Origin of the sequence: Aquiflexum lacus, assembly GCF_015476655.1 — a bacterium.
Lineage (GTDB): Bacteria > Bacteroidota > Bacteroidia > Cytophagales > Cyclobacteriaceae > Aquiflexum > Aquiflexum lacus.
Genome location: NZ_JABFHF010000037.1, coordinates 1 through 46,307, shown reverse-complemented (window position 1 = coordinate 46,307; position 46,307 = coordinate 1). Strand labels below are relative to the sequence as shown.

The 46,307-nt window shown below is 39.9% G+C and carries 38 protein-coding genes; 17 read left to right on the top strand and 21 right to left on the bottom strand.

From position 1 onward, the window contains the following. Window positions 1-89 precede the first annotated feature (89 nt). Together HMJ38_RS22790 and kdsB are read left to right on the top strand one after the other, a co-directional pair. Window positions 90-392 (top strand): hypothetical protein, encoded by a 303-nt coding sequence (locus tag HMJ38_RS22790; protein ID WP_194976752.1) that lies wholly within the window; start codon window positions 90-92, stop codon window positions 390-392. A gap of 234 nt (window positions 393-626) precedes the next feature. Next, complete coding sequence (gene kdsB, locus HMJ38_RS22785) at window positions 627-1,370, top strand: 3-deoxy-manno-octulosonate cytidylyltransferase (RefSeq protein ID WP_194976751.1); 744 nt, start codon at window positions 627-629, stop codon at window positions 1,368-1,370. A gap of 988 nt (window positions 1,371-2,358) precedes the next feature. Here the strand turns inward: kdsB and HMJ38_RS22780 are convergent. Continuing rightward, the gene (locus tag HMJ38_RS22780) at window positions 2,359-3,639 is read right to left on the bottom strand and encodes a hypothetical protein (protein ID WP_194976750.1); all 1,281 of its coding nucleotides are present in this window, start codon (window positions 3,637-3,639) and stop codon (window positions 2,359-2,361) included. 673 nt (window positions 3,640-4,312) lie between these two features. Beyond that, window positions 4,313-4,705, bottom strand: coding sequence for a DUF302 domain-containing protein (locus tag HMJ38_RS22775; protein ID WP_194976749.1), 393 nt, complete (start codon window positions 4,703-4,705; stop codon window positions 4,313-4,315). 274 nt (window positions 4,706-4,979) lie between these two features. On the opposite strand from HMJ38_RS22775, the gene HMJ38_RS22770 reads away from it, so the two are divergent. Further along, window positions 4,980-5,813: a glycoside hydrolase family 9 protein gene (locus HMJ38_RS22770; protein ID WP_317174589.1), complete on the top strand. Its 834-nt coding sequence runs from the start codon at window positions 4,980-4,982 to the stop codon at window positions 5,811-5,813. Window positions 5,814-6,427: 614 nt separating this feature from the next. On the opposite strand, the gene HMJ38_RS22765 is transcribed toward HMJ38_RS22770, so the two are convergent. Then, entirely contained in the window at window positions 6,428-6,742 is a 315-nt protein-coding gene (locus tag HMJ38_RS22765; protein WP_194976758.1) for a HesB/IscA family protein, read from the bottom strand. A 209-nt stretch (window positions 6,743-6,951) separates the two neighbouring features. On the opposite strand from HMJ38_RS22765, the gene HMJ38_RS22760 reads away from it, so the two are divergent. The 5 genes from HMJ38_RS22760 (at window position 6,952) to HMJ38_RS22740 (ending at window position 10,925) form a co-directional block, all read left to right on the top strand. Further along, window positions 6,952-7,473: a DUF7935 family protein gene (locus tag HMJ38_RS22760; RefSeq protein WP_194976747.1), complete on the top strand. Its 522-nt coding sequence runs from the start codon at window positions 6,952-6,954 to the stop codon at window positions 7,471-7,473. Between the two features lie 7 nt (window positions 7,474-7,480). Continuing rightward, the gene (locus HMJ38_RS22755; RefSeq protein WP_194976746.1) at window positions 7,481-7,903 is read left to right on the top strand and encodes a YkvA family protein; all 423 of its coding nucleotides are present in this window, start codon (window positions 7,481-7,483) and stop codon (window positions 7,901-7,903) included. Between the two features lie 38 nt (window positions 7,904-7,941). After that, a complete protein-coding gene (locus HMJ38_RS22750) occupies window positions 7,942-8,658 on the top strand; it encodes a Rossmann-fold NAD(P)-binding domain-containing protein (protein ID WP_194976745.1) in 717 nt (238 codons plus the stop codon). Between the two features lie 2 nt (window positions 8,659-8,660). Continuing rightward, window positions 8,661-9,113, top strand: a complete 453-nt coding sequence (gene dtd / locus HMJ38_RS22745) for a D-aminoacyl-tRNA deacylase (RefSeq protein WP_194976744.1) — start codon at window positions 8,661-8,663, stop codon at window positions 9,111-9,113. 321 nt (window positions 9,114-9,434) lie between these two features. After that, complete coding sequence (locus HMJ38_RS22740) at window positions 9,435-10,925, top strand: ATP-binding cassette domain-containing protein (RefSeq protein ID WP_194976743.1); 1,491 nt, start codon at window positions 9,435-9,437, stop codon at window positions 10,923-10,925. Window positions 10,926-10,944: 19 nt separating this feature from the next. Here HMJ38_RS22740 and HMJ38_RS22735 read toward each other — a convergent pair whose 3' ends face one another. Continuing rightward, on the bottom strand, window positions 10,945-11,616 hold the full coding sequence (locus tag HMJ38_RS22735) for a metallophosphoesterase family protein (protein WP_194976742.1): 672 nt from the start codon (window positions 11,614-11,616) through the stop codon (window positions 10,945-10,947). Between the two features lie 241 nt (window positions 11,617-11,857). Between HMJ38_RS22735 and HMJ38_RS22730 the strand changes: the two genes are divergently transcribed. Further along, entirely contained in the window at window positions 11,858-12,448 is a 591-nt protein-coding gene (locus HMJ38_RS22730; RefSeq protein WP_194976741.1) for a DUF4136 domain-containing protein, read from the top strand. A 38-nt stretch (window positions 12,449-12,486) separates the two neighbouring features. Here the strand turns inward: HMJ38_RS22730 and HMJ38_RS22725 are convergent, their stop codons facing one another. Then, a complete protein-coding gene (locus HMJ38_RS22725; protein WP_194976757.1) occupies window positions 12,487-14,028 on the bottom strand; it encodes a glycoside hydrolase family 3 protein in 1,542 nt (513 codons plus the stop codon). 603 nt (window positions 14,029-14,631) lie between these two features. Here HMJ38_RS22725 and HMJ38_RS22720 point away from each other — a divergent pair. Then, window positions 14,632-15,357 (top strand): hypothetical protein, encoded by a 726-nt coding sequence (locus tag HMJ38_RS22720; protein ID WP_194976740.1) that lies wholly within the window; start codon window positions 14,632-14,634, stop codon window positions 15,355-15,357. 112 nt (window positions 15,358-15,469) lie between these two features. Here HMJ38_RS22720 and HMJ38_RS22715 read toward each other — a convergent pair whose 3' ends face one another. Continuing rightward, the gene (locus HMJ38_RS22715; RefSeq protein ID WP_194976739.1) at window positions 15,470-15,877 is read right to left on the bottom strand and encodes a response regulator; all 408 of its coding nucleotides are present in this window, start codon (window positions 15,875-15,877) and stop codon (window positions 15,470-15,472) included. A 430-nt stretch (window positions 15,878-16,307) separates the two neighbouring features. Between HMJ38_RS22715 and HMJ38_RS22710 the strand changes: the two genes are divergently transcribed. Further along, complete coding sequence (locus tag HMJ38_RS22710; protein WP_194976738.1) at window positions 16,308-18,242, top strand: SLC13 family permease; 1,935 nt, start codon at window positions 16,308-16,310, stop codon at window positions 18,240-18,242. Here the strand turns inward: HMJ38_RS22710 and HMJ38_RS22705 are convergent. The 14 genes from HMJ38_RS22705 to HMJ38_RS22640 form a co-directional block, all read right to left on the bottom strand. Next, complete coding sequence (locus HMJ38_RS22705; protein ID WP_228780222.1) at window positions 18,231-19,835, bottom strand: PQQ-dependent sugar dehydrogenase; 1,605 nt, start codon at window positions 19,833-19,835, stop codon at window positions 18,231-18,233. The genes HMJ38_RS22710 and HMJ38_RS22705 overlap by 12 nt on opposite strands. 64 nt (window positions 19,836-19,899) lie before the next feature. After that, complete coding sequence (locus HMJ38_RS22700) at window positions 19,900-20,583, bottom strand: hypothetical protein (RefSeq protein WP_194976737.1); 684 nt, start codon at window positions 20,581-20,583, stop codon at window positions 19,900-19,902. A 343-nt stretch (window positions 20,584-20,926) separates the two neighbouring features. After that, window positions 20,927-21,499, bottom strand: coding sequence for a DUF5655 domain-containing protein (locus HMJ38_RS22695; RefSeq protein WP_317174588.1), 573 nt, complete (start codon window positions 21,497-21,499; stop codon window positions 20,927-20,929). Further along, a complete protein-coding gene (locus tag HMJ38_RS22690) occupies window positions 21,480-21,911 on the bottom strand; it encodes a VOC family protein (RefSeq protein WP_194976736.1) in 432 nt (143 codons plus the stop codon). The genes HMJ38_RS22695 and HMJ38_RS22690 overlap by 20 nt, the downstream gene beginning before the upstream one ends. An 800-nt stretch (window positions 21,912-22,711) precedes the next feature. Then, window positions 22,712-23,749, bottom strand: coding sequence for an MBL fold metallo-hydrolase (locus tag HMJ38_RS22685; protein ID WP_228780221.1), 1,038 nt, complete (start codon window positions 23,747-23,749; stop codon window positions 22,712-22,714). Window positions 23,750-23,830: 81 nt separating this feature from the next. After that, window positions 23,831-24,064 carry an acyl carrier protein gene (locus HMJ38_RS22680; protein ID WP_194976734.1) on the bottom strand — a complete coding sequence of 78 codons (234 nt, stop codon included), beginning with the start codon at window positions 24,062-24,064 and terminating at the stop codon, window positions 23,831-23,833. Between the two features lie 477 nt (window positions 24,065-24,541). Beyond that, the gene (locus HMJ38_RS22675; RefSeq protein WP_194976733.1) at window positions 24,542-25,360 is read right to left on the bottom strand and encodes a collagen-like protein; all 819 of its coding nucleotides are present in this window, start codon (window positions 25,358-25,360) and stop codon (window positions 24,542-24,544) included. 271 nt (window positions 25,361-25,631) lie between these two features. Then, a complete protein-coding gene (locus tag HMJ38_RS22670; protein WP_194976732.1) occupies window positions 25,632-28,673 on the bottom strand; it encodes an efflux RND transporter permease subunit in 3,042 nt (1,013 codons plus the stop codon). A gap of 1 nt (window position 28,674) precedes the next feature. Beyond that, window positions 28,675-29,730 (bottom strand): efflux RND transporter periplasmic adaptor subunit, encoded by a 1,056-nt coding sequence (locus HMJ38_RS22665; protein ID WP_194976731.1) that lies wholly within the window; start codon window positions 29,728-29,730, stop codon window positions 28,675-28,677. Between the two features lie 7 nt (window positions 29,731-29,737). Next, on the bottom strand, window positions 29,738-31,093 hold the full coding sequence (locus tag HMJ38_RS22660; RefSeq protein WP_194976730.1) for a TolC family protein: 1,356 nt from the start codon (window positions 31,091-31,093) through the stop codon (window positions 29,738-29,740). Window positions 31,094-31,147: 54 nt separating this feature from the next. Next, window positions 31,148-31,765, bottom strand: coding sequence for a TetR/AcrR family transcriptional regulator (locus tag HMJ38_RS22655; protein WP_194976729.1), 618 nt, complete (start codon window positions 31,763-31,765; stop codon window positions 31,148-31,150). A gap of 68 nt (window positions 31,766-31,833) precedes the next feature. Further along, entirely contained in the window at window positions 31,834-32,979 is a 1,146-nt protein-coding gene (locus tag HMJ38_RS22650; protein WP_194976728.1) for a glycoside hydrolase family 26 protein, read from the bottom strand. A gap of 3 nt (window positions 32,980-32,982) precedes the next feature. Next, a complete protein-coding gene (locus HMJ38_RS22645; protein ID WP_194976727.1) occupies window positions 32,983-34,590 on the bottom strand; it encodes a glycosyltransferase family 2 protein in 1,608 nt (535 codons plus the stop codon). A 1-nt stretch (window position 34,591) separates the two neighbouring features. Continuing rightward, a complete protein-coding gene (locus HMJ38_RS22640) occupies window positions 34,592-36,169 on the bottom strand; it encodes a tetratricopeptide repeat protein (RefSeq protein WP_228780220.1) in 1,578 nt (525 codons plus the stop codon). 466 nt (window positions 36,170-36,635) lie between these two features. Between HMJ38_RS22640 and HMJ38_RS22635 the strand changes: the two genes are divergently transcribed. Next, entirely contained in the window at window positions 36,636-37,757 is a 1,122-nt protein-coding gene (locus HMJ38_RS22635; RefSeq protein ID WP_194976725.1) for a Gfo/Idh/MocA family protein, read from the top strand. Window positions 37,758-37,928: 171 nt separating this feature from the next. Here the strand turns inward: HMJ38_RS22635 and HMJ38_RS22630 are convergent, their stop codons facing one another. Further along, complete coding sequence (locus HMJ38_RS22630) at window positions 37,929-38,963, bottom strand: alpha/beta hydrolase (RefSeq protein WP_317174587.1); 1,035 nt, start codon at window positions 38,961-38,963, stop codon at window positions 37,929-37,931. Window positions 38,964-39,228: 265 nt separating this feature from the next. On the opposite strand from HMJ38_RS22630, the gene HMJ38_RS22625 reads away from it, so the two are divergent. The 5 genes from HMJ38_RS22625 (at window position 39,229) to HMJ38_RS22605 (ending at window position 46,203) form a co-directional block, all read left to right on the top strand. Continuing rightward, window positions 39,229-40,881 (top strand): M28 family metallopeptidase, encoded by a 1,653-nt coding sequence (locus HMJ38_RS22625; protein WP_194976724.1) that lies wholly within the window; start codon window positions 39,229-39,231, stop codon window positions 40,879-40,881. A gap of 200 nt (window positions 40,882-41,081) precedes the next feature. Continuing rightward, complete coding sequence (locus HMJ38_RS22620) at window positions 41,082-41,762, top strand: TetR/AcrR family transcriptional regulator (RefSeq protein WP_194976723.1); 681 nt, start codon at window positions 41,082-41,084, stop codon at window positions 41,760-41,762. Next, window positions 41,752-43,452, top strand: a complete 1,701-nt coding sequence (locus HMJ38_RS22615; RefSeq protein ID WP_194976722.1) for a peptidase domain-containing ABC transporter — start codon at window positions 41,752-41,754, stop codon at window positions 43,450-43,452. The genes HMJ38_RS22620 and HMJ38_RS22615 overlap by 11 nt, the downstream gene beginning before the upstream one ends. A gap of 12 nt (window positions 43,453-43,464) precedes the next feature. Then, complete coding sequence (locus tag HMJ38_RS22610; RefSeq protein WP_194976721.1) at window positions 43,465-44,817, top strand: HlyD family secretion protein; 1,353 nt, start codon at window positions 43,465-43,467, stop codon at window positions 44,815-44,817. Further along, entirely contained in the window at window positions 44,818-46,203 is a 1,386-nt protein-coding gene (locus tag HMJ38_RS22605) for a TolC family protein (RefSeq protein ID WP_228780219.1), read from the top strand. It abuts the gene before it with no gap. Window positions 46,204-46,307 lie beyond the last annotated feature (104 nt).

The window sequence follows — 46,307 nt, the reverse complement described above, 5'->3', positions numbered from 1 at the left end:
ATATTTAATAATATAATTCAATCACAAAACGGTCAACACTAATCAGGGATGCACAGTTTTAAGGTAGAGGGTAGATTTTAGATTTGGGGATGAGGCGAGAGACGAGGGCCTGTTCCAAGGATCGGGGAGTCAAGAAACAAGAGCCAAGAGCCAAGAGCCAAGAAACAAGAAACAAGAGCCAAGAAACAAAGCCTGTCCCGAGTATTGGGGAGCCAAGAGCCAAGAAACAAAGCCTGTCCCGAGTATCGGGGAGCCAAGAGGGAATAAGGGTGAAAGCCTGTTTCGAAGTGTTTAGGGGGAGAAAAGTAGGATATAAGATCGAGGATTTTGTTTGGCTAAAGCCGGGGAATATTAGGCTTTTTTTTCCTCCTGCTAAAGCAGATGGCAATTGATTGGAAGGCTGATTATTTATTCCTCTGCCTTCGCTTATAATCCCGGAGGCCTGCCTGTCCGGTAGGCAGGGATTGAATCCCTTTAGGGTATTTGCTCCCTGTGGAATCCGGTGGTTTAAAGAAAGAGACAAGATGGGGCTGTAACCCTGAAAGGGTTTAATTTGGGTAGTAGAAATAGGGACGAAGTGTAAAATAGGAGGGTATCATATTCGAAAAGACACGGAACAAAGAAAAATGACTGAAAAACATCAATTAAAATCAATTGCTTTGATACCGGCGCGGTATGCGTCCACGAGGTTTCCGGCGAAATTGGTGCAGGACCTGTCTGGACTTTCGGTGATTCAACGGACTTATTTGAGTACTGTTGAAACCGGGGTTTTTGATCAAGTTGTAGTGGTTACTGACCATGAAGCCATTGCCGAACAAATAAAAGCTGTGGGTGGAGAAGTTTTTTTCAGTACCAAAGCTTATGAAAGTGGTTCAGATCGTATAGCTGAAGCTGCCCAACACTTAGAAGCTGATATTTTTGTGAATGTTCAGGGGGATGAGCCCTTTCAGGACAAGGATTCTTTGGAAAATCTTAATGCAGTTTTTACAGACCCTGAGGTTCGGGTTGCGTCGATGATGTTTGCCATTACAGCAGCGGAAGCTCAAAACCCCAATGCTGTTAAGGTGGTTTTAGACAAGGATAATTTTGCCCTGTATTTCAGCAGAAGTCCTATTCCGTATATCCGGGAAAAAGGCGAGGAAATCCCTTATTGGAAACATGTGGGTGTTTATGCCTACCGAAAGTCTATCCTGCTCGAGTTTACCCAATGGCCCAAATCTTTTTTGGAGCAAACAGAAATGTTGGAACAACTGCGCTTGCTCGAAAACGGGATCCGAATCAAGATGGTACCCACAGCTCATCAGGCTATTGCGATTGATACCAAGGAGGATTTGGAGAAGGCTGTGAGGTGGATGGAGGAAGGTAGGTAGGGGAGAAGCGAGAGGTTAGTAGTAAGAAACAAGAAGCAAGAAACAAGAGACAAGAGGGGGTAGGATAAAGATAGGGGAGATGCGAGAGGTTAGAAGCAAGAAACAAGAGACAAGGGGGGGTAGGATGAAGGTAGAGGGTAGACCTGCCTGCCGCAGGCAGGTTTTAGATTTGGGGATAAAGGATGAGGGATGAAGGTAGCGAAGGCGTCATTGCGAGTCTCCAATATTTTATAAATGTTCAGAAAAGGAATTACATCTTGTTTTAGTCCCTATCAATAGGAATCAGCCCATTTAGTAATACATGCAAAATACCAACAGCCAAAACAGAAAAGTAGGATATCAGGTTGGCGATAATGTTTGGCTAAAGCCGGGGATATTAGGCCTTTTTTTTCCTCCCGCTAAAGCGGTAGGCAATTGATTGGAAGCTAATCATTAATTCCTCTGCCTTCAATTGTGATCGGAAAATCAAGGGTGTTAGAAGGACTCAGGAGTCGCGAAGCCGGAGTCTTCGGACAACGGGGGCAAAAGAAAACCCTTGGGGAGAGTGACTCTCCAAGGGTTTTTTTGTGTGAGTATGAAAGAAGAAATATTGGTTATTAGGACTTCTTCTTTTCCGCTTGCTTGGCTTTTTTTTCAGCCCTTTTTTCTTTCAGGTTTTTTTCAGGCTTTTTCTTTTCAGCCTTTTTGACGGTTTTTTCTTTTGACATGATTTCCAAAATTTTAGAAAAGGTAGGATTTAAAAATCAAATCCACAATGGTTAGGTCAAGGATTTTTTTACTTGAAATTTAGGATAATTTTATTTCTTGGAAGATACGCGTTGGGATCCGCCATGGTGATTAAGATGTACAGAGTACTAAGTACAAAGTACAATGATATAAAGTTTGATCCGAAGGGTTTGGGGAAGAATCAAGTACAGTGAGACAAAGCCTGCTGCGAGGTATTTCGGGGAGACAGCCTCATTGGCTAAGAAAGCGCTTCTCCTATTTTTCAATAAACCTGAATTTTTAGATCATTGTTGGATGAGGATTCTTTTTGAAATGATGTTTTATTTGAATCGGACAAGCTGAAAGTTTGGCCAAAATCAGCGTTTTTTTCTTCAAGTAGGTGGTTCACTTTAAAGGAAAGATCCTGAATGATGTTTCTTAAGTTGATATATGTATTGATGGTGGCTTGAAATCCTTCTTTTCCAGAGCTTTCGACATATTCAATATTTTCATCCAAAGCATCTAGGTGACTGTTATCGTGAAGGTAAAACCATGTTTTGATCAAGGAATCATTTTTGGTTTGGTACACCTTTTTTTTCAGTGAAAACAGGAGGTTTAAGATTTCTTTTTGAAGAGGTTTATCAACCGAAGTAAGGTGTTGTAGTTCTTCCGGACTTTTTGGTGATTTTATTGAAACGGGTATTTCCGCGAAATTTTTCCTCCTTTGAATTTCTGCCGGCGTGATAAATCCAATATTATTTTCTTTGGCTTTGAAAGGAAGTTCTTTTAAAAAATCCAGTAGGGTGGTATCTTTTGATTGGTCATTGATAATGGCATTGTAGTCGATAAACAAGGTCACAATATTCTCCTCCTCAGGCAAATCATTGATCCATGTCATCAGCATTTCAGCAGTCATTGGTTCTTTGTTGGAGCTATTATTTTTTGGGTTCAGAATGGCTTCGCCTATTTTTTTGTTTCCGAATAGCAGTTTTACCTTGGGTTTTTCCGGGAATTGGAAAGCTGTATTCGGATGGGGCAGAGACACAAACACCTCAGCGGTATTGTTTAACAAAACTTTATATCCCAAATCTGATAAAATAGCACTTAAAAACTGATTACAATACAACCCCTGATTCATAAATGAACGGGGTATCTGACCAAATAAATTGAATATTTTCTTTTTTTGATTTTCAATCTGAAGCATCAAATCCTCATCCGAAAATTCTGCTGCCAAAGCATGGGAGTATGTTTCCCCTAAAAATTCCACATTACCTATCTGATTCATCATTTTTAGATTTTTGATCAAATCCGGTGTAAAGGCTTCAAAAAGGTCAAGCGTACATCCTGTAAAGGAGAAACTTATTTTGAACTGCAAAGCAGGATTCTTAAATATATCGAGTAGGACTTTGTTGACAGGAATAAACTGTTTGTTGGCTGTAGTGGTCAGCGAGGATTTATTGGATTCTTCACTGAAATAGGAATTTTTACCACCGATTTCATAGAATCTATAATTCTTCAACCTTACCGGTTGGTGGGTATGGAATATCAAACAGATTTGCTTCATCTCTTTCTATTGTTTTGGTTAGCGTTCTATTTTTTATCAAACCTTTTGCTGAAACTCACAGACTAAGGATTTAATATTAATTTTAAACATTAAATAAAAAAATATAATAATACAAAGGCAAAAGAGAAATTTGATAGATATTCAAATGTAAAATATTGATTACGGTACTACAATGATTTTGGTCATGTTTTTGGAATTTAATATTGGGGAGGGGTAAAAAGTATAGAGACAGGAGACAGGAGACAGGAGACAAGAAACAAAGCTTGTCCCGAAGAATTTCGGGGAGACAAGAACCAAGAATCAAGAACCAAGAGACAAGAAACAAGAGACAGGAAGCGGGAACTGAGAGTTGAGACCTTTGGGGTTTTTAAAACCCCGAAGGTCTTTGGTGAGGAAAGAGGGGAGGCAAAGCCTGCCCAGAGTATCGGGGAACCAAGAAACAAGAGCAAGGCACTAACGGGGAGGGGTGATGAGGAGGTTTAGCGTTACAAACGCCTTACTCAGTGTCACGAAGCTACAAGCTTCGGACAACTGGAATAGCGGGAAGCGTTACAAACGCTTTACACAGGGTCGCGAAGCTACAAGCTTCGGACAACAGAAAAGGCTTCGGACAACGGAGTTTGGATGGGAGTGGACACTCACAATGCGATAGGAGGCTTCGGATAACGGAAACTTACTTTACCGCCTCGACTACACGGGCAAGTTTCTTCTGCACTTCTCTGGCTAGAGGTTCGATCATTGGATTGCCTAAGCTTGCCATGGCGGCGATGGGGTCAACAGCTGAAATTTCAATGTCACCGTTTTCCAACTCCCTCAGGCTGACATTGCAGGGTAGGAGGGCACTCATATTGGGGTCAATGCTCAATACTTTGTCTGCATAATTTGGGTTGCAGGCACCTAAGATCAAAAATGGCTTGTAATCCTTGTCCAGTTTCTTTTTCATCGTGGCCTGAATATCGATTTCGGTCAATACTCCGAATCCTTCTGTTTTCAGGGCCTCTGTGACCTTTTCTTTAGCAACAAGGAATTCCTGCGGTGAAATGGTTTTAGTGATATGGTATTTCATGGGATAAATTGGTTTAATTAGATCCACAAGTTAGTTATAAATTAAAATTAAAGAAGTGATAATTGTTACGGAAAGAAGGTTTGGTTGAGTTGTTTTTACTCAATTGAAACAAGCTGTCCAAAAAAGGAAAAGCCATAATGATAGAATTTAAAAAAAATAACCTAGCCATGAAATCTATTTTAGCCTTTTGTTTTCTGATTATGCTGTTATGCAGCTGCAATCAAAGTTTGGATACCATAGACCCTAACATCAATGAAGCTATCCGGATCTTTCCATCGAATACCTGAAATCTGCCGAATTGGCCTGGAGTTGGGCGCAGTCCAACCCTGAGGTATACTATAGGCAAGACGACATGAACAAAGTATTTCAACCTGAAGTCCAAACCGGGGCCTATGGGGACAATTCGGTTGCTGATGAAAAAATATGGGCTGCTTCCGAACTCTATATCAGCACACAGAATGTGGATTACCTGCAATATATCTCTAATCCTGAGTCTTTTAATCTCCCCTCTTGGAACAGAGTAGATTGGTTGGGATATTATTCCTTGTTGAGGTTCAGTTCTGAATTGCCCAATTTGCCTGAAAACCTGATTTCAAGCATAAAAAGCATTTTGATAGAAACAGCCAATAGCTATGTGGAATCTGCCAATGCTTCTTATTACTATTCAGTGATGGGTCAATCCGCCAAGGATTTTGTATGGGGGAGTAATTCCGTTGCTTCCAATCAGGGAATAGCATTGATTCAGGCTTATATCCTCACTGAGGACAGCAAATACCTGCAACATGCTTTGGGAAATCTGGATTATATTTTGGGTAAAAATGCCACGGGTTACAGTTTTGTGACCGGATTTGGTTATAAAACCCCAAAAAGCCCTCATCACAGGTTGGCAGAAGCTGAACCCGAAAAGGAGCCTCTACCGGGCTTTATGGTAGGTGGACCTAATCCCGGCCAACAGGATGGTTGTAATTACACCAGCAAAATCCCTGATGAGTCCTTTGTGGATGAAGCCTGTTCCTACGCTTCCAATGAAATCGCGATCAACTGGAATGCTCCTTTTGCCTATTTGGTGAATGCTTTGGAGGTTTTGAAGGTAGAGGGTAGATTTTAGATTTAAGATTTAAGATTTTAGATTTGGGGTTTGTGAAAAGATGAGGGATGAAGGTAGAAAAGGGAAGAAGCCTGCCTGCCGGCAGGGATGAAGGAATGACAGGGGCGTCATTGCGAGGAGCACTTGGGAAACTTTGATAATTTGAATAGCCCTTCGTGCGACGTGGCAATCTCTTTGGGGATGAAGGATGAAAAAACCTAGATTTTAAGGATGAAGGATGAAGGAGGAGGGGTGAAGCTGAAGAAGTGAGATCCGAGAGGCGAGAATCAAGAAACAATAATCAAGAAGCGAGAACCGAGAGGCGAGAGGCGAGAATCAAGAAACAAGAAACAAGAATTGAAATCAAGTCGTCAATATCAATGAGCTTTCGAGTTTGTGCCAATTCAAGGGATTTAGATTTCTTCCGCCATGGTGGACAGGATTTTAGGTTCTAAATGACAAGGAAAGGTTAAATTCCAGTAGTGATCCAACAAAACAAGGACAGCTATTAAAAATGGCCTATCCTTGTCACCTCGAGTTTCCAACATTTTGAAAATGTTCAGAATTCAAAATGACAAACTAGAAGCCCTTTTCTTGATTAATCTAAGAAAAGTATTCAAGTCCTTAAAAAAAGTCTACCCATCATGCCTCTTGGGTAAATCGGGATTGATGAAGGTGAAGCCTTGGGTGTCGGAACCTTCAAAAAAATCCACTTGCATGCCCATCAGAAACATGTAGTGTTTTTTTTCAATCAACACGGGGATGTCTTCAATGACAAATTGTTGATCGCCTTCCTTGGGTTTGTCAAAGCCCAACAAATAGGACATGCCGCCACAACCACCGCCTTTTACACCCACTCTTAATGCATAATCTTTGGGAATATTTTTGTTGGCAATGATGTTTTTGATTTCTGCTTGTGCTTTGGGCGTGATTTTTATGGGTGACAGCATGGTTTTTAAATCCATTTTCGCGTTAGGAAGTTCAATTCTTCAAAAAAAAATGGTTTTCCGACTTTATACAATTAGCCTCTGCTTTTCCAAAAGAAAAAAACGCAACTGGTAAGATTATTGGTAAGGATCTGCTTATCCACAATATCAATTATCAAAAGTTTTATGCCATCATATAATTTCGGATATTCGAAGCAAATTAATTACAGACTATGGAGTATTTAGCAGATTTACTAAAGATTGTTTTACCTGCAGGATTGGTCATTTATGGGATGTACCTTACGATTATGTCTTTTCTTAAAAAAGAAAGAGAGAAAATGATCGTCGACCTCAAGACACAAAATTCACTTACAGTGTTGCCAATCAGGCTTCAGGCCGGGGAGAGGCTTTGCTTATTATTGGAAAGAATTACTCCCAATAACTTGATCAGACGGGTCAATAATCCTGAGTATTCCGCAAGGGACTTGTACAGTCAATTACTTTTGGAAGTCAGAGAGGAGTTCAACCACAACCTTTCACAGCAGGTGTATTTCTCAGATGAAACCTGGGAAGGTGTAAGAAGGGCCATGGAAAGTGTCGTGACCATCGTGAATACCGCCATGCAGGATATGAATGAAAATGCGCGAGGCTTGGACCTTGCCAAGAGAATTTTCCAGATTACGCTGGAGCAAAAAAATGATGCCATTCAAATGGCATTGAAGGAAGTGAAATCTGAAATCAGGATCTATTTTTAAAAATCGCATGGCCTCATTAAGAGAAAAAACAGTGGATTTCTTTGAAAAAGCAAAGATCATGTATCTATCCAAAGCAGAAGATATAGCAGGAGAGGATGGAAAACTCAAAAAGCTTTTGAAGAACGTTGGGGAGCGCTTGAATACTGTTTCGCACAATCCAAAGGTTCAGGCAGCCTTGGAACCTATTTTGGTTTTCAAAAGAATGATTCAAGCGCATCGAAGTGGTCTTTTTAAAGTTTCTTCCAAAACGTTGGGTCTGATTGTATTGGGATTGCTGTATTTTGTGATGCCCTTTGATATCATTCCGGATTTCCTGCCTTTGATAGGTTTTGCAGATGACCTCTCGGTGTTGATAGCCATTCTCAATTCGGTAAAACATGAAGTGGATGCCTTTTTGGATTGGGAAAAAACCAAGGGAGGTATAGAATAATTTTTTGGTTTGAATGATTTAACCGTACTTTATCCCTTATGAAAAAAATAGCATTTCTTGCCGGTACATCAGGTTTGATAGGTATGCAGCTTTTGCACCAACTGATTCAGGATGAATCTTACGATAGCATTATATCTATTGGCCGTCGTAAACTTGCCCTGAAGCATGCCAAATTGGTACAGGTTGAAGGGGATTTCAGTAAAATTAGAAAGTGGAATCTTGAAGACAAGTTGCGTGAGGAAGACCTTGGAGGTATTAATTTTCCTTTGATCGATGCCCTCAAGCAAAAATCTGTGGAAATGCATGCCTTCTGTTCTTTGGGGACCACCATCAAGGCGGCGGGTTCGAAGGATAAGTTCTATGAAATCGACCATGATTACGTCATGAACTATGCTTTATGGGTCAAAGAAATTGGGGTCAGCCGTTTTTTATATGTCAGTGCCATGGGTGCCGATCCTCAGTCATCGGTATTTTACAACAAGGTCAAAGGAGAGGTAGAGGAAGACCTGAAGGTGATTCCTTTTGAATACCTTGGACTTTTTGAACCATCGCTTTTGTTGGGAAACCGTAAGGAATTCAGACTTGGCGAAGAAATAGCCAAGATTGTGACCAAGCCATTGATCTGGCTGAAACTGGCAAAAAAATACAGACCCATTTATGACCATCAGGTGGCCAAAGCCATGATTGGACGTGCCAATAAATCAAATTCTGTAAAAGTGGAAGTGATATCCTCCAAGGAAATGCAAAACTTTTAATCATGATTGCAGTCATTCAAAGGGTTTCGGAGTCTTCGGTAAAAATAGATGGTGTCATCACCGGTCAAATCGGAAATGGATTGATGGTGCTATTGGGTATAGAAGAAGTAGATGGAACTGAAGATATCACATGGTTGAGCAAAAAAACCGTAAACCTGAGGATTTTCCCTGATGAAAATGGCGTGATGAATAAAAGTCTTTTGGAAACAGATGGAGACATCTTGTTAATCTCACAGTTTACACTCCATGCCAGTACCAAAAAAGGCAACCGACCTTCTTATATCAAAGCCGCTAAACCGGAAATTGCCATTCCGCTTTATGAGCATTTCATCAATGCCTTGGAATCAGATCTCGGCAAATCCATCCAAACCGGTGAATTTGGCGCAGACATGAAAGTCTCTTTAGTCAACGACGGTCCCGTTACGATCATTATTGACAGCAGGAATAGGGTGTAGTGTTCAGTTTGCTGTGGGTAGTTTGGAGGGGACATGACAACCTTTGAGGTCTTTTTTTAGACCTCGAAGGTTTTTTGCTTAGGTTGGAGATCAATATATGGGTAGGCAGTATCAGTAATCAGTTTGCAGTTTTACAGGTTACAGTTTGCAATGGGTAGTTTTACAGTATTCAGTTTGCAGGATTCAAAGTTTCTCGGTAGTTTTCTGTGTCTTAAAACTGCTGACTTCCCACTGCGCTTGCCTGCGAACCAATGCTCACTGCTCACTGAATATTGCTTACTGAACAATTCCTACTGATTTTTGAACACTGCCTACTGAAAAATGTCCACACTCTTAAAGATCCAAAACGCTACAGTCAAGCAACTCGGTCAAACTGTTTTTGAGGGCTTGGACTTTGGGTGGGAGGAAGGTCAGCATTGGGCGGTGGTGGGGCAGTCCGGGGCATTGTTGACAGCATTTTTGGATACTTTGCTGGGTAGAACTATGGTCACGCAAGGGTTGATTGAGAGACCTTTTTCTGAAGATTACCAAAAACTGATGAACCTCAAAGGAGAGATCAATTCCTTTAGGGACCTAATCGCAACAGTTTCTCAGCAATACACTTTTCGAAACAAATCCAATATCCAGAATTTTTATTATCAGCAGCGCTTCAATGCCATGGAATCGGAAGATACCGCAACCGTTTTTGATTACTTAAACGAAATTGAGGTTAAAGTCCCTGGAATTTGGGATATGCAAAAAGTACTGGATATCATGCGATTGAATGGATTAAAGGGAAAGTCGCTTATTAAACTTTCCAACGGGGAGACAAGGAGGTTGGCCATTGCCTCGGCGCTTATAAAAAACCCCAAGTTGCTTTTGATGGACCAACCACTCACGGGATTGGATGTGCAAAGCAGGGTGGATTTTGGGGATATTTTAAAAGAAATTGTCCAAGCAGGGATCCATGTGATGATGACCACCCATAGCAATGAAATCCCCGAATGTATCAGTCATGTTGCGGTCTTGGGGGATAAAAAGATATATCAGGAATTTAAATCGAATGAATTCGATCAAGTCGGGCATTTTAATCAGGAGGATATTGGTTTTGACTTTCAGTTGCTGCGAAAACTTTTGGTTCAGGGTGAAAATCACGGATTCAAGGTTATTGTTAAACTGAAAGATGTGACTGTCCAATATGCTGATCTAAGGATTTTGGATAGGGTCAACTGGGCCATACTGCCCGGTGAAAAATGGGCTTTAAAGGGAGAGAACGGGGCAGGGAAATCCACTTTGTTGAGTTTGATTCTGGGTGAGAACCCCCAGGCCTATGCCAATGATTTATGGTTATTTGATAAAAAAAGGGGTACGGGAGAAAGTATTTGGGATATTAAAAAGCAACTCGGGTTTGTAGCACCTGAATTAGCCCGGTTTTTTCCGTCAAATCAAACCTGTTTGAAAGTGGTCTTATCAGGATTGTTTGATACCATGGGCTTATTCAAAAAGGTTAATGCTGAACAGGAGAGACTTGCATTGGATTGGTTGAGATTCTTCGGTCTTGAAAATACCTCAAATTTACTGCTGCGACAGGTTTCTCTTGAAAATCAACGCTTTGTCCTTTTGGCGAGAGCAATGATAAAATCTCCAAGCTTACTGATCCTTGATGAAGCGGCACAGGGGATGGATGAGGTCCAAAGAAAACTTTTTAGAAAAACCATTGATCAGGTTTGTAGTATCATTCCTGTTGCGATGATTTATGTCAGTCATTACGAGGAAGATATACCGGATTGTGTGGATAAGGTATTGAGGTTGTCAAAAGGGAGAGTGGTATAAAGTTCTGCTTTCAAAACCATCAAGTCGGATAATCACCTTTTTGTATGTCCCTTTTATCAGTAGGTATGGATATAGTTTTCAGAAATTTTCCGTTTTCTTCAAATTTGATTCCTGTCAGGCATACGCCTCCATAAGCCCCTGTATCAATATTCCATGAATTGGAATCAGGGTTGTATTTGGGTTTGCCGTCCCATTGCGGTGTATGTCCGATGACCTGAATTTTGTGAATATTGATAAGCGGTTTTCTGTTCCATAAAAGTCCATTTGGATTATTGGGGTCTTCGGCATTGCCCAAACCACTGAATCCTGCATGTGATATTTTAAGGTATTCATTTTCCCAAAAAAGCGGAAGGGCGGATAACCACGTGGCATAATTGTCCGGGTCAAAATCGAGGGTTTCGAATTGGTGCAATGTCTGTTGACCACCATTAAATAGCCAATTCTTTTGTTTGTCTTCTCCTCTCATGTATTTGATCATCATATGTTCATGATTGCCCATGAGGAATTGAACTTGTTGGCCAAAATTCTTTTTCAGCTGAAAGGCCAATTCCAAAACCGAGGGTGAATGGTTACCCCTGTCCACCAAGTCCCCAAGTTGGATCAATTTTTCCGATTTGGGATCCCAATGGTCTAAAAGTTCAAGGTATGTATAAAGACAACCGTGTACGTCTCCTATGATGAATGCAGCCATTTCCTATTAAATTACTAAAGAATATTGTTATCTATTTGACATTTATAAAAAAAGAATAGCAGAACAACAAAAAAATCTTGAACTTAGGATAAAATATGTTTATAATGTATTGATGTTCAAATTAATATCCACAAAACAAAAATTACATTTTGATGTTTATTCCTAGGTGATCTTTAAAGAGGTTCATCAAACCTTAGATCAAACCTTTCGACCCTTTGCAATCTCCTAAAAATTGTCAGATATGAAACAATTTAAATTCTTCATTCCAGCCGTTATTTTGTTAATATCCGGCTGTTTAAGTCAAAAAGATTACATAGCCGATTCTGATTTTAACTACTCGGGAAATTTTAAGAGGTACAAGACTTTTGGGTTTGTAAACAATCCATTTCCTGATTCTGACACTGATTCGATCGCTTATTTTCAGGCCATTGAGAAAACCATCAGTTCAAGATTAGGCTCTCAGGGATTTCGACTTCAAAATGAACAACCTGACCTTTTGATCAACTATAAGATTTTTACCGATGAAGTAAAGTATAGAGGGTATGACCAACCCAATTTTGACTTTTGGCTACAAAGAAGGGGTGAAATGGTAGAGGTCAATGAAGAGCAGGAAAAAGAGAACAGGGAAAAAGATGAAAATTACAATAGGGTCAAATACACTGAAAACAATGGGCTTTTGGTGATTTTTGTGATCGACAACAAAAAGGGAAATACCATCTGGCAAGGATATACGGCTGCGTATTTCGACCTTTTTTCTCCTGAAGTCAACACAGAACTTACCAAAGCTACTTACCGGGTGATGGACCAATTCAGGGTTTTGACCAGAAAATAAAAAAACTTATTTAGGAGTATAATGCCCGCTGTTTTGATTTATCCAAGAAAATAGCGGGCAGTTTCTTTTTGGGTCACTTCAAAATCCTGATAAGCGCAGACTATTTTTTGCATCTTTTCAAAATCAGGTAGCTCACTTAAAACGAGGGGAGTTCCAAACAGAAATAATTCAACATTTTTATTTGCTATCAATTCTGTGATTTTTTTCATCAATTGCGTTTCCAATCCAAAATGATTGATGGGTTTGGCAGAGGGTACAAACAGGGCAATCAGAATACTTTCAAAATCAACCAATTTTTGAAAATCGAAATCCACGTTATGGGATATTTCGAATTTTGGGATCAGGTTATTGGGATCAATGCCTTGGAAAAACAGGTTGTCCTTTCCCTTGTAAACTGATACAAGGGCCGTTTTTCGGTTGTGAAGGTCCATAGGAATTTTTGGGACGGATTCATTTTCAGAAATCACAGTAATATATTCTTTAGCCAATTGTTGGTTGAAAGCATGATGGCTGTCCCAATCAAAACCCTGAAAGCGGATAGATGACTGATCAAAAAGTCCTAGAGTCTCTTTCAGCTTCATGATTTTTTGGAAACTCACATCGACCTGTATGGATGAAGCTTTTTCTGCAATTAATTTTGTTGCTTCGCTAACATTTTCGGAAAAACATAAAATATCATTCCCCGCATGGAAAGCTTCCCACTCCAATCTCCCCGGTTCGGGATACATATCGCTGACACTTTTCATATTCAAGGCATCTGACACCACAAGTCCCTTGAATCCAAGTTCTCCTTTGAGAAAACCGGTGATGATATCCCTGGAAATGGATGCAGGAGTGTTTTTACCATGGCAAAGTGCAGGTGCAGCAAGGTGTCCAACCATGATCATATCGATGCCATCTTTGATACCTTCAATAAATGGATAAAGCTCTTCTTCCAACAACTTCGCTTTGGATTTATTGATGACAGGCAGTCCAAGATGGGAATCCACATCGGTGTCCCCATGTCCGGGAAAATGTTTGTAGCAAGCTCCAATTCCGGCTTTAACCATGCCTTTGTACATTGCCAATGCAAAATTGCTGACCTTATTCCTGTCCCTGCCAAAAGATCTGTAGCCAATGACGGGGTTTTTGGGATTGGTATTGATATCAGCAACTGGCGCAAAATTCAAATGAATGCCGATATCCCTTAAATCTTTGCCGATTCTGTAGCCTGTTTCAAATATCAGATCAATCTCTTTTTCTGACATCGCACCTAAAGTAATGGCATAAGGATATTGCGGGGTATTTTCAAGCCGCATGGCCAGCCCGAACTCCGCATCTATACTGATGAGGAGGGGTGTTTTGGAGATTTTTTGGTAGCGTTGGATGAGGGCTTGTAGTTTCTCCAATGTGTCCTTGTAAACAAGCTTTTCCTGTCTTTTCTCAAAATTGGCAGCGGCACTGTATCGGCTATGAAAAAAAGTGATCCCACCTATGTGCTGGTTTCGGATCAAAGACTCCATTTCCAGTATATTTTCCTCCGTGTCATGTATAAATGCCGCTGGAGAGAACAATTGTCCTATTTTTTTTAGTTGGTCCATTTTTTCAGTGTTCAGTTTACTGTAGGCAGTGTTCAGTGAATTATTGGCAGTGTTTAGTTTACAGTACAAATTTTTCCCGGTAATTTTTTATGCAGTTTAAAATTTCTTCATACTACTGCTACTGTTTTCTCATATATTTTGATCTCCAACCTCAATAGAATCTTCGAGGTCTAAAAAAAGACCTCAAAGGTTGTTCCCTGCAAACTGCATACTTAATTATTGATCTCCAACCTAAGTAAAAAACCTTCGAGGTCTAAAAAAGACCTCAAAGGTTGTCCCCTGCAAACTGCGACTGCCTACTTATATATTGATCTCAAAACTCAACAAAAAACCTTCGAGGTCTAAAAAAAGACCTCAAAGGTTGTCCCCTGCAAACTGCGACTGCCTACTTATATATTGATCTCAAAACTCAACAAAAAACCTTCGAGGTCCAAAAAAAGACCTCAAAGGTTGTCCCTGTAAACTGCGTACTGAAGTATCGGACAAAATCTTAACCATGTCCGGTAATTCGTCAAGCAATATTATTTTATTCTATTTGAAATCAAAGTAAGTAATTTTTCAAATTCTTTGATAAATTTGAAGTTCACCCACATTGAAATTTTCATGAAAAAAATCCCAATTCTCGCAGGGGTTTTTGGTTTTTTTTGTTTGATTTCCTGTCAATCAGGAATTGAAGGCCCTCAACCGGATCCAAATTTGAATGTTTTCTTGTCAAAAGACACTGAAGTTAACGATAATCTTGGCAATACTTACAAAATAGGGTACGATCAAGTCAGTAGCATCAATCAGGATCCCTATATCCAAAAGACCAACTCCAATGGAGAAACGGTATGGAGAATCAGGTATGAAGAAACTCCGGTTGATGGAAGGGGAACAATTATCGCTTTTGCAGATGAAAAATTATTGGCTGTATTTACTTTAGATGGAGGGAGTACGGATAACAAATACCTCACTAAACACCATGTATTGGACGGCGCTTTCAGTGGGGTTTTTCAAAGTGGTTATGAAAGAGGAGGAGGTCCAAAAGTCAGTATTCTTAGTGAAATAGATCCTGAATCAGGAAAAATCAAAAAGGGATCATTTGTAACGGCAAGGTTGACCAATGGCAATACAAATAGCCTCTCCATCAAAGAAATCGGGATGAACAATGGGAAGTTGGCCATCAAAGTTTCTGCTGCAGCTTGGCCTCCCGGTGTTGGAAACAAGTATATCAGAATGCCTGATATAACGGATGCAGATAGGATTGATAATGCCTTTTTGATGTATTACGAAATGGAGGCTGATTTTTCGGCTATTACTAAAGCGAAATTGCTGAGAGCGTCGTTTTGACTTAATTAATCCTGTATTTCAGTTGAGCTATCGAGTCGCTCAAGAAGTGAATCCGATCAATGGGATGGACAAAAAATCAGCTCTTCCTTAATTCGTGAAAAGCATGGTAGATTTACCCGTAAATCAGATTTTTTAACCTGTCCACTGAAAGAGGTTTGATGATATATTCTTCTATTTCAGGAATCAGTTTGATGGGTTCAATATCATCAGGGTGTATGGAACTACTGACCATAACAATTCTGAATTTGTTTTTTGTCTTTTTATCGAATTTTATGAATTGCTGCATGAAGTGCCATCCGTTTGTTCCCGGCATGTGCAGGTCCAATAAAACAAGGTCTTTTGAACCTCTTTTCTTTTTGAATTCGGGTTGGGTCAGGTGCGATTGAATATAATTCATGGCTTTGGTACCATCAGGAAGAACAACTACCTCGCCATCATAACCGATATGGTCAATCAATCTTTTATGGACCTTGCTTGTCACAGCATCATCATCCACTAATATAATTTTTTCCCAATGCATAAAGCTATATTTTGAGGGTAATTAAGTAATACTAATCCGGGTGAATAAACTTTATAACACGTTTAATGTTTTTTAAATGTAACAAATTACTTTTTAAAAATTATACGTTTTAAATTGACTTTTTTTAATAATTATATTAAATAGTCTATAATCAATTGATAATCAGAATAATAAATTACGACTATTAAACAATAAAAATATGTCATAAATGGGTATTTGGCTATTTTCAGGATCTAAAGGCTTGTTTTTATCTAATTTTCAAATGGATAATTTAGAGATGGCTAGTGTATTGCGGGGTGATGGTGAGTTAGTGGTGATTTTTACAATTTCAACGTTCAATTCACCATAAACTCTGGTATTATTTTTCATTTTGGAATAAGTATTTACCTTTAATGCAAGGTTACCATCTATTTATTTTACGTCAATTATTATGTTTTTAATTTTATCGGCTTTGATCATAGTCTTTCAAATTCTTAGTCTCTATTTCAATCCTCCAATTTTAGTATTTTTTCAGAACCTAACAGGTACTGAATTCAATTTCAAATTGATATGGGTACTTGCTCTGCTGGGCATAGCGATAGCGATGTTTATCAAAAACAAACCTCGCATGGATGCCGTCGGGGTGATTATGATTGCTGCTTTGCCATTTACAGGAATCATCACAGTTGAAGAAACCTTAGTGGGTTTCAGTGATCCGAATATTGTATTGATCGCGGTACTCTTTGTATTGGGAGAGGGATTGGTCAGAACTGGTGTAGCAAGGGATTTAGGAGATTGGATCAATGTAAAGGCTGGTGGCAATGAAACTAAATTACTGGTGTTGTTGATGGTGGCTGTTGCGGGATTGGGATCCGTCATGAGCTCGACTGCCATAGTCGCAATATTCATTCCAGTTGTATTCAGAATATGCAATAATACTGGTATATCCCCAAGCCACTTGATGATGCCCATGAGTTTTGCTGCCTTGATCAGTGGCATGATGACATTGATCTCTACTGCTCCTAATTTGGTGGTAAATTCGGAATTGATGCGTCAGGGAGAAGGTGGCTTTGATTTTTTTACCATTACACCTTTTGGTGTGGCTATTTTGATCATGGGAGTTTTTTATATGTTGATCGCCCGAAAGTGGTTGCCTGATAATTCAGATAAGACAGGTAAAAAGAGAAGAAAGCCTACTTTCAAGGATCTGATCACAAAATATAAACTTGAAAAAAGGGAGTACCGGGTAACGGTTTTGGAGGATTCCCCGCTATTGGGTTTGCAGATCAATGAACTTGATTTTGGAAAAAACGGTATCAACCTCTTGGCAGTTGAAAGAAAAGAAGGTTCAAAGACTGTTTTTAACAGGCCAAGCAAGCAGATGGATTTTAAAGCAGGGGATATTCTTTTGTTGGATTCTGGTAATTCAGAAATTAAAATCAATGAATTGGTATTAAAATATGGGGTTGAACCTATTAAGCTATCAGGAGGAAAAGGATACCTTACCACGATCTCTCAAGAACTTGGTATGACAGAAGCTATCGTACCCGCAGAATCGGGATGGGTGGGTAAATCTGTTATCGATGCAAGGATCCGAACAGAAACAGGGTTGACTGTAATAGGAATTTGGAGGGGAAACGAAGCCCTTACTGAAGATTTGTTGGTCACAGAATTGCATGTCGGAGATACCATATTATTTGCCGGATTCTGGGAAGACATCAAAAGGATGTTCCAGGATTCAGATGACATTATATTATTGAATATGCCTTCTGAGTTTGAGGAGGTTCTCCCTGCAGCCGGTAAAGGAACTCATGCCCTTTTGATTTTGGCAATGGTCGTTTTACTCATGGTGACGGGGCTACTCCCCAATGTGCATGCTGTTATTTTAGGATGTCTCATGATGGGAATATTTGGCATAGTGGATATGAACAGTGCCTATAATTCCATCTCTTGGAAAAGCTTGGTTCTGATTGTGGGTATGATGCCTTTTTCGATAGCTTTGCAAAGAACAGGTGGCGTGGAAATGGCCTCTGATGCACTCTTGGCTTTAGTAGGTGAAAGTGCACCCTATTTTGCCATAGGTGCTTTATTTTTGATTACCGCCATTTTAGGTCTTTTCATTTCCAATACAGCCACCGCAGTGCTGATGGCACCCATAGCCATAGCCATGGCTTATGAACTTGGATTGTCTCCTTACCCCTTTGCCATGGCGGTAATCTTGGCTGCATCTTCAGCATTTATGACACCTGTCTCATCTCCCGTCAATACCTTGGTAGTAGCGCCGGGAAATTACAAATTTGGTGATTTCATTAAAATCGGGGTGCCTTTTACAGTGATGGTGATGATCTTGGCAATCTTCTTGATCCCTCTGATTTTACCGTTTTAAACCTTTCCTTTCTTCATAGACCTCACCTGCAATGACAGCACCTGATTTGTTTCCAAAATCATTTCTGATAAAAGTGAGCAAGTCTGCAATTTCCTGATCTGAAAGATGTTCATAAGCAGGCATTTCCTGATTGTATTTTTGTCCGTTGACTGTGATTTCTCCGGACAATCCCATTAACATGACACGGATCAATCTTCCCTTGTCTCCGGTCACCCAATCGGTTTGAGATAATGGAGGAATCAGATCGGCAGCGCCTTTGCCATCAGGCCCATGACAGGTAAGGCAATGTTGTGTATAGAGTTTGGCCCCGGCATCCAATTCTTTGGGTACCTCATAAGACCAATTTTCATCTAACAATTCTATGGGTTCCAAGTCTTTTTTGAAAATCCTCAGCGAAGTATTCATCTCCTCATGTGGATTCATTTTACGAATTCTTATAATCCGGTCCGGACCATCAGGTAAACTGTCATATAACCAAGATTGGAAACGTGGATGCCAGTCTCTGTTGCTGGTGCCAAAAAAAATATCACCTGATGGGGAAACACTGATATCACGGATTCTACCAAAATGTTTTTGGAGAAAAATATCTTGCTCATCTATGATAGTCCCTTCATTATTCAAATGTAAAACCCGCATAGAACGGCCCTTCATGGTAGCCAGCAAAAGGCTGTTTTCCCATTCGGGAATGTCTTTGTTTCCATAATAAGCCAATCCTGCCACGGCGATGGTAGGTGTCCATGCTGCCAATGGTTCTATCACATTCACTTTTCCAGCATAAGCAATTTCTTTCTCATTGTCGACAAATCCATGCACATCCGGCCATCCATAATTCCCCCCTTTGACCAATAGGTTGACTTCGTCATCATTTGAGGGTCCGTGGTCCGATCCGTACAGTTGATTGTTTTTTCCAAATACCAATCCTTGGGTATTCCGCAATCCCATGGCCCATACCGGATTGTCGGTAAATGGATTGTCTTCGGGAATACTTCCATCCAAGTTTATTCTCAAAATCTTTCCACCCGGAAAATTCTTGTCCTGGGTCAGGTTTACTTTTCCGATATCACCGAGCGAAAAGAGCAGGGTATTATCCTTGGCTATGACAATTCTGGAACCATTGTGAAAAGTTGCTCCCGGAAGACTATCCATGAGGATTTTTGGATTGATGAGTGTTTCACCATTGAAATGGTACCTGACCAATCTCGACCTGATTTCCTCTTCCTGACCCTGCTTGGGAATGGCAAAGGTATAATGCAGAAAAATTAAGGGTTCTTGGGGGTGAACAGTCATGCCCAAGAGGCCATAGGACTTTTTGGCAATCAAATCCGGGATTTGAAATATTTCTTTTTGCTCTCCGGACTTTATGTCTAACCGATGTAGGGAACCGCTTATTTGTGTAAACCACAATTCTCCCTCTCTAATTGCCTCCAAATCCCAAGGTACTTCTAGACCCGTTGCCATTTCGGAGATTTCCAATACGGAATCATCCAATTGGATATAGCCGATTACGGGATAGTATGATTCCTTTTTAGATGATTTTTCCCCACAAGAGATATAAAGGAGGAAGACCAGGAAAATCAATTGTTTGTATTTCATTCGGCTAAAATTTTGATCATCTAAGATAACCACTTCTTTGGATAGTCAACAAAAGAGGGAATTATCAATCACTGAAAATAAAAAATCCAAAGCCCCCAGGATCCCTGATGATGATATTGTCGATCAATCCATTATTGTTGAAATGAGTGATTTCTTCCGTTATGGGTACATTTAATTTTCTGATTTTTTCGATGACTTTAATATTTCCAGTACCATTGAAATAAGTCATGGAAGGATTGAAAAAAAGATGGGGGCAGGAGAGTGGTTTCATCAAGGAAATTGTAAAGCCAAGAATTTCCAAAGTAATATAGCCATGGTCCAAAGATCCACCGGAAATTGTAAAACCCAAAGCTTCATATAACTCCTTCGACTTTTGGATGTTGGTGGTTTCCAAACTCAATCCCGCAAAATTTCCCAAAACACTGAAACTTTTTTCATCCATCACTAATTCCGTGGGTGCATCCGATTCCATCAAATAGAGCCATACTCCACTCGGATCCGATAGGAGGTAACTATTTTCCATAGCCGTGACGGCAGTAAATTCTTGGAGTTTTTGGATTTCAGGCTCCCAACTTTCCCTGAATAATTTGATACCTGCTCTGGCATAGCGATCCGGGTTAATTTCAATAAAAACTTTTCCATCAGTCAGAATCAAAGGATTTCCTGTAGCCTGCCGGAAACCCAATCTGAGATAGAAGTTTTTGCTCGATTGAAGGTCGGGAGTTGGGCTTTGCAGTAAAATGTTCATTTGGGCTGTGATAAATTCTTATTGGGTTACCTTTTCGAATCTAAACTTTTCCACCCAGGATTTGTCCTTGGAGGATAAAGAAAATTTGTTCCAGTTTTCCGTTTCCAGGTAAATGACCATCTTCCAATTTCAAAACTTCTTGGGCATTTGTAAAGGAAAACAAGCATAGGTTGACCAGTAATATAAGTGTGAATACTTTTATACTTTTGTAATTGATATTTTTCTCCATCGATGCCAATAAACTGTTTTTCTATTTAATTTTCTTTATTTTCAAATATCCTTCAATTTTTTCAAGAGGTTGTCGAATGATTATTTCTGTTCTGACATTTACCATAAGTCCTAATTAGCCGGCATTTTCATAAGCTTTTTTCAGCCAATCCAAAACTTCCCGGTCAATGTCTGATATTTCTGTCAAATTGATCTTGTGTGTACACATGGCATTTCCGCTTGCCAACAATTTTCCTGCAGGTTCTTGACTTTTCAGATTGATTCCAATTTCAAAACGGGTTTTGGTGATGGGGTGGAGTAGGACAAATTGCTTTTTTCTTCTCAGGCTTACATTGGCATTTTTAGGTGCGATTTCGATGTCATTTCCAAATTTTGAGATTTCATTGATCAAATGGTCATAGATAGGTCTGAAATGTTCCTTGCCTTTGTATTGGTTATCGACCAGTTCATTTTTGTCCTCCACGGACCCAGCATCTGTGGCTAAGGATTTCAAAGCTATCAGGTTGGCAAATCCATGTGTAAGTCCCTGTTCTTCTTTGAGGAATTTCATGATCTGACCATGTTTTTCAAAGGATTTGTTTTTGACTATGGTAATCCATTGGTCTAAAGATTTCCCAGTGTTTTTGTAGAGATTGTCCAACATGGTTTGTTCGGCTTTGTCCATGATGTTATTGAGGGTTGAGGTCATAACTGACCATCCAATTGACACCAAACTTGTCTTCCACTGAACCAAAATATGATCCCCAAAAAGTGTCTTCTAAAGGCATAGTAACCGTTCCTGCTGCTGATAAGCCGGCAAATATCCTGTCCGCCTCAGTTTTGGATTCAGTGTTTACATAAATTGAGAAATTGTTGCCAAATGTGACCTTTGGGAAACCTGATCCAGTATCACTGCCCATTAGCGTAGTTTCTTTGCTGATCGGTAAGGAAATATGCATGATCAAGTCCTTGTCACTTTCCGGTGTTGGGTAATCTTCCTGTGGAGGCATTTCACCGAAAGTTCCCAGAAAGTCAAACTCCCCGCCAAATACAGATTGATAGAAAGTAAATGCTTCTCTACAATTGCCATTGAAGTTGAGGTAAATGTTAGTAGTAGTCATGGTGCTGTGGGTTTGGGTTAACAACTGAAAGCTTCAAGCTTTAGCTTAAAGTTAATCCAAAAAACAAAGAAAATAAACCCTTTAAACCATTTCACTGTGATCTCCTTGAATTTTTTATCTTCATTATCAAAGACGTAACCGGAGTCGCCCGTCATGCTGATCCCGAAGGCTAACAGGAGACGCATCTCATTAGGATCCGCAAATGATAGAATGAACATAAACAGGACCTCTGGAAATCCCTCGCGCCTACCAATGACAGATTTAGGAATTGATGGTTTAGAACTACAAATAGCATACGATCTATTGCAGTACTTCCCCTTGTCACCTCGACGTCAGGAGAGGTCTGCAGCCCGCCTTGATGTCATTCCCTTTCTGTAAATGCCAAATTTTAAAAACTACCAATGACATACTTGAAAATTGATGGTTTAGGACTACAAATAGCATTCAATTCTATTACAGGACTTTGCCTTGTCACCTCGACGTCAGGAGAGGTCTGCTGCCCACTAGGATGTCATTCCTTTTCTGAACATTTCCAAAATGTTTGGGACTCGGGATGACGCAGAAACCGATGTCATTCCCTTTCTGTAAATGCCAATTTTCTCCACTCGGGATGACGCGTAACATCATGTCACTCCTTTTCCGAAGATTTTAAAAATGTAGTAAACCCGAAGTGCCAAAGCATAGCTTAATCAACTAATTTCCCAATCCGCTGCGGCCGACAAGTTCTTTGAATCTCCCAATTTTCCAATTTTAAAATTTTAGAATTTTTCAATTTTCCAATCCCCACCGCGGGTAAGTACTTACAATCCATTCCTCAAAAGATTCCTACCCAATACCGGTTCCACCAATTCTCCTTGGATTTCTGCGCGGTTCTGAACCAAAATATCCCAAGGTTCCATTCTCGGTTCATCGGAGAGGTCAAATGTTCCGAAGTGCATTGGGATGAAATATTTCCCTTCCAAAGTATTGAAGGCGTCAATGGCATCAGTCGGACTAATGTGTGCTTGATGCATAAACCATTCAGGTTTGAAAGCACCCACACCCATCAAACAATAATCAGGCGTGCCCATCGTATTTTTGATATCTGCAAAATGGGGACCTTGTCCGCTGTCCCCCATAAAGTATATGGAATAATCTGAAGTTTGTATATAAAATCCCCCCCAAAGACTTTTGTTATCATCCCATAACCATCTTCTGGACCAGTGTCTAGTCGGTACATAGGTAATCTGAAGTCCTGTGTCCAGCACAGAATACTGCTGGTACCAACCGGCTTCCTGAATAAAATGTCCATTGGTCCAGGAAGAAATTACTTCATTCAATCCCAGACCTGTCAATATTTTTAGATCGGGATTGTTGTCAGTTAGGTATTTGATAGTCTGTTTATCACAATGGTCCCTGTGATTGTGTGAAAGTAGGATATAATCCAGTCGCGGTAGTTTTTCAATGGGGAAGGGGAGTTCACTTTCTCTTTTCAGGAAGGTATTGTCAAATAAAAGTGGATCTGTCAGGAATGTTTTGCCATTGAGCTGCATCAGATAACTGGCATGACCCAACCACATCAGGAAATCGTCTTTTTTTTGAAAAAGGGTGGAATCAAAGTCTACCAATAACCTTCTGGTTTCAGCCTTCTTTTCTTCTTTTTGAGGGTTCTTACTGGTCTGCCATTTCAGCAAATCCCCAAAGCTTGACGTAAACGGGTGGTAGAGATTGGTGAATTTACCATCCTTATCCAAAGGATTGCCTTTCCAATCTTCATGAGGGAGAATTGTTACGAGCTCAGGGTTTGAAGAAAAACCATTTCTGGAATCTGCAAACCTGTCTTTAATAAGGTATGCCATGAGGAGTGGAATGAATAAAAGCCAAAGGTATTTTTTTCTGCGCATTTCAATTAAACCTAACCCCTATATGGAAATAAAAGTTTATGCACTTAAAAGATGTTCGATCAATTCTGAGGGCGTTTCAATTTTTGAAATTTTCTCATCTTCTAATTCCCGCTTCAGTTCATATTCCAATTCAAAGATCAGACCGTCGACAAACATTTTATCCATTTGGAGTTCTTTATAAAAGTTTGCTGATTTTCTTTTGCCTGTAAGCGGTATACCATAGGTTTTGAAGACACTGATGGCTTTTTTCATGTTGGATATAGTTTTCATTATCTAGAGGTAAAATGTAATGTAAGCTTTTGGTTTAATTTGAAGATAGAACGTGGTTCTTAGTGCTTTGTTGGATAAAGAATCAATATTTATGATATTTTTAGGAATTAGGTTTGATATTTCCGCTACTCTTTCCGCCAAAGTGATATTCACCTCTCACATTCTTGAGATGATGAATTCATTACCACAAAAACTTTCAACTCATGATGGCAACAAAAGACGTATAGTTGCTTTTGGTCTGTAGTTTGTGATTCGTTCAGAAACATATACTTCCTGTACAAAAGCCGTGACGGAAACAATTTTGGTTTTGTTGTAATGCTTAAAATATAAAAGTTGTCACCATTACTTTTCAAATCAACAGGCTTCTCGGAAAATTTGAGATGGTGTTGAAAAATGAATAAAAAGGCTACTTCCAAGGGAATTAAGTAAACAATGAAGAAAGGGAACCTACATTTTGCTAATTGGATAAATATTTACTCAACGAGATAAAAAGGCCTCAACTGCATCTATGTTGCTGAAATCAATCTTAGCGCTTGCCAACCTACCAGCTACCATGCCGTTGATGATCAAATACCTAAATGTTTGTGTTGGTACAGTGGCGTTATAAACAGATGGGATAGTTCCTTCGTAATTCCTAGAAAAATAATAACTGATGATTATTTTATTAAGATTATATCCGAAATTATAATTCCTGTGGTATACGGTTATAGGACCTGCCAAACCTTGGTAATGGTGCGGTAAACCTGTCCACATCCAAACCGAAAATGACGAGTTTACCGGAACACGCATGTAAACAAGCACCATCCCATTATCAAATACGTCTTGGGTAATTGCGGGATCCTCGATAGTGGATACCTTTGCTAAAATAGAATTCATTTGAAGATTGCCTGTAGTCGTCATCACCGCATAAGTGCCATTGACATAATCTGCGTTGGTAAGGGTGACTACCTTTGAGATGATTTGGATAGTACCGTCCGAACCGGGCTCTCCTTGTGGACCTTGCTCTCCTTGAGGTCCTTGTTCTCCCTGCGGCCCCTGCGGTCCTAGTGGTCCCTGAGGACCCTGCGGTCCTCGTTCTCCTCTAGGCCCTTGTTCTCCTTGGAGCCCTCGAGGACCTTGCTCTCCCCTTTCACCCCGCTCTCCCCGGGGGCCTTGTTCACCTTGAACACCTTCCGGCCCTTGTACTCCTTCGGGTCCTTGTACTCCTTCGGGTCCTTCAAACAGGCTGCAACTCACAAAAAAGCAGAAAATCAATGGAAACAGTAGTCGGGAGAGGAGAAAAGAGGGTAGATTCATGGTCGTGGTGTTTAATTTTTGAAGAGAAATATAAAGTTGTAAATCATGCCTTCTGTTTACCTTAGGTATTGATTATCAAAACAATATATGTATTTTAAGATCAAATTCAAAATCAAATTTTTTCTTTTTCTTACCCAAATTTTCCCAATACATCCCATTGCCTTTGGTAGTGTCTCACTTTCTTCTATTTCAAAAGTTGGTTCAGTCTGAATTACATTGTACTTCTTACATGGTACAATGCACAACTACGGGGTATTGTACTTTTTCTCTCTTACCCAATTCTCGGTGGCAATAGTTTATATACCACAGGTGTCACAATTCTTGAAAGCAATGTAGAACTAATCAATCCTCCGATCAGGACAATAGCTAGGGGAGAGATCAAAGGATTCGTTGACCAAGCAATTGGCATCAATCCACCGATAGCGGTAAGTGTAGTCAATACTATTGGCAAGAAGCGTATTTCACCCGCCTCACGAATGGCGACATTCAAAGATTTCCCCTCCTTCCTCAACTGATTGGTGAAATCCACCAATAGAATGGAGTTCTTTACTTCTATACCCGCCAAAGCGATCAAACCTATGATGGCCACAAAGGACAAAGAGTTGCCGGTCATCCACAAAGCAGTCAGCGCCCCTACCATTCCCAACGGAATGACTGAAAGAACAATGATGGTGCTTTTGAAGGTCTTGAAGAGTAAGATCAAAACTGCGATAAAGAGGAAAACCGTAACCATGATGACCGTTTGAAAACCGCCAAATGATTCTTCTCGAGTCTCTGCTTCCCCGGCCACTTTATAGGAATAGCCATCAGGAAATTCTATGTTTTTGATTTTGCTTTCCACATCACTGATCACCCGCTCAGCCAGAAACCCTTCCTGTACAAAAGCCGTGACGGAAACTGTTCGGATTTTGTTATAGTGGTCTATGTACAGTGGAGAACTTTCCAAAACCAAATCAGCAATCTGTCTGATCGGAATGGCAGCCCCTTGGTTATTATTGATAAATAGCCTGTCAAAATTGACAAGTGAAGCTCTTTCCTCTTTCGGACTGGTCAGGATGATTTCTTTTTTATCTCCATTGGCATCTGAGAAAGAACCCATTTTCAGTCCGGCAATTGCCATTCTTACAGACCTGTCCACCTCTACAATATTGACGCCCAATGATCTTGCCTTATCCTTTTGAATGGCTACACGGATGTCTGTTTTGAGATTGCTGACAGGATTATCCACATAAATGGTTCCCGGAGTCTGTCGGATCAAGTTCTCGGTTATTGAAGCCAAGTTTCTCAGACTGTCCAGATTTTCACCGGAAAGTCTGATCTCAACAGGGGCCGTGACAGGTGGGCCTTGCTCAAAGTTTTTGACTTCTATTTTGGCGCCTACATAATTGTAAAACTTTTTTCTTAAGTTTTCTGTAATCCGGATTTTTTCAGTGACAGATGTGTTTGGTTTTAATTGAACAAAAATCTGTGCGAAATCCGTTCTTTCATTTTCGGGGATGACATTGTAATAGATCCTTGGGTTTCCTTTCCCCACATTGGTTGAAAAGAAATCTATTTCGGGAATGTTTTTCAATGCAGCTTCTACTTCTCTACTGACTTCGTCCGTGCCTCCGATTTTGGTTTGAATTGGAGTAATGATGTTGACCAAAAACTGTGGTTTTTCAGATGCAGGGAAAAGGCTGAAGCCAATGATTGGGAAAATGGCCATGGATGAACCGAATACCAACAAGGCAATTATCAAGGTCTGAACGGGTTTTCTCAAGGCTGATTCCAACAAAGGGGCATAACTTTTGGAAATAGCATTTTGTAGTATCCTTAGAAATAGGTTTCCCTGATGTCCTGCAGCATGCTCTTTGAGCAGCCTGCTTGCCAAAAAAGGAATGATGGTCAAGGAAACAAACATTGAAGCCAAAACACTCATGATGACTGCCATTGGCAAGCTTCGAATAAAGTCTCCTGAACCTTCCGGTAAAAAGACCAAAGGCATAAATGCAATGATCAAGGTAATGGTGCATCCCACTACGGACAAACCAATTTGTTTTGTACCCAAAAGGGTAGCTTCCATCCGACTATGTCCTTCCCTTATCCAGCGTTCTATATTTTCCACCACTACAATGCTGTCATCCACCAATAGACCCAAAGCAACCACCAAACCTACGATGCTCAATTGATTGAGACTGTAGCCTAATAAGTCGAGGAGAATTAATCCTATGGCAAGAGATAGTGGAATGGAAATCATCACAATAGAGGCAGCCCTTCCGCCAAGAGGCAATAATGTGATGGAAACCAAAAGAATGGCAATGATGAAATCAAAACCCAAACCCCCCAATCTTTTGTTGACAAAATCAGCTTGGTCAAATGCCAAAACCATATCGATATTAGAGGGCAGGGTAGACTTGAAATTTTCAAGAACCGGAAGGTATTGCTCTTGGACTTGGGAAATATTATTGCCCTCTTTTAATGCAGCAGTAACGAAAATGGATCGGTATCCATTGAGTCTTGTGATATGTTTGCTTTCATCAAAATCCAAATGTACATGGGCAATGTCTTTTAATGAAATGCTCTTTCCTTGAACTGAATAGACCAAGGTATTGGCGATTTCATCCAAATTATTATAGTTGCCACTTGTTTTTACATTGAAGGCTTTGCTTCCTGCTTCAATTGTACCGCCGGGTATATTGCCTATTTCGCTCTGTATGCTACCTAAAACCGACTGAAGTGGAATCCTCATTTGAGACATTTTATCCAGTTGAAGGTCTATTCTGACGATTTCCTCCGGTAGGCCATGGATATCCACTTCTTTGAGGGCAGGGATTTTTTCCAGTTCTTCCTGAAGCCGTTCTCCATATTTTTTGAAAGATTCTCTCGAACTGTTTTCGCTGATCAGACCGATTTGGAGAATTTTCACACCCGAAGGAGTTACTTTATTGATTTCGATACTCAGGATGTCCTGGGGAAGCTCTCCGCGCAGGCTATTGATTTCTCTGACTAATTCTTGGTACTTGTCATTGACATTGCTTTCGTATTTGTACTCCACATTGAGTACAGCTACACCATCGCTGATTTTGGTTTTGATACGTTTGATATCTTCAAGTGCATAAATCCTTTTTTCAATTGGATCTACAATGAGCTCTTCCATGTCCTCAGGACTTGTACCCGGATAAATTACAATCACCGGGAATTGAGGTGAATTTGTAGCAGGATCTTCACTTCTTGGCATATTGAAGAAAGTGGTCAGGCCAAGCGCAATGGTCATCAGGAATATCACGAGGGTAAACTGATAGTTTTTTACAGCAAAGTTTGAAATACGCATATCAATTCTGTATAGAGATGGAAGATTGGTCACTGAGATAGGCGCTTCCGGCTACAATCAATATATCATAACCTTCAAGTCCACTGATGATCTGTACTTTGTCAGGATAAACCCTTCCCAAAACCACACTTATTTTTTGGGCTGTTTCATTGTCTTTGGTTACAAACACAAAACCTTTACCTGCATTGGCATCCAAAATAGCTTCATAGGGTATATACCAAGTAGGTTGACTGTTGCTGGAATGGATAGTTGCTGTACCAAACATCCCACTTGCCAAGTAATCAGGGGCTGTTTCCGAAAATTCAATCTCAACCAAATAGGTGCCCGTCAGGGCGTCAGCGACTTTCGCTTTTCTTTTGACATGGGCCAGATAATGTATGTCAGGTTGAACAGGGGTTGTGATTTCTACTTTATCATCTTCCTGCACAGTGGCCCAATCACGGTCGCTCAGTGCTACTTTCAATTTCCAGTTTCCTTTTCCGGTACCATTGGTCTGAAGCACAGGACTACCTGAGGAAATTTGTTGACCGGGATTTGCGAATTTTTTGAGGACATACCCGTTACTTACTGCTCGTATAAGCGAATAATCTTTATTGAATTCGGCAGCCCGTAAATTTTGAGAAGCAATGTCAAGGGCTGTTTTGCTGTTTTGGGATTGTTCCAAAGTAGCTACTGAATCCGCCAACAGCCGCTGAACCCTCTGATAATCCCGGAGGGCTTTTTCGTAGCCCAATTCTGCTTGTGCAACCCCGGTATTGATTTCTGTCAAATCCAAGGTAGCAAGCAGTTGGCCTTTTTTGATATAATCACCTTCTGATACGAGAATCTGATTGATAATTCCGCCTGTCTTGAAAGAAAGTAAGGTTTCATCATCGGTAGTGAACTGACCGGTGCCCTGTATGTCCATTTTGTTTTCAGACAATGCGATTGGGGTCACTCTGACCGGGATGCTTCCCTGAGGGATGGTATTATTGATGGCTTTTCCATCAGTTCCGCAGGCATTCAAAATCAAGATGCCGGGTAGGAGGAGTAGGAGGGTTTGGATAAAAGGTTTCATGGTTGTGTTATTTCAATGTTTCTAATTCTCTTTCTAATTGAGCCACGGCGCTCAGTAATCCATAATTGGCAATGGTTACCCTAAGTTCGGATAGGGTAAATTGATTTCTGGCATCAATGAATTCTATCAGGGAATTGGTACCTTCTCTATAGCCTTTGTCTATCAGTCTGAGGTAGGAGGAGGCTGATTTAAAGTTACTTTCGGCAGATTGTTTTGCAGCACCTGCCGCTTTGATGTTGTTTTTGGCAGTCCTGATGGACATGTCAATTTGATTTTCCAATAATTCTGTTTTGTAGGAAATTGCATCGATTTCGATTTTTGCTCTATTGATCTCATTCCTGTTTCTTCCGCCCTGAAAAACAGGCATAGACATGTTCAGGCCAAAAAGTGCGTATCGGCTTTGTTGTGAATAGTCAAAATCGAAGCCCTGCATGCCGAGGTCCAAAAATGTGTTCAATCTGGGTACTCCAAAATTTCGGTTCATTCTGATTACAGTTTCCTGAATGTTTTTGGCGGTTGCAATTTTTACCAATTCTGCCCTTTGGGAATAATCTTCCTCTTGAAATAGTCTCGAGATTTCCTCTTCTTGGATTTCCTGGATTTCAAAGATTACTTGGGTTTGCAGGGGTCTATTGAGTAAAAAATTGACATAGTATGCCGCATTAGCCATTTTGTTTTCCGCTTCTATCAATTGGGCGTTGAGGTTTTCAACTTCACTTTCTGCCCGGAGCACCTGTGCAGGTAATCCTTTACCATTGGCCAAAAGAGAACGGTTATCTTTTAAATTCCGGTCTACCAATATTTTTGATTCTTCCAAAATCTGTTTGGCAGTATAGGCAAGACAAAATTGGTAATAAGCCTGTTTGATGTTTTTCACAAGCTCCGCCTTGTAAATTTCAATCTCATATTCTTCAAGCTTGACTGATTGTTGGCGGATGAGCTTGTTGAAATGCAGATCGGGATTGATGATTGGGTAGCTTACCCTGAACCGGGCATCGTAAAAATTATTGGGCATAAACTGTTCCTCAATATTTTCCAACTGTGGAAAAGCCTGTCTGTCTGTCAGGGTGTTTAAGGTAGAATATACACCATTCAATAAATCTCCCAAGGGTAGAATAATTGCCCTTCCCCCTCTTGCCAATGTATAATTGGCTCCAAAGTCAACTGAGGGAAGAAAAAAGCTTTTGGCATCTTTTAAGGCTAAAAGACTCTGATCCAGTGAGATATGCCTGTCTTTCAGGACAAGGTTATGTTGCAAGCCTTCAGAAACATAATCTGATAGGATTTGCTGGGCTTTGCCTTCGGATAACAGTCCAAAGAATAGTAGGAGCCAAAGGAAGATTTTTTTGTGCGTGGAATCCATAATTATTACATTGTTATATAATTAAACACTGTTTAATAAATAGTCAAAAAAATATCAGAGTTTGTCCAAGACCATGAGAAAAGATTGGTAGCTATTTTCTACAATATTTTCAACTTCAGAAACTTCAAGGATATTTACTCTTTTTCTGATCTTCAGTGATACCATTCCATGAACTGTTGACCAAATCATAAAAGAGAGAGCTTCGAGTCTATGTCCTTGGAAATGGCCTTTTTGCATACATTCTTTAACGGTCAATCTCAATTGGTTGAAGCTGGAGTCCCCTTCGGACCAACATAAATCATCCCTCGTTTCTACATGGTCTATAGGAGCTTCAATGATAAACATCAAATCGTACATATCTTGATTTTCCAGACCAAATTCTATGTAGATTTTACCCATTGCCCTTAATCTACTCATAGGGTCCACAATTGCGGATAGGATTCCCATTCGTTTCCCCATTTCCTGAAAGCCTTCGGTATGAAGCGCATGGAAAATCTCATTCTTATCTTTAAAATAATGGTATATAATTCCGGGACTGTATTCAATTTCATCAGCGATGTTACGGATAGAGGTTTTCTCAAAGCCTCTTTCAAGAAATAATTTCTTGGCAGCTTTGAGAATACTGTCTTTCAGTTCTTCCTTTTCCCGTATTTTTCTTTCTACTAATCCCATGAATGATTTATTATACATCCAAATATAATTGAACAGTGTTTAATTTTCCAAATTATTTTTTGAATTTTTTACCATGTTCCGATTACGTTGCGAATTGCCGCGCTCACTTCGGGATCATTCTTAAATGACCAGTTCAATACTTGATAGGTGGTAGTAGCGTCTGTTGAGTTGTGAAAAAACAGGAGTCCCTTGACCAAAGGGAATTTTTCAGGGAATCCGGATAATGACTCTTTGTACCATTTAGCACGGTCTCCACCTACTGCCAAGGTTCCATATTCTGAAATCATAATAGGCTTTCCATATTCTGAGAATGTTTCATAAGATTTGGCAAAAATCTCGTCAAAAGTCCACCACTGACTCCAAGGTGCTACCGTACCGTAATTTAATGTGCCGGTACCGACCCAATCCACAAACTCATCTCCCGGGTAATAGGCTTCGAACTCTCCATAGGCCAGATGAGGGGACCATACCCAGATGACATTGTCAGCACCTATGTCTTTGAATCTGCTGACCACATGTCTCCAGGCTTGAATAAATTCCTCAGGCTTGTTATTTTGAGGACCCCATGGGTACCTGTAGGGATCATTCATTTCATGTGCAAATCTCAGGAACATTAAAACTCCTGAATCTTTTGCCTCTTGGGCCCAACGGTCTACATAAGAATCATAAACACCTCTTGCTATTGCCAAAAGCCCATCGCTATCTCTGAATTCTGAGTCTGGAATGCCAGGAAGCGCTTGCTTGTCAAAATCATTCAGCCAAGGTTCCCAAGTGATAACCGGTACAGAACCTAATGATGAAATGGCATTAACCTCATCAGCAGGAAATCTTTGTTCCCTTTTACTTCCCCATGCAGTATAGATTTTCACCAACGGGAAAACTGTATTCAAACTATCTTCGATAGCTACTATTGGTTCAAAATTCTGTACAGCCAGATTATCATAAGCTCCAAGTAGGAGTAATTCTGTGTTGACCAGCTTATTTTTATCAGCCCTATATTCCGTAAACCAATCCAAAGCAAGGCTTCTGGATTTTTCTCTTTTTTTCAAAATATATTTGTTTTCAATGGATCTGATGCCTGTGGTAACTTTACCAAAGAAATCATCAACAGGGCCGGTAGATTCATCCCCAAAATAGGTGACGCTTGCGACCAGCAAAATACCTGTGAATATTGTTGCTATAACGATCAGCAATCTGTAAAGAACTTTTTTCATTACTTAAAATTTAGAGTTTTTCTGAATAATGTCATCAATGTCAATTGTTTCCCAAGGATCTTCCTCATTAATTCTGGTTGACTCCCAAGCCGCATACATCGAAAAACAGCCAAGTATAAAAGGGATGAATGCAAAAGCCATCATTCCATATGTTTTTTCGGAGCTGGCAAGCAATGTCACCTCGGACAGGACATATCTCCTTTCATATAACACATAACCAATCGTTAAAATAAAAATCAGGAGATGGAGTAATAATGGTCTGGCAAATGGGGATATTCCCCCAATTACAGCTTGCTTGGCAGTTGGGATATAGGGGATTTTTTTGTCAAAAATCGATAAAACAAAGCCCATGAGGTATACCGGCCAACAGGCAAATTTCATAATCATTCCCCGCCAGTGTAGTCCATTTTCTTCTTTTCTATGGGAAAGCCAGCGTTGAACATGCAGATAAATCCAGACTGAAAAAAGCAATACCGGAAATCCGTAATACAAGAATTCAATGAAGTACATTTTGGCCGGAACGATGTCAAACCAAAAGTAGAGAAAGGGAATCAGAATATAGGTGAGTGTGATTAATCCTTCGATGTAATAGGTTCCGATTGTAATGTAAGATAGCTTTTGCCAAAAGGATAGTTTGCTGAAGAGTTTCGGGACCTCAGCAAAAAGTACCTCATGAACTCCTCTTGCCCACTTGAGTTGTTGTTTGCAAAACGAACCAAAATCCTCGGGCACCAAGCCCCGGCTGACTACTACAGGATTATAGATGGATTTCCAGCCTTCGGCATGGATTCTGATTGCCGTTACAAGGTCTTCGGCCAAGCCTACACCGTGACCGCCTGCAGATTCCAGGGCTTTTCTTCTGAAAGTACAATTTGCCCCAATGGCCACAGCACAGTTATATCCATGCATTCCCATTTGTGTTGGGCCGTAGAAAGTATAAGTCTGTTCGGCGGCTGCTTTTGCGGTAAAGGATTTATATTGGTTGTAGTAAGTTTGGGAAACCTGTACATATCCAACCTTTTCATCCTCAAAAAATCCAAGGACTTCATCCAGAAAATTTGGAAAAGGGATATGGTCGGGGTCAAGCACCAATATAAAATCTTCATCGGTAAGTGAAAGGGCTTTATTGATTTTTCCAGCTTTGGCACCGGGAAGTCCTACCAATTCCAAGCATACAGCTCCGTTTTTTTCAGTGACTTCCCTGAACCGTGGATCCTGGGTATCATCCAATAAATAGGTCGTATGTGGGTAAGTGATTTTAGAACAGGCTTCCAGTGTTTTTTCAAACATTGATAAGGGTTCACCGGGTGAACTGGTAGTGAAAATTGCAACCTTTAACCCTTTAGGGGCTTTTTTTGAATCCGGTCTTTGGATACCGAGGTAATTGACCCAAATGATCACAAGCCGTAACATTCCGTACCAAAACACCAAGGATAATAGGATAAACAAAAATAAAGAATCTACATGCTCTGCTTTAAACCACCAATTGCCTAGCCGTAGTAAAGCAATAACCCCGGCGGCTACCAAGGCAGCGAGAAAATACTTTTCTATTCGTTGGATGTTTTTTGCTTTTCTGAAAATCCAATAATCCTTATCTTTTCTCTTTGTCATCTTAGAGGGTAAATTTTAGAGTGGCGTTGGCATTGTGCCCATCAAAGAAAATTGTCCTGAGGTAAATGTATTCCAAGGCAAAGCTGGTCTTTCTGCTGATATTCCAGTTGATCCGACTACGTAAATCCAATGGATAATATCTAGTTGGTACAAATACTTTGAACAGGTCGTCTGCCATGATTTGATTTTCTCCAATTGTCGGATTTTGGATAGGGTTGTTCGGGTTCCCCTGTGGTGAACCTGGAATGGATACAGATCCGTTGTTTTGATCCTGATCAACTCCAAAAAAGATGAAATTCGGATTGTCAATAATGGCATATACTCCAATATTGTTGTTGAAACTCATATTGAATTTAGGACTCAGTTTAACATCGATTTTAGCTAAAGCAGAATGCCTGTATTCATTTTGAGGAGTAAAGTAAGGATTGAAGATACCTGGAAAGACGGTGCCAATTTCAGTTTGACTGATCAATCCCGATATAGGTTCTACTACTTCAAATCTGTTTTCTTTGGAGTCTGCCATCATGAATGCATAGCCGATATCCAGCCTGACTGCTTTTTGTTTTAGAATCGGAAAAAGAATCCAAGCACTGCTTGTTCTCACATAATTATCATTCGAAAAATTATCCTGTCTGAAACTCACTTGACCTGTCCAGTTTTCACTCATGTCCCTACCAAATGACGCAGAATAGCCTATTGGAAGTACCTCTGTCTCCAAACTCGCCAGTGTAAAGAGATAAAAACCACGTTCTGCAGCCGCAGTCAGGTATAAGTCATTAAAGGTTTTTTGACGGATATTTATACCCCCGAGCGGGCTGATTGTTTCAGTCCAAGATGCCCTGAAAAGACCTGCATTCAATGAGATCTCGGTTCCAGATTTGATGATATTGGTTTTGTTGGAAACTTGAAAATACAAAGTCTGTTGATCAGTGGTATAAGATCTTACCTCTGCCAGTAAAGAAGGCTGAAGTAAGGCAGATTGATACAAATTGATTTTAAGCGATGAAATAATTGCCTCTAAAGGTTGTGAATCACTGATATAGGAGGTATTGAGTGCGATTGTGGGTGAAGTTGTCAGTTCAATTTCCTCTTTGAGAGCAAGGGCTTCTAAATTGTCGGGGTAGGGATCAAGTATTTTATTCAGATAAGCTAAGGCTTTGCTTGGGGGTTGACCGTCCCAATAGGACATCCGGGCAAGTAAAAGGTTGGATTCAGGATCTTTTGGATATTGCTCAATATATTGAATGAGAAGTTGTCTGGATTTTGGATATACTCCATTTTCAAAAAGAATTCTGGCATAGTCCCGTTTGATTTCCAATGATTCAGGAAGTCGCTGTATGGCTTTTTCGAGGTAAGCTATAGTTCCTTCCAAGTCCTTCGACCAATAAAGGCCTTGAGCTTTGAGCCGGATGATATTTTCATCATTCGGATGACCTTTTTCCATTTTTTCAAGCAATGATATTCCTTCCGAATAATCAGCGCTATAAATTTTTTCTTTGGCGATATTCAATGAGTCGAAAAAAGACTGCTCCTGGGCCAAGGAATGGGAAGCAAGCAGAAAATTGGTTAATGAAATCAAAAACAGGAATTGTACAAATTTTACAATTTTGTTTGATAACATCACAAATTTCATGTCAATTCTAATATAATTTATAGAATATTGTTTGGAAAACAATGTCATTTTTGTTTGAAAAGGGTGATTTTCAAATCAAATATGAAATAAATTTTTGAAAAAGTGCTCGTTTTTCTCTCAATAAAAATTAATTCTTTCTATATCCATCGGTTATATTAATTGCATAGGACAAATTGGGAATTTGATTTGTTTTCTGCTTGATATGGGTAATGTCGAGGAATATTGTGATCAGAGGTGATTACTGAAATTATGCTATCTTAGAGATTTTAACAGCGAATCCAATACATGATTGAATTGGAATATTAAAGTATGAATTGTCCTATCATGCTATTTGTTTTTGGTTGGTATTGTTTTTTGGCTTAAATTCCTTTCCATCATTTAAAAACCTTAAACCTAAAATATTTGAAGCATTATGAAATCAAGAAGAGACTTTATACAGAAATTAACTGTTGGTGCAGGAATTCTCCCAATGACTTTTAGTTTTACACCATTCGAACAACAGCATCAGTACATTCCTGATGTGCAGGACGGGCCTGTATTGAAAGTTGCCATCATGGGTCTGGGAAGCTATGGCAACAGGGTAGCAGAGGCGATGAAAGACAGCAAGCGAGCAAAAGTAACAGGCGTCATCAGCGGAACACCTTCCAAAATCAAGGAATGGCAGTCCAAGTATAATATTCCAGATAAAAACTGTTACAACTACGAAAATTTTGATGCCGTCAAAAATAATCCTGATATAGATGCCGTCTATATTATCACGCCAAATGCTTTACATCATGGTCAATGTTTGAGAGTAGCTGCTGCTGGCAAACATGTTATCTGTGAAAAACCCATGGCCATCAATGCCAAAGAGGGTAAGGAAATGGTGGATGCCTGTAAAAAGGCCGGCGTACATTTATTGATTGGATATAGAATGCATTTTGAGGCCAACACTTTGGAAGTCATCAGACTGAGGGAGGCCGGAGAATTTGGTACCATTAAATTTTTTCAGGGACTAGCCGGATTTAAAATCGGTGATCCTACACAATGGAGACTCAATAAAGAATTGGCAGGTGGTGGGGCTATGATGGATATCGGTATTTATGCCATCAATGGCTCCCGGTATATGGTGGGCGAGGAGCCTATTTGGGTCACTGCTCAAGAGGTGAAAACTGATCCGGTAAAATTTAAAGAGGGAGTGGATGAGACCATCACTTTCCAATTGGGATTTCCAAGTGGTGTGGTGGCATCATGCCTTTCCACTTATGCAATCAGCTATTTGGATAAATTTTTCTTGGTGGGGGATAAAGGTTTTGCCGAAATGCAACCATCCACCGGATATGGACCCATAAAAAGCTGGACAAACAAAGGCCGCTTGGACCTACCACATGTAACCCATCAAACTACCCAAATGGATCAGATGGCTGCCATTATTTTTGATGGAAAAAAGCCGAAAGTGCCTGTTGACGGCGAGGAAGGTTTGAAAGACATGAAAATCATAGATGCCATATTTGAAGCTGTTAAAAGCGGTGATAAAGTTGCGTTAAAACTTTAGAGTTTTGAACCACAAAAGAGACAAAAGGATTCAAAAGAATTAATGTATATAATTTAAGACTATTGCTCATTTCAATCTTTTATCTTAATGACAAAAAATGGATTGGCAACAAGATTAAATCCAAAACCTTTTGTTAACACTTGTCACTTTTGTGGTTAAAAATATTTCCTTCTAATCTTCAATTGCAATCAATTCGGGTTTGGTAACCTTTTTTATTCCTGCTACTTCTTCCAAAAATGAGATGGTTTCATTTAGCACTCCTTCCCAATCATTTGAAGTGATGTTTGAGGCGATGACATGGTCTCCCGTTTCGGGAAATTCCTTTTTGACTTTGAGTTTATCGGGTGTACTAACTTGATCAAACATCTCAAGCATTTTAGGTACGGAAACGACAAAGTCCTGTTCCTCTTCATTTTTGTAATAGTAGCCTAAAAAAAGTGGTGTATTTATTTCATTGAATGTTTCAGCGTTCATCTTGCTTCTCAGCAAGACTGCCAAACTTCTATATCCGTTGAGGTGATACTCTCTGGACCAGTATTTTGCTTTTTCACCTTCCCGGTTATTGATGATGACACCATTCTCATATTGGAATTTTTCAGCCAAATAAGACAGCCATGGCTTAAAAAATATATCCAATGCGCCTCCATATTCCATGATTGCAGGAGAGTAAAGGACCAAGGCTTTCATATCAGGCCGCTCGGAAGCAAGGACCAAAGACAAAGCACCTCCCATAGAAGTTCCTATGACAATCACTGAATCTCCAAGACTTTGACCTACCATATAGGCTTCTCGGGCTTCATCAAGGAGTTTTTGAGCATTCAAATATTTGAACCCGTCCGGCCTGGAGATGCCGTGCTCGGGCAATCTTACCAAATAAAGATTGGCATCAAAGTGAGATGCGATTTGTCTGTGGACTGGATGACCTTCTTTTTCGCTGGCACCAAATCCATGAATATAAATGATGGAAAAAGGTGTTTTACTTTTATTGAGGCTATCTGCCCAGATAATTTTGGCTTCATTATCTGGTTTTAACCCTGTCACCGTATCACTTTTAGCCTCAATGAATATAGTTAGGTCATTTAGTCTTGTAGGAACTTGAGGATAGTCTCCATCCAAATTTTCTACTTTAATTTTGGGACCAAGCATATAGAGCACCGCAAAAACAATTGCCAGGGTCATTAAAACTTTCAATACTGTTTTCATCATCTGTAAGATTTGATTACTAAGGTAAAACTAAAACCCTGTAAAATTTTCAAATAGCCGAAATCTAACTCCAAAGTTGGTCATAAGTTTGATTATGTATCAAAACTACCAATGGCATTACCTATTTTGAACATTTTCAGAATGTTGGGTACTCGATATGACACTCAAACCCAACATCGGTCATCTAACATCCGACATCCTTTCATACACGGGGTATATTTATTAATAAGTAATATTCTTATCTTCGACCAAACCACAAACCTTTAATATGAATTTCAAGAAGCTTAAAACATTCGGATCACTTGCCCTTTTGAGCATTTACACCTTTTCTTGTCAACCAACAGAGACAGCACCTTATCAATTTCAGATTTCTGACTTGGAGGACCATTTGATCACCTTATCATCCGATGACTTCATGGGGAGGATGCCTTTTACGGAAGGGGAGGAAATTACCATCAAATACCTCGAAAATGAATTCAGGGCCATGGGTCTGGAGCCTGGAAATGGGGACAGTTATTTTCAGGATGTGCCCATGGTTTCCATTACAACCAATCCTTCCAATGAAATGACCATTAAATCAGCCTCCAAAGAATTGAATCTGGAAGGGTTAAAAGATTTTGTTCTATGGACTCAAAGGACTGAGGAAACACAGAATTTCGAAGATATTGAAATCGTTTTTGCGGGATTCGGGATCGTTGCTCCTGAGTATGGTTGGAATGATTATAAAAATATTGATGTCAAGGATAAGATTGTGATGGTACTGGTCAATGATCCTGGTTTTGGAACAGAGGAAGAGGCGCTATTTAAAGGTAATACCATGACCTATTACGGACGTTGGACTTATAAATTTGAAGAAGCGGCGAGACAAGGGGCATTGGGCACACTGATTGTGCACAACACCATTCCCGCAGGTTATGGGTTTAATGTGATTCAGAACAATTGGAACGCTCCTAAACTCTATTTGGATACCCGGAGCAAAGAAATCTACAAACCAGTATTTGAAGGTTGGGTTACCCTTCCAATGGCAAACCAATTGTTTGAAATGGCTGGATTAAATGAAAGGGAAATGCTGGGACAGGCAAGAAGACCTGATTTTCAGGCTATACCCATGAACCTGAAAGCCAGTTCAACCATGGAAGTAGAAGCTACATATGATATTTCAAAGAATGTCATTGCCAAAATCACCGGCAGTAAAAGACCTGATGAATACCTCATTTACACTGCCCACTGGGATCATTTGGGAATAGGTAAGCCGGATGAATTTGGAGATAGTATTTACAATGGAGCTTTGGACAATGCCAGTGGGACGGCAGCGCTATTGGCTTTGGCCAAAGCTTTTAAATCCGATAAACAGCCGGAAAGGACCGTCATATTTCTTTCTGTAACAGCAGAAGAACAGGGATTATGGGGTTCGGCTTATTATGCTGAAAATCCGGTATATCCTGTAGAAAAAACCGTTGCCAATATCAATATGGACGGCATCAATCCTTATGGGAAAATGAAGGATGTGTCCTTGATAGGTATGGGTCAATCCGATATGGAAGACCTGTTAAACGTCGAATTGGCCAAAGTAGACAGGTACAGTGCACCGGAGCCTACACCTTCTGCAGGCTACTATTTTAGATCAGACCATTTCAATTTTGCAAAGGTTGGAATACCTGCCCTTTATATTGGAACGGGAATTGACCATGTTGAAAAAGGTAAAGAGTACGGAAAAGAGTTACAGGATGAATATACTTCCAAGTATTATCACAAGCCTTCTGACTCCTACGATCCAGAAAGGTGGAATCTGGAAGGGGCTGTGGATGATGTACAACTACTATATCAAGTAGGCAAAAGACTTGCTGACAGTGATATATGGCCACAGTGGAAAGAAGGTTCGGAATTCAAGACGACAAGAGATGCTTATATGAAGAGATAGGATGTTTAGTTGACAGTCGCAGTTTGGGCAACTGCGACTGTGAGCTAAACCCTTTACTGGGAGAACTGACCACTGCAAATGCGCCTGTCATCTGAACACTGCCCAATAAACACTGACCCCGTGTGTAATACAAACTTTTTATACTACAATATAAACTTTTTGTAAAGTAATACCGTTATCAGCTTATTATTTCTTTAACCATGGAATATATTCTACAAAAAATACGGGTGGAAATCAATGAGGATATTTTTCTCAAAGATCCTTTTAGCTCTGACTTAGGGAAAGATATTATCCAACAATCTGTTTGCATGATGATTGATTTGGGATTTGAACATTTCAACTTCAAAAAGCTTTCAACTAGAATCGGTTGCACTGAATCAGCCATATACCGGTACTTTGAAAATAAACATAAGTTGCTTTTGTTTTTGACTTCTTGGTATTGGGGTTATCTTGAACAGAATCTGGTTTTTTGTACTGCCAATTTGCTTGATTCAAGAAAAAAACTGGAATTAGCTATTCAAATTTTGGTAAAAGGCCCCATATTTACTAAGAATGATTTTATTGACCCATTGACCCTTAAAATCTTGCTGACAGATGAGGCGGCCAAGGCTTTTATGACCAAGGAGGTTGATGAAGAGTACAAAAAAGGATTCTTCAATCATTACCATAAGCTTGGAGAAAGAATTTCAAAGATCATTCTAGAGATTAATCCAGATTTCGAATACCCAATGACCTTGGTTTCAACAGTGATGGAATCAAGTTTTATGCAATCGTATTATGCAAAACATCTTCCCGGCTTGACTGAACATCAGCCTGGAGATGATAAAAAAATTGATTTTTTCCACAACTTAGTTTTCAAAACCATAGAAAATGAAAATTGAATATACTGTCACACCTCTGAAAAGATTCTTCAGGCTCTTGAGGGAGGAGAAAAATGAAGTCTATGCCATCTATTTTTATTCATTGCTCAACGGTGCCGTATCTTTGATTTATCCACTGGGAATACAGGCCATTGTCAATTTTGTACTTGGTGGAAGGGTGAGTACTGCTTGGCTCATCATGATTTTGGTGGTGGCAGTGGGGATTACATTTGGTGGGTTTTTACAAATCTCGCAATTGTATCTGACAGAAAAACTCGAACAAAGAATTTTCACCAAAGTCGGTTTTAGTTTCGCCTACAGACTTCCCAAGCTGAAGCTGGATGAACTTCAGGATAAACACCCTCCTGAACTGGTAAATAGGTTTTTTGATGCAGTAAATCTTCAAAAAGGAGTTTCCAAGATACTCATTGACTTTTCGTTTGCAATGGTTCAGATTTTCTTTGGGATGATTTTACTGGCTATCTACAATATTTTCTTCCTGATTTTCAGTTCTTTGCTTATTGCTTTGGTTGTCTTGATCTTTTATTTTACGAGTCCAAAAGGAATGGAGACAAACCTGAAAGTCTCGACTAAAAAATATGAAACGGCATATTGGTTAGAAGAAATTGGCAGAACGATGGCCACCTTTAAGCTTGCAGGGAATTCAAAATTGCCATTTTTCAACATTGACAAGCTTTTGGTTTCCTATGTAGATTTCAGAAATAAACACTTCGCTGTACTTGTTTTCCAATACAAGGTCATGATAGCATTCAAGGCTTTGATTGTTACAACCCTTTTGGTAGTCGGTAGTTTGCTATTGATTGATAATCAGATCAGTATTGGTCAGTTTGTGGCTGCGGAAGTTATTATCCTTCTGATTGTAAATTCTGTAGAAAAGATCATTCTTTCATTGGATGCTGTTTATGAAACGCTAACAGCTACTGAAAAAATTGGTCAGATCATGGACCTACCCATGGAAAGACAGGAAGGAACTGAGAAGTCACTTACCACCAACAATGAAAGTCTTCAATTTGATGTTAGAAACTTAAGTTTTAAATCGAAAATTTCAATTACTGACGTTTTGGATAATGTTTCCTTTGAACTGAAACCAGGAGAAAAAGTAGCCTTAACCGGAAAAAGCGGAAGTGGAAAAAGTGCCTTGATGTACCTGATTTCAGGCCTATACAGTGATTATAGGGGTCGAATAATTGTAAACGGTTTGCCTATAGACACTATGAATCTGGAAAGATTAAGGGGGTATATTGGAGATAGTCTCTCTCATCAATCGGTTTTTCATGCCAGTATTTATGATAATATAACTTTGCACAAAGAAGTAGATGATGCCCACGTGCGGGAAATCATTGACTTGGTTGGATTAAGGGAATACATATATGTGCTTCCGGATGATTGGGATACTACTATTCTTCCCGAAGGAAAAAATCTCAGCAAAGCGATCATCAGTAAAATAGTATTGGCAAGATGTCTTGTAAACTTTCCAAAGGCCTTATTACTTGAGAACTTGGTGACTTACTTGGACCCTGAGGAGAAAGAAAGAGTTTTGGATTATATTCTCAAAGGGAATTGGACTGTTCTGATGATGGCTGAAGATGCAGATACGATCAAGAAGTTCCCAAGGGTTCTAAAGTTGCACATGGGTAAACTGCTGTTTGATGGAAGTAGTGAAGATTATCTGAACAATGTCAAAAATTAATCCCTCGATAAGATGATTGGTATTTCAAAAAATAAGATAGGGACTGATTTCTCTTTTACAGGTTTCAAAAGTTTTGGGATGACAATTCCCAAAGATGAAAGTAAAAAGAGGATAAGGATATTGTTGTCGCTCTTGATAGGAACTTTTTTGTTCCTTTTCCTACCATGGACCCAAAATGTTAGAACTAAGGGATTTGTAACAGCCCTAAGGCCTGACCAAAGACCACAAACTGTACATTCAATCATTGCCGGGAGGATAGAAAAATGGTATGTTGCGGAGGGTGAGTATGTTCAGAAAGGAGATACTGTCCTGATGATATCGGAGATTAAAGATGATTATTTTGATCCCTTGCTTTTGGATAGGACGAGACTACAGGTAGATGCCAAAAATCTTTCAGCTAAATCTTATTTCGAAAAGGTAAGGTCATTGGAAATTCAGATTCAGGCATTGAAAGAAAATAATGTCCTTAGAATAGAGCAAGCGGAAAACAGACTGAAGATGGCTGAGTTACAGGTGACTTCTGACAGTATCAGGTTTGAACAATCCAAAGTAAACTTCAAAGTAGGGGTAGATCAATTAAAACGAGCAGAAACGCTCTATAAAGAAGGGCTAAGATCTTTGACAGATTTTGAACAAAGAGAGCTTCGGTTTCAGGAAGTTCAAGCAAGTCTGATTGCGGCTGAAAATAAATTTCTGCAAAGTATCAATGCAAGGATTGCCGCTATGATCGAACTCAATGCGATAGATAATGACTTCAGGGATAAAATGGCCAAGGCAAGTGCTGATATGTATGAAGCCATGTCATCACAGTATGATGCTGAGGCTACGGCCACAAAATTGGAAAATCAATATTCAAACTATGAGGTCAGGACAGGATTCCGTCATATCCTCGCTCCACAGGAAGGATATATTACCCGTGCTATTCAGGTGGGTATAGGCGAAACCATCAAAGAAGGAGCAGAAATCATAAGCATTCTACCGGGTAATGCCCAATTGGCAGTTGAAATGTATGTCGCTCCTGTAGACTTTCCATTATTGCGAATCGGTAATAGAGTCCGCTTTATTTTTGATGGTTGGCCAGCAATTGTCTTTTCTGGATGGCCTCAGATTACCAATGGTACTTTTGGTGGGGTAGTTCAGGCGATAGATAATTTTGCAGGTCCAGATGGCAATTATAGGGTTTTGGTTGTGGAAGATCCCGAAGAGCAATCTTGGCCAAATGCTCTGAGGATTGGTTCAGGTGCTGAGGGGATTGCCTTGCTCAATGATGTTCCTTTATGGTATGAAATATGGCGTCAGCTCAATGGCTTCCCACCTGATTATTATACTTCCAGGGAAAAGGCCGAAAATAGAAAAGAAAAGTAAATGATGCGTTTATTGTTTGTTTTTATAGCAATAGGATTGAGCTTCCAAACCTATGGCCAACAAATTCTAACCTATACGGAATACATGGAATGGGTAAGGGATTTTCATCCTGTTGCAAAACAGGCTGAGGTCACTTTGCGCTTTGGTGAGCAGGAGCTGAGATCTTCCCGTGGAGGATTTGATCCGATGGTCTATGCAGATTATGACAGAAAGCGGTTTAAGAATACCAATTACTTTGACAAAAGAGAAGCAGGTTTTGTGGTTCCAACTTGGGCAGGAGTAGAGCTGAAAGGACTTATTGAACAAAATACAGGTTCCTTGTTGAATCCTGAATTAGAAGTGCCCGATGATGGTCTGATTGCATTAGGAGCATCTGTCAATGTTGCACAGGGTTTGTTGATAGACAAGCGGAGAGCAACACTGAGGCAGGCTCAGATTTATTTGGAGTCAACCAAAGCTGAAAGACAGTTGATACTCAATGACCTCTACCTTGAGGCAACGGAAACCTATTGGAATTGGGCTGCTGATTATCGTAACGTAGTGATTTTACAGGAAGGGGTAGAATTGGCCGAACAAAGGTTCGAAATGGTCAAAGAAAGTTACATTCAAGGTGATTTTCCTGCCATAGATACGGTGGAGGCCTATACCCAGGTGATGGACAGGATATACAGGTTGCAAACAGCACAAATTCAATTCTTTCGATCCACACAGTTTGTTAATACCTTCCTATGGGACCAAAATGAAGAACCCGTGGAATTATTGGAATCAACCTTTCCTGAAGATGTACTCAATGAAATGGTATTTGATTACAGTAAGGAATCTTTGAGAGATTATGTCCAACTGCACCCTGACCTTAGGCTGACAGATTTTGATATTGAGTCTTTGATGGTGGAAAGGAGGTATAAAGCAAACCTGTTGTTACCGGTTTTGAAAGTCAATTATAATTTTCTGTCAGAAAGTTTCAATCAATTTGGCAATTCACCATTTCTGGAAAATAATTATAAATTGGGCTTGACATTCGGTATGCCATTGTTTTTGAGAAGGGAAAGGGGTGAACTTGGATTGACCAAGGCAAAAATTGATTTTAAAAATTATCAAAGAGACCTGAAATTGATTCAACTCAAAACCAAGCTTGAGAGTGAGATCTTCAATTTTGAAACTGTCGAACAGCAATTGACCGTATTCATCAACAATGTAAATGGTTTACAAAAATTATTGGACGGAGAAATGATCCGATTTGATATCGGTGAGAGTTCATTATTCCTTGTCAATGCCCGTGAAGTCAGTTTGATCAGTGCAAGGATTACCCTCAACGACCTTGCAGGAAAAAGAAAGACAGCCTATGCCAAGTTGTTGAATGCTGCGGGTTTGGGGTTTGAGGAGTAGGGGATAGAAAGGATGAAGGATGAGGGATGAAGGATGAAAGTCGAGAAACTGTATGTCCCTGATATAGGTTGACCGTTTTTACTCAACTCTATATCATGAAAGCA

Excerpts from the sequence above, each read along its gene's own strand:
- HMJ38_RS22790 (WP_194976752.1), top strand. The coding sequence starts at position 90 with ATGAGGCGAGAGACGAGGGCCTGTTCCAAGGATCGGGGAGTCAAGAAA.
- kdsB (WP_194976751.1), top strand. The coding sequence starts at position 627 with ATGACTGAAAAACATCAATTAAAATCAATTGCTTTGATACCGGCGCGG.
- HMJ38_RS22780 (WP_194976750.1), bottom strand. The coding sequence starts at position 3,639 with ATGAAGCAAATCTGTTTGATATTCCATACCCACCAACCGGTAAGGTTG.
- HMJ38_RS22775 (WP_194976749.1), bottom strand. The coding sequence starts at position 4,705 with ATGAAATACCATATCACTAAAACCATTTCACCGCAGGAATTCCTTGTT.
- HMJ38_RS22765 (WP_194976758.1), bottom strand. The coding sequence starts at position 6,742 with ATGCTGTCACCCATAAAAATCACGCCCAAAGCACAAGCAGAAATCAAA.
- HMJ38_RS22760 (WP_194976747.1), top strand. The coding sequence starts at position 6,952 with ATGGAGTATTTAGCAGATTTACTAAAGATTGTTTTACCTGCAGGATTG.
- HMJ38_RS22755 (WP_194976746.1), top strand. The coding sequence starts at position 7,481 with ATGGCCTCATTAAGAGAAAAAACAGTGGATTTCTTTGAAAAAGCAAAG.
- HMJ38_RS22750 (WP_194976745.1), top strand. The coding sequence starts at position 7,942 with ATGAAAAAAATAGCATTTCTTGCCGGTACATCAGGTTTGATAGGTATG.
- dtd (WP_194976744.1), top strand. The coding sequence starts at position 8,661 with ATGATTGCAGTCATTCAAAGGGTTTCGGAGTCTTCGGTAAAAATAGAT.
- HMJ38_RS22740 (WP_194976743.1), top strand. The coding sequence starts at position 9,435 with ATGTCCACACTCTTAAAGATCCAAAACGCTACAGTCAAGCAACTCGGT.
- HMJ38_RS22735 (WP_194976742.1), bottom strand. The coding sequence starts at position 11,616 with ATGGCTGCATTCATCATAGGAGACGTACACGGTTGTCTTTATACATAC.
- HMJ38_RS22730 (WP_194976741.1), top strand. The coding sequence starts at position 11,858 with ATGAAACAATTTAAATTCTTCATTCCAGCCGTTATTTTGTTAATATCC.
- HMJ38_RS22725 (WP_194976757.1), bottom strand. The coding sequence starts at position 14,028 with ATGGACCAACTAAAAAAAATAGGACAATTGTTCTCTCCAGCGGCATTT.
- HMJ38_RS22720 (WP_194976740.1), top strand. The coding sequence starts at position 14,632 with ATGAAAAAAATCCCAATTCTCGCAGGGGTTTTTGGTTTTTTTTGTTTG.
- HMJ38_RS22715 (WP_194976739.1), bottom strand. The coding sequence starts at position 15,877 with ATGCATTGGGAAAAAATTATATTAGTGGATGATGATGCTGTGACAAGC.
- HMJ38_RS22710 (WP_194976738.1), top strand. The coding sequence starts at position 16,308 with ATGTTTTTAATTTTATCGGCTTTGATCATAGTCTTTCAAATTCTTAGT.
- HMJ38_RS22705 (WP_228780222.1), bottom strand. The coding sequence starts at position 19,835 with ATGAAATACAAACAATTGATTTTCCTGGTCTTCCTCCTTTATATCTCT.
- HMJ38_RS22700 (WP_194976737.1), bottom strand. The coding sequence starts at position 20,583 with ATGAACATTTTACTGCAAAGCCCAACTCCCGACCTTCAATCGAGCAAA.
- HMJ38_RS22695 (WP_317174588.1), bottom strand. The coding sequence starts at position 21,499 with ATGACCTCAACCCTCAATAACATCATGGACAAAGCCGAACAAACCATG.
- HMJ38_RS22690 (WP_194976736.1), bottom strand. The coding sequence starts at position 21,911 with ATGACTACTACTAACATTTACCTCAACTTCAATGGCAATTGTAGAGAA.
- HMJ38_RS22685 (WP_228780221.1), bottom strand. The coding sequence starts at position 23,749 with ATGGCATACCTTATTAAAGACAGGTTTGCAGATTCCAGAAATGGTTTT.
- HMJ38_RS22680 (WP_194976734.1), bottom strand. The coding sequence starts at position 24,064 with ATGAAAACTATATCCAACATGAAAAAAGCCATCAGTGTCTTCAAAACC.
- HMJ38_RS22675 (WP_194976733.1), bottom strand. The coding sequence starts at position 25,360 with ATGAATCTACCCTCTTTTCTCCTCTCCCGACTACTGTTTCCATTGATT.
- HMJ38_RS22670 (WP_194976732.1), bottom strand. The coding sequence starts at position 28,673 with ATGCGTATTTCAAACTTTGCTGTAAAAAACTATCAGTTTACCCTCGTG.
- HMJ38_RS22665 (WP_194976731.1), bottom strand. The coding sequence starts at position 29,730 with ATGAAACCTTTTATCCAAACCCTCCTACTCCTCCTACCCGGCATCTTG.
- HMJ38_RS22660 (WP_194976730.1), bottom strand. The coding sequence starts at position 31,093 with ATGGATTCCACGCACAAAAAAATCTTCCTTTGGCTCCTACTATTCTTT.
- HMJ38_RS22655 (WP_194976729.1), bottom strand. The coding sequence starts at position 31,765 with ATGGGATTAGTAGAAAGAAAAATACGGGAAAAGGAAGAACTGAAAGAC.
- HMJ38_RS22650 (WP_194976728.1), bottom strand. The coding sequence starts at position 32,979 with ATGAAAAAAGTTCTTTACAGATTGCTGATCGTTATAGCAACAATATTC.
- HMJ38_RS22645 (WP_194976727.1), bottom strand. The coding sequence starts at position 34,590 with ATGACAAAGAGAAAAGATAAGGATTATTGGATTTTCAGAAAAGCAAAA.
- HMJ38_RS22635 (WP_194976725.1), top strand. The coding sequence starts at position 36,636 with ATGAAATCAAGAAGAGACTTTATACAGAAATTAACTGTTGGTGCAGGA.
- HMJ38_RS22630 (WP_317174587.1), bottom strand. The coding sequence starts at position 38,963 with ATGATGAAAACAGTATTGAAAGTTTTAATGACCCTGGCAATTGTTTTT.
- HMJ38_RS22625 (WP_194976724.1), top strand. The coding sequence starts at position 39,229 with ATGAATTTCAAGAAGCTTAAAACATTCGGATCACTTGCCCTTTTGAGC.
- HMJ38_RS22620 (WP_194976723.1), top strand. The coding sequence starts at position 41,082 with ATGGAATATATTCTACAAAAAATACGGGTGGAAATCAATGAGGATATT.
- HMJ38_RS22615 (WP_194976722.1), top strand. The coding sequence starts at position 41,752 with ATGAAAATTGAATATACTGTCACACCTCTGAAAAGATTCTTCAGGCTC.
- HMJ38_RS22610 (WP_194976721.1), top strand. The coding sequence starts at position 43,465 with ATGATTGGTATTTCAAAAAATAAGATAGGGACTGATTTCTCTTTTACA.
- HMJ38_RS22605 (WP_228780219.1), top strand. The coding sequence starts at position 44,818 with ATGATGCGTTTATTGTTTGTTTTTATAGCAATAGGATTGAGCTTCCAA.